The following is a 56,508-nucleotide window of genomic DNA, read 5'->3' on the forward strand; positions in this document are numbered from 1 at the left end:
ACAGGATCCTTGCCGAACATCATCGGCGCGTGCTTGAGTTCGCGTCTCCTACCGGAGCCTCGAGCTCAAGCACGCGAAGAAAACGGTCTTCAAGAAAGTGAAACGATGTCTGTGAATCGCACATATGATGCTTGCGCGGCGCAATCAATGGCATTGTCCGGCGTACTCGCCTGCGGCGTCACGCACCAGAGCGTACCTGAACCTCTCGATACCTGTTTCCCGAAGATCAGCGGCCGGACTGCTTTGCAATGCAACCGCCGACGAAGGTCCAAAGCCCGCCTGTCCCACTACTAGAACAGAGGCTACGCAGCACGCCCATGCATCAACAGCTGTATCGCACCTGCAACTGTGCCAATTAAGTCTTCCTGCCGTTCTCCCGAAGAAGTCAAGTATCTCGGCCTTCGGGGTCGAAAATGTCCGAGGTCTCGTTATCACCGACTTCTCCGGAACCGTGACATCGGGTGCAGAGCTGCCGCCGCTCTCCGTCGCATGTCGGGCACGTGATGGTGTTGGATGTGCGAGACACGTCGGAAACAGTCTCGAGTTCGGTTATCTGCACTCTTCCCGTCCCACCACATTTCTCGCAAATGATTTTTCCTTGGCCACCACATTTTTGACAGGTCGTCATGGTCTCCCCCTCCGGTGATTAGGTGGACATGAACATACTACCTCCGAGCGCCTGGCAACACGATGCCGGACGCTGGCCTCCACGAACTCGCGCAGTCTTGCCTGGAACGTCGTCATGATTGCAACGGAAGGCTCACCCACTCGGCCGCGCGGACGGGGGACGCCAGCGGGAATCAAGCAATGGCGCGCTCAAGCAACGCCATCGGCACGCGATAGGTACATTCGACGACGAGACCATCGGTTGAACCAGGACTGTTCAAATCCTGTTTCGCACAAGCGGGTACTGCCGCCTGGCGAGAAGTGCGCCACCGCACGCGCGGCGCTCTTGCGATTGCCCCTGGCAGTGGTATCCCGAAACACGCGGGTTGCAAGTGTCGCTTTTCGAGGCGACATATGAGCCGAAGCGTTTGTCCGAACCCAACATCGAGTCGTCCTTCCGCCCGTTCGCGCCCGCACAAACGCGGCCAACGGCCCGACTGACATGGCGATCCAGAAATTACTGTCTCCGTCGGCACGGTCGTTGCAAATGATGGCTGAACTGATCGGAGGTCGACAACATGAACGTCTTGCGGTGTTTCGCTAGTTTGAGTCCAACGCGCGCTTCTTCACTTGTCGCGGTCGCTGCTCTCTCTGTCGCGGTGCTGTGCGGGACTGGCATCGCAGCATTTGCTGGCTTACTGCCCGCGTCAGATGACGTAGCCGTCGCAGTGACTGCGACACCGTTAGTCGACGTGCAAGTCGACGCTCAGGTGGAGCGTGTCGTAACCATGCATTGAACTTCAGTCGTGACGCATTGTGCCGCCACGCGCCTTGGCGGTTTACCGGAGCCAGCGGCGAGCGGTACGGTTGCCGGGACGGCTAAGCTGATTAAAGCGTCGGTCATTCAAGCAGTTCGACCAATGGCTTCCGCACAGTGCCCCACCCTCAAATGTCGCGCCCCCTTCATGCGTGGCCTACGACAACCGCTACCGTCTTTGTTGGTGACGGCTGCTTGCTGCAATACGCGCGACTACCGGGACTAGACGAGGTTTGAATACAGGGAATACGCCAGCGGGACCTTCCGCTCGGGCAACAAGCGCATCAATAGTCACCTGTGCGACCTTGCGTTGCGCCCGCCTCGCGAAGTGCTTCAGACTGCGGTTGCTCACCGGATGCCGAGCCCACAACAGCGCCGCGAACCAACCGATAACCGTCCATCCGAGCAGGATGTTCACCATGGTCACCGCAAAAGCGTCTTCCCGTTCCCTGGCGTCTGCAATCATCGCGGGCACGAAATAAAATAGCAGCGCACCCAAAAACACTGCACTCTCGATAATCTTCAACATTTCGACACCTCGCTAAGCCCCAGTCCGCTGACGACGTTCAGATTAGTGGCCTGCATACATACGACCAACAAACTCGGCAGGCTGGCGGACGCCGGACTGCCACGACGGTGCAACTACGCCACCATACGAATCGTTGACAGAGTCCGCTGCCTGGTCGCGTTCAGTTGCAACGGTCTGCGCGCTCTGGCCTCGCTGTGACGCAGACGCCCCTACGTAGGGCCGGTAGGAAGGTGCTGGGCCGTAACCGCTAGCAAAAGCAGGTACTGCGACAGAGGTAGTAGCTGCAACGAGCAGCGAAATAAGAATTTTACTTTTCATGATGCAACTCCAATCCGATTTCAGGAGCGCCGCGAGCCGAGTGAGACACGCGCTGCTTACGGAAATCAGTTTAGATGCGGCCTATCTTTTTTCTAGACTGATAGCGCGAAATCACAATTGCGAAATGCCAGACAATGGCTCGCCATTGCTTATCGCGTTCTACTTTCTAACTGGCGTGAGGCCGCCACGTATGTCGCTGAGCTAGACGAGATCGGAGTGAACGTCAGCATGCGCTGGGTCTGCGTCGCGTCGTGAGACGTTCGACCCGTACGCAGACGTTCATGATTTCGGCGCGTTTGCGTGCGGTCTGAACTGTCCCAGCTGTGCTGCCAGAACTAACTCGGTAAGACAAACCCACTTACCTGTGAGGTCAATCGCTCATCGTGATGGCGCCCCGCAGCGTCGCGCATCGGCTCCTGACAGAATGTCTTCATTCGAGTTGGGGGGACTTGACACATCAAAAGCGCAGGTCGGGCTTTCGCTGTACCCAAAAAAAGACCATCCATTTGGACGGTCCTTTTTTTGTCGCTATATAAAAACGCAACACTGCCGATACGGCTACGCAGACTGTTCAAGTCTGCTCTGCGCGAGTCAATTCACACACCATGCAGCGCCAGGTTTGAGCTGCAAATCCCGGGACAACAATCGTTTGCCTCCCGTAGATGTGGCTCGATTCGGGCGAGGCCGCCACCAGCGTTTGCGGCCCACGGTTACAGCAGCGCGACCACCCGCACATCGCCCTGCTCGGCCGACGCCACCACTTTCTCGCCAATGCGCCGGAACGTGATCGAGACCGCCGAGTCGCCCACCCGCAGATCGCCGATTTCGAGCCAGTCGATGCCTTCGGGCAGCATCGGCTGGGCGATCAGTACTTCGCGCCGCTCGGCGTCGATCGTGATGCCAAGGCACGCCTCCAGCATCATGAACGGCGAGCCCGCCGCCCAGGCCTGCGGCAAGCACGCGACCGGATATGCAGTCGGCGGCTCGCCGCGCCGCCGCGGGAAGCCGCAGAACAGCTCGGGCAAACGCATGTCGAAGTTGACCGCCGCCTGGAACAGCGCCTGCAGCAGCCGCACAGCCGCTGCCTTGCCGCCGTACTGCGACAGACCGCGCGCGCACAGCGCGTTGTCGTGCGGCCAGACCGAGCCATTGTGATAGGCCATCGGATTGAAGCGCGCCTGGCCCGCGGCCAGCGTGCGCACGCCCCAACCGGTGTGGAACAGCGTGGAGTCGAGCTCGCGCACCACCGCCTCTCCACGCTCGCGCGTGGGCAGCCCGAAGGCCAGCAGGTGGCCGGCATTCGAGGCCATCACGCGGCATAGTTCGCCGTGACCGTCGAGCGCAATGCCGTAGAAGCCGGACTCTTCCATCCAGTACTTCTCTTCGACGCAGTGGCGGATTTTCTTCGAGCGCTCGCTATACTGCGCGGCCGGTTCGCGCAGACCGCGCAGCTTCGCGAAGCGGGCCATCGTCTCGAACGCCGCGCTCGCATATGCCTGTACCTCCACGAGCGCAATGGGGCCGTCGGGGAAGCGCCCGTCGGCATGAAACACCGAGTCGTGGCTATCTTTCCAGCCCTGGTTCGCGAGGCCGCCGTGCGACTCGCGCTGATAGTCGAGCAGGCCGTAACGGTTCTTGTCACACACGCCCGCCACCCACTGTGCGGCGCGCTCGAGCGCCGGCCACAATTCGTCGATCAGCGCGAGGTCGCCGGTGCGCACCGCATAGGCGCCCGCCAGCACGATGAACAGCGGCGTGGTGTCGACGCCGCCGTAGTACAGCGCGAAAGGCACTTCGCCGGCGGCCGCCATTTCGCCCTTGCGCATCTCGTGCATGATCTTGCCGGGCGCAGCGTCGCGAAAAGGCGAATTCTCGCGCGCCTGGTGCTCGGCGAGAAAGCGCAGCACGCCCGCGGCAAGTTGAGGCTGCAGCCATAGTGTCTGCAACGACGTGATGACGGCGTCCCGACCGAACGGCGTGGAGAACCAGGGGATGCCGGCATACGGATAGGGACCGGTTGCCAGATCGGTGGTCAGCAGGCCGAGGTCGGCAAGCGAACGGTCGATCCAGGCATTGAACAGCGGGTTGCTCGAACGCACGCGCGCGGTCACGCGGCGGCGCTCGCGCATCACGAGGTGCGCATCGACCAGCGCCGCGCGCACCGCCGCGCGGCCCACGCGCGGACGCTCAGCATCGATTTGCGACAGATGGATTTCGCTCACCGCGTGCACGGGTTGGGAAACGTCGGCGCACAGCTTATCCGGCTTCGCCATGAGCTGCACTGCCACCGACAGGTAGATCGACACGCACGCCTGGGCGGGCAGCTTGACCGTGTAGTCCGCGCGGTCGGCGAACAGCTTGTCGGGCTCGGGCGCGAACGCGATCTGCACGTTGCGCGTCACCTCGTCGAGGCCCAGATAGCCGAGCAGCACCTCGCGATTCTCGACGCGCGCGGGCTCGATGCGGCCCTGCTTGTCGCGCTTCAAACCGCGCACTTCGAACATATCGCGGAAGTCGCTGGCAAACGAGATGGACAGCGGCACCACGGCATCGCTCGTGCCGTAGTTCGTGAGTTCGATGGCCTCGTTGAGTACCATGCCCGACAGCACGCGTACGCGCTGAACGTGGATCACGCCTTCCGGCGTGCTGTCGCCGCCGAGCGGCGGCAGCGGACGATTGGTCAGATGCGCGGTAAACGAAGTGTTGTCGTTGCTGACGCTGCCCGATAGCAGCGACGGCGCGCGCCCGCCGAAGGTCAGGCGCAGTTGCGAAAGAACGCGAGTGTCGTTGACGAACAGGCCGTCGTCGTGGCCAGTGATATCGCCGAGAGGATCGTTGACGATGAAGGTGTCGCCCGACTTCAGCACATGCTGCGTGGCGCTCGCGAGGTTGAGGTTTTCCGTCGGGATGAATGCGCCGTCCGGCTCGGGTTCGCGGTGATCGACACCGCCCGCGAGGGATACGCCGCCGAGGGCTTCTGGCTGCTGCATCAGGTTCACTCCTATGGGTTCGCTTGTGCGTTCAGTGTTGCATTCGCTTCACTTTCGGGTCCGCGATACTCGCCGGTCGCTTCCGATTGTAGAAGGTCTGTCCGCGTCAGGCGAACTTATCAGAGCGGAGTTCCGGTTTTTTTGTGAGCTTTTGTTCGGATTTCCGTGGCACAGGACCTGCAGGGCTTTCGTTTCGCGCCGCACGCAGGCCGGTTGAGCTGGCCGCACAAGAGGCCGTCGAACGGCGTCACGCTGCTCGACGGCCCCGACCCATCACCGCTTTGCCAACGGACTCATGTCGCGCTGAGTGTCGCCGATGAAAAGCTGACGCGGACGCCCGATCTTCTGCTCGGGATCGGCGATCATTTCGTTCCACTGCGCGATCCAGCCGACCGTGCGCGCCATTGCGAAGATGCACGTGAACATCGCGGTCGGAATACCCAGCGCGCGCTGCACGATGCCCGAGTAGAAGTCGACGTTCGGGTACAGCTTGCGCGACACGAAGTATTCGTCTTCCAGCGCGATCTTTTCCAGCGCCATGGCCAGCTTGAACAGCGGGTCGTCGTGCAGGCCGAGTTCTTCCAGCACTTCGTGGCAGGTTTCGCGCATCAGCTTCGCGCGCGGATCGTAGTTCTTGTACACGCGATGGCCGAAACCCATCAGCTTCACGCCCGAGTTCTTGTCCTTCACCTGCTTGATGAACTCAGGAATATGGTCGACGGAGCCGATTTCTTCCAGCATGTTCAGCGCGGCTTCGTTCGCACCGCCGTGCGCCGGGCCCCACAGACAGGCGATACCCGCCGCGATACACGCGAACGGATTCGCACCCGACGAACCGGCGAGACGCACCGTCGAGGTCGACGCGTTCTGCTCGTGATCCGCGTGCAGGATCAGGATGCGGTCGAGCGCGCGCACCAGCACGTCGTTGACTTCATAGTCCTCGCACGGATTCGAGAACATCATGCGCATGAAGTTCGCGCTGTACGACAGGTCGTTCTTCGGATAGACGAACGGTTGGCCGATGCTGTACTTGTACGCCATTGCGACCAGTGTCGGCAGCTTCGCGATCATGCGGATGGCCGACAGGTCGCGGTGCTGTTCATTGCCGATGTCGAGCGAGTCGTGATAGAACGCCGACAGTGCGCCCACGGCGGCGACCAGAATCGCCATCGGGTGCGCGTCGCGACGAAAGCCGCGGAAAAAGAAATGCATCTGCTCGTGCACCATCGTGTGCTGCGTAACGGTGTGCACGAACTCTGTTTTCTGCTTTGCGTTGGGCAGCTCGCCCTTGAGCAGCAGATAGCACGTTTCGAGGAAGTCGGCGTTCTGCGCCAGCTTGTCGATCGGATAGCCGCGATACAGCAGTTCGCCCTTGTCACCGTCGATGTAGGTGATCGCCGAATTGCACGCCGCCGTCGACATGAAGCCGGGGTCGTACGTGAACTTGCCGGTCTGGCCGTAAAGCTTACGAATGTCGATCACGTCCGGTCCGAGCGAGCCCTGATAAATGGGCAGATCCACGGTTTGATCGCTGTCCGAGAAGCTCAGCGTTGCGTGTGTCTTCGAGTTCATCTTCACGTTCCTTTTACTTTCCTGTCGCAGACGTGCCGGCATGCCTGATCGCTATAGAGTCACGTCCGGTCCTGTCGCGATGGGCGGTATCGTCGCGGCCGCAGCGGCATGCCGGGCTCAGCGCCACATTCTACGGGCCAGGCAGTCGTTGATTCGAATCATTGACTGCAACAAGCCATCACGGCTCACGCAATATTCATTGCCGCTCATTGGCAGTCATAGCGCCAGGGGTTGCCAGCAAAATGAAAGTTGGAGCGCTCGCTGCAACATTGTGTTGCGGCCGCGGGACTTCGCGCAGTGACGCCCGTCTGCAATACTTTGTCCGTGCTTTGCTTGCTGCTGACACATCGCTGTATCGGGCCCGCCGCGCTACGGCGGGCCTTTTTACTCAGCCCGAAAAACAGGAAGGACCCGATGAATGCCTCGCTTGAAACGCTATTTCCGGATCATGTGCACACGGATGAGAACATCGTCAGCGCGCTGAACCACCAGGACATCGTCGTTGCGTTGTCGGCTGCACTGAAGACGCAGGACGTGGCGGTGCTGCACATGCTGTATCCGCGTACCGACGCGCGCACGCATCGCAGCCTCGATACGCTCGTGGACGTATTGCACGGCCACGGCTTGCATCAAGTCGCGGACCTGATCGCTCAGGAAGCGCACTATCTGCTGTTCAAGGATCCCGCGAAGGCCTGGAAAGCGTTCCACGAAATTCGCAACGACTCGCTCGCGATCGGCGTGCATCTGTACTATCACGGGCTCGTCGGCGAAGCGGCGGAACGCGCGCTCGATCAGGACGCGCACCGCAAGCTGTGATGTCCCAACGCGCGGCGCTTACGCGGCGCGCGCATTGACCGCCCGAATGAAGCCGTCGACGTAGCGATTGAACGCACCGGGACGCGCGAGGTTCATTCCATGCGACGCGCCGCCCACCGTCTCGCGGCGCGCATCGGGCAGCCACGTTTGCAGCGCGTTCGCGGTGCGCCGGAAGATGTCGGGACTCTTCTCGCCGTCTATCAGCAGCACCGGGCAGCGCACTTGCGCGACTTCGCCCGGCATGTACGCGGGCAACGGGTCGTCCAGCTGCAGCGCTAGCGTGCGGGCATTGTCGGTCGCCATCCTGCGAAAAACCGGGGTGCTCATGGCCCAGAAGCCGGGCCGGCTCACCGAATCGACGAACAGTTGGAGGCCACCTTCCACGTCGCCCGCCTCGATCATTTGTGCGGCTTTCGCGTGAAGCAGGTTGACCGTCCGGGGCGAATGCACGGCCGGCTGCCCCGCCATCTGCAACGGGCCGCCCGGGTCCGCGAGGGTCAACGTACGGACCTGCTCGGGGTGGCGCCGCGCAAACTGAAACGTCACGCTGCCGCCGCGCGAATGCCCGACCACATGCGCAGGCCCTGCGCCGAAACGGTCGATGAATTCCGCGACTTCGTCGGCATGCCGGCTCCAGCTAAACGGATGACCGGGCTGTACAACGGCCGCCGGCCAGTAGTGCGTAAGACTCACCGCTACGCAGCGGTAATGCTTCGCGAGCCCGTCGAGTTGCGGTTGCCAATATCGGTAGTCGCACAGCGAGCCATGCACGAACAGCAGCAATTCGCCTTCGCCCGCTTCGACATAAGGCATGCGCAGACCGCTTTGCAGGTCGATGAAAGAAGGGGATGAAGCGAGAACGGTTTGATTCACGGGTAGTTTGCAACAGCGCGGCGGCACACGGGTTCGTGGGAGACCTGCGCGAGAAACGGAGAGGGAAGAGAACCGAAGAAAACGCGTGGACGTCCCCGGGTTTCGAGCGCGACGCGTATTTTCACATAGCCACCGAAACTGTGCGGTGTCGCATTTAACGCATTCGCCAGCGTGTCGAATCTCGGGGATCGCGCTACCGATTGCAGCCGTCTACCTGCGATGCCGGCCAAACGCAGACTCGCGCGGCCCGCATACTGAGCCGCCCATGCGTCGACCGCCCTCGCCAACCTTCACTCGTAGCCAGCCTCGTCAGCCCAACCCGCAGCAGCGGCCACGCCCGCGCCACGCACCGCACAGGTAAGCGGTTCGTCGGCGATGCGCACATGGAGGCCGATCTCATTGGCGAGGCGGCGTCCGAGATGGCTAAGCAGCGCGCCGCCGCCCGTCAGGACGATGCCGTTGTGCGCGATATCGGTCACCAGCTCGGCCGGCGCCGTTTCGAGCCCGCGCTTCACCGCGCCGATCACCTGACTTAGCGGCCCTTCGATCGCATCGGCGATATCGTGGTTGCTCAACTGGACAGTGCGCGGCAAGCCGTCGTCGGCACTGCGGCCGGTCGCATTCATGTGTTCGAGCGGCACGTCGCGCAGCGCCGTGCCGATGCTCTTCTTCACGTGCTCGGCGGTCTGCTCGCCGAGCAGCACGCCGTAGAGGTTGCGCACATAACTCACGATCGCCGCGTCGAAAGCATCGCCGCCCACCCGAATCGAGCCGCTATAGGCGGTGCCGCCCAGCGCGATCACGCCGACTTCGGTGGTACCCCCGCCAATGTCGACCACCATCGACCCGGTCGCCTCGGCCACCGGCAAACCCGCGCCGAGCGCCGACGCGAGCGATTCGCCAATCAGGCTGACCTTCCACGCGCCCGCCGCCTGGGCCGCTTCCTTGATGGCGCGCCGCTCCACCTGGGTGGCCCCCGCCGGCACGCATAACGTGAACGCGGCGCGGCGGCTGAACAGCGAGCGCGGGCGTGCCATCTGAACGAATTGCCGGATCATGTGCTCGGCGGCCGAGAAGTTGGCGATTACGCCGTGGCGCATCGGCCGCACTGCTTCCAGATTGCGCGGCGCGCGCCCGAGCAGCTGGCGCGCTTCGACGCCCACTGCGGCGACCCGCTTGGGGCCGGCCGCCGCCTCTTTCTGGAAGCACACGACAGACGGCTGGTTCAGCAGGATGCCGCCGTCGTCAGTGTAGATGAGGGTATTGGCCGTGCCGAGGTCCACCGTCACGGCATGACGGAACAGTCGCTCGTAAAGCGGGTAATACGGCGTCGGTCTGGCCATATGAAGGCTCTGATATGTCGTTATCCGCCCATGCGGACAGCCTGAAATGCGCTCCCGCAACGCCGATCCGCATACAACGCCTTGCTGGGCGCTGCGCGGTCCGCGCGGCGGGGATGTTTTTCAGGCTGATGCCGTGTTTACGGCAAGCAGATCAGAACCTTTAACGCCTCTTTTTCAACCGGGCCGTTTCAGCCGCGCGACAGTGCGCCCAGCGTGCGCGTGAGCGCCTGCTGGCCGAGCGCGACGCCGTCGGCATTGATCGTGTGGCCAATGCCCGGCAGCGCGTAGGCGTCGACGCTGTAGCCGGCGTTCGTGAATGCGTCGGCGGCGTATTCGAGTTCGCGCACTGAAATGACTTCGTCGTCCTCGCCGTGGATCAGCGTGAGCGGCGTGCCGTTCTGCGCGACGATCGCCGACGCGAGCCGCCCCGAATATGCGACGACGCCGGCCGCACCTTCCGCGCTGGTCGCGACGTGATGCATGGCCATGATCGAACCTTGCGAAAAACCGACAAGCGCAAGCCGGCCGAAAGCCAGCTGTGAGTACGCCAACTCGGCGTCGAGCATGCGGCGCAGCGCCGGATACGCAGCGGCCACGCGCGCCTCGCGATTGGCGTCGGTGACGTCGCGCAGGCTAAACCATTGGCGTCCACCGAAACCGCCGTCAAACGCGTCGGTGCCGTCGAGCGACGTGAAGGCCACATCGGGCAGAGCTTCGCTCCAGATATCCGCGAGCGGCATCAGATCCTGTGCATTGCTGCCCACGCCGTGCATCAGCACGACGAGTCCCTTTGCGGGCGCGCTCACTGGTGCGCGCCGCCAGCCGTGTTCAAATTGCTCCCAAGCCATATCGGTTCCCTTCCTTCTATGCTGATTCGTGGATTGCAGTACCGCCATCTCAGCCGCGAGCATACGCTGGCCGGTGCAATCGCGCCGGCCAGAACTGCATGCGCCCGCGACACCGCAATCCGAATGCAGGTATTTTTTTGCGAACGTTCGACGCACCCGCAGTGGCGCGCATCGCGCCCACGGCGAGTGGCGCGAACGAGTGCCACAACCGTTAGCACGGGCGTCAACCGTCCACCCTGCTTGCAGCATTCCATCCGCGAGAGCCCATTGAGCCAGCCTACCGCCGCGCCTGCTTCCGCGCCGCCTGCGCCACTGCCGCCGCTCGAAGGCGGCAGACTGGCTCTGGCAACCTTCGCCGTCGCGCTCGCCACGTTCATGAACGTGCTCGATACCTTCGCGATAAGTAAAAGCTGTTGCGTTCTGCTTGGTAGTACGTCCTGTTCGTCATGGATTTAATGAGTTATGCCACTCGGCATGGCACGCGTGAGCCGCTACAGTTCCCCCACGAACGACTGATATGTGGGGAATCGCGTCGGTGAACAGGACAGGCAATCCATCAGCGAAGTCACGCTCTCACGCCTGACTGCCGCCGACGACAACGGGACCGTGCGCGACGGCTCGGGCCTGTCCCGCAAGGTTCCCGCCACACGTGACCGCGCGGTGTCGGTGCACTTCCGCTACCGCTACCGGTTCGACAATCAGGCGCGCGAGGCGACGCTCGGCGCGTGCCCGCGTGACAGCCTCGACACCATCCGCGACCGCTTCGAGGAAATCAAGCTGCGCGTCTCGCACGGCACGGATCCGGCAGGCCCGAAGCAGGCGGTTGCCGCAAAGCTCAAGGACGATATCGAGCGGCGGCGCGAGCAGCAACTGACGTTTGGCGACCTGTACGCGGTCTGGCGGACCGAGGGGCTGATGGGCTGATGGGCGAGGATGGTGGCGACTACGCGCGCAGCTTCTGCGAACGTCACCTGCTGACGCTGCTTGGACGCGCAAAGCTGCGCGACATGGACGACAGCACCCTCACCGCGCGGCTATACGCGCGTGCCAAGCAGGGAGTCGAGTCATCAGAGCGCCACGCTGCGCGCGATAACCGCTTCGGCCTCGACGAAGTGCCACTGCCGGAACTCCGGGTCATACAGCGCGAACTGGTCAAAACCCGGCTCCACGCCGTCCGCATCGATCGTCGGCACGTCCCGCCACGCCTGATCCGCCAGTGCCCGCAGATCGTCTTCACCCCACTCCGGGAAAGAATTCGCTGTTTCTTTCCATGCAAACAGCCCTGCCTGCTCATGGATTTCATCAACCAGACGCAGCAGCCCGCGTGGGAATTCCCGTATGGTGCCCCCGGAGGTCAGTTCGGGCGAGGTGGACAACACGGCACTCGGCATGCCGTCCGCGCGGATCACCAGTTTCCCCGAACGCGCCCGCCACGCGACATGCACGCAAGGAATCGCCGGCCGGCCGTTTGGTGCGCTACCAGCTTCCGGCCCGGGACGCAGCGCACTGACCGGGTGGATGATGATGGATTGCTCTCGCCCAACGACGACTGCGGGATTACGTGAGATATCAAGCAGCGCATCGAACGGCGACGGATAACAGCGCAGCCCCGCCTGTCCATCCGACAATTCGCTACCGTGGTAGCGGCGTTCTCCGTCGTCCTTCTCGAACATGATCACGTAGGCAAGCGGGTCCCGCGTGCGAAATACGCCCATTTACTGCCCTCCAGTTTCCTGACTGCAGCTTCGTTGATCGCACTCCCCAGCCAGGGGAAAGCTTATTGACTGCATTCGGCGATTTGCTTTCTGGCAACTGAAAGTTCGCCAATCTGATTCATTGGACCCAGACATGCGTCGTCCTGGTGGATCGACATCGAGCCATCCGGGTGAGGCGTCAATACCAGCAGGGCTGTGAAGCGGTGGTAGTTGTTCCCGATCTCATCGACAGTCTTCGCGGGATCGATACCACGATGGTATTGAACCGTCGTGAGCAATGCGGGCTGATTCTTGTAGGTGACCGCCGAAACACCCTCTATCCAGTTGCAGACATTGGTGTCGCCGTGGTCCTTGATGTTCACGCGGATGCCGTCTACGCGCCTGAAGTTCTGGTCAAAGAAGTCAAACTCACAAAAACCTCGCCCACCCGGATATCCATTGCCGCTAAAGTTGGGATCGGGTTCATAGGTTGTCCCCGACACAAGAAAATAGCCAGCCTTTCCTAAGGTCGCTCGGAAAGATTGGGTTTCGGCAATGGCGAACTTATCCCACGGCAGCCCTGTAGCCTTTTGCAATCTGTTGTAATCGAGCACATCATCATAGAGCTTAAGCCGAGACGTTTGCGCAAATGCAACGCTGCAGAAAAGGAGTGATATAAAACTAGATATGCAAAGCGCCAGCCTTGATTGATTCATACGCGTCCTTGAGTTTGTTGTCGTAATCATTTTTTTTATAATCCGGGCCGTTGTACAACCACGCTGCATTTGCCCAGTTTTTCTGTATCAGCGCATTTCTCAGTGTACCGTGACCATATTTCGGGTCGTGCCTCGCTATTGAGAATGGGACAAACAAATTTAGCAAGTGTTGTCTCTCCGACATGCAGGCGAGTTGCATGAATTCTTGAGGAGTTTTAATTTCCATGTCGGAGTAATTTTCACCCAATACCTGAAACATCCCCCAAGAACAGGCTTGGATTGCCGCATCGGCGTCCAGCAGATATGCCCGCTCGAACCGGGCATACGCATCGGACACGTAACGATCTGTCGCGGCAATCGGCGTTCCTTCCTCCGTGAATTTCGCGCTCGTATAAGCTTTCCCTGAAATGTCCGCATTCGTGGCATCAAACCGGTGATGCGTATGCTTGGCGAATTTATGCCGTTCGTACTGGATCACCGGACGAAGGAACTGGTCGAACGGGGCGCGCTTCGTTTCGACATGCGCAAATGCCTTGATGACTTCGATTTCACAGCTAATGACACCTGCCGCCCGGACCCAATCTTCCTCGGTAATTTTCTCCCCTGTGTACAGCGCAAAGTACTTCCGCAGATCAGGCAGATCCTTGCTGAATTTAGTATTAGCTGCCCCTCCAGCAGACTTGCCCAGCTCCCCCTTCATACCCTTATCGATCCCGTTCGCCACCGGATGTTGGATGTCCCCTTTGGCCTGTTTCGGTGTGCCGTGTGATACGACAGGCGGCTTCTCATGTGCGGGCGGATCATCGACCGGAACGCCATCCGGTGTTCTGGGATGAGGTTGTGTCCTGGTGCGCAACTTGATCTTGCCGCTTTTTAGGGTGATGAGCTTTTCACCGTGCTCAGCTTTCGTTTCGTGAATCAGCTTCCACGAACCGTCGAGCTTGCGCACCAGGATGCGGATGGTATCCCACCTCACCCCAGTGATAAAGCGCTCGCCCAGCCCGTTAAGCCGGCTGATTCCTTCCAATGCATCGGCCCACTTGCTCTCAATCCGGTAACGCAAGCCCTTGATCGGATTCCGGTCGCGGTCGATGAACAGGGGAACAACAGCGCAAACCTGCTTCTGCCTAACCTTCAGACGTTGCCCTACAGTCAGCCGGTCAGGGTTCGAAAGTCTATTGAGCTTCGCAAGATTCGCGGTTGTCGTGCCATAGGTCTGCGCGATCCCGCCGAGAGTATCGCCAGGTCTGACAACATAGATTTCGGCGCTATCCGACATTGGATTGGAACTCATGCGTCTTCTGCCTCACTATCATCATCCGACAGGGTTTCTTCGGCAGGTTCCCATCCTGGAGTTCCAACCCAGACGTCAACGTCTTTTGGTTCCCGGCTAAAGAAGCGAGACCCCGTAGCTCCACCGTCAAGTGTTCCGGATGCCAGGTTGTTACCTGCCGTATCGGCGACAAGGTAGTTAAGGTTTGCCCACGCGTGACCGCTGTTTACAGTGGCAAAGCCAGCATCGGCAAGATCAACTAGATTGCTGAACAGACGTTGATCGTGGGTAATGGGCAGCGCCGGCAGCGGAATGTGGATGGAGTCCTTGCCCTTCTTCTGCACCGTAATGGTCTTGAGGAAGAGATCACCAGGACCGCCGAGCGTAATGCTGCCGTTCTTGAAATGGATGAATGCGCCACCGCACTCCAGAATCAGTTCCTTTGCCGCTGCCAGACTCACCTTGCCGTTGACGCTCGCCACTGTCACGTCCTTGTCCGCAGTGAGCGACATCGCGCCACTCTGGGCCTGAACGTCAACCGGACCTTTGGCCGCGAAAATCTTGAGGCCGTTTCGCGCGAACAGCGAAATCTTTTCGCCAGCCGCGACCGTGAAACGCTTCAGCACGCTCCAGTCGGCGTTCTTCCCGGCCACGCCGTTGATGTTTTCCTGCGCCGCGAACTGCATGCCCTGGGCCGCCACGAGCGCCGCCGATGCGGGGGTGCTCATCAGCAGCCCCGGCTTTTTCAGGCCGTCCAGGTCGTCCTTGATCTGCTGCTGCGCGTCGGTGTCGGCCGGTTCGGCCTTCGCGCTGCTGGCGCACGCGGCGAGCGCCCTCGCGGTCGCAAGCGCCTCTTCGAGCTGGGCGATGCTCTCCTGCATGTCAAGCTGCTTGCCGCTCGCGCCGGGACGGTCGTAGGTCGTGACCATCACGCCCTTGCCTGCGCGAAGTGCCCCCCATCCCGACGACCTCAGCTCATAGCCTTCACCACGGTATTCCAGCTTGTTATTGACGAGGTAACCGAGATTCAGTTGTGACTTGCCCGAGTGCTCGGTGCTGAGCTTGGCGCCTTCCTGGCCCTTCCAGTCCTCGAAGCGAAGCTTGTTGTTCGCCTGCGTGCGGATCATGTTGCGCGAGAGCCAGCGCCGCTCGTTCGTCACCAGGTCGCGCGCCTGTGAATGGTGATGGAAGCCGCTGATTTCGGGCTTGTCCGGGTCCCCATCCCTGAAGGTGATGCTGGCTTCGTCGTTATCCAGCGCGACGAAGTGCATGCCGGTCTGCAGCTTGCCCGCGAAGGGTTTGGCAAGGCGCAGCGGCACGCTTTCACCGCCCTTCGGCCAGTCCGCAAAATCCACGTCGAAACGGACGACGTAATAACCGGCCGCATTCAGGTAGCCATAGGTGTACCTGTCCGGGCTGCAAATCCGTGCCGAAAGCGTGCCGGCGATTCTGGGCCAGGTTTCCGGCTTCAGTTCCAGACGGAAACGCCGGTCGGCCGGGATGGCCTTGTAGCTGTTGGTATAAGCCTCGTCACGCGCGCCGCTGTGCGTGACCTCGATGGCGACGTGGCCTTTCGGCGCATCGGGCAAGACGGTGTCCATCTTCAGCACGTGCGCGCACTGCAACGCGAGAACATTGCTCTCGCCCTCGAAGATGACCTGTCGTGCGATGGCTGCCTCGTGGCGAAGCTGCGCTTCCCACTTCGCGCCCGCCTGGTCGAGGTGGTGCGTGCCGTAGATGTAGGGCTGGCCGTAGGTGGTCTCGTCTTCCGGTGCAACGTTGGCTACTTCCCTGAAGCGCTCCCAGGCCTGTTCCGGGTTGTAGTCCGCGACCACAAACGACTGCGGCACCGTATGCGTGTGTGTCCTGATGGCCGTGACGGCTTCCATCCCGCCCGCTTCGAGTCCAGCCGCCTCACGATAGGGCACAAGCCGTTGCGGTTCGTCGTAGAGGTAATGGTCGATGTCGTCGCCAAACACCACCTGATCGCCGTATTCGGTCTCGACAATATAAAAATAGATGCCCGACTTCTGCATGAGCATCTGCATGTACGCCAGATCATCGATCCTGTACTGGAAACGGAAGAGGTGCTTGGGGTACTGTATGCGCAGGTTGAAAGCGAACTGATGTTTGCGCAGACCATGACGGCGCATCAGCGCCGCCAGAATCTCCGGCGTCGTCTGATGCTGATAGATCTGCGTGCTATCGACTGCGGCAAGCCGTCCGATATGGGATTTCAGAACGATCTCGTATTTGACGAAATCCCTGGTGGTCTGCACCGTCGAGAAGCGCGCGATGAAGCCGGAGAATTTCCGCATGGACCCGTCGTCTGCCACGATGCTGAAAACCGCATCGCGGCTCAGATAGTCGGCGCGCGCAAGCTGCAGCGGATGCGTCAACTCGATGCGTACCTCAGTGGGTGCGCCCATCCTCTCGGTCGCCTCGAACGAAACGACCGAGAGCGCTGCCGCACTGCCCGTGCCAGGTACATCGAGAAAATAAGCCTGGCGTCCGGTGACATCCTGGCGCAATGGATCGAACGCTGCCACTCCCTGCTCCCTGTAAAGACCAGCGACACAGCCTCAGCTGCAAACTCATTAATTAAGCATTAAGCATTCGTCAGATCAACAGAATTAATTTGAGACAGACGTGTTTTAACAATTCATTAAACAAATCCGCCACATCTGATTCACCACGCATCAGAATCCTTGTCTCGCTCCGGCAAGTCACTTGTCCCCTGACGTCTCCAAAAGAAAATCCCGCCAGTCCGTAAAGTCACAGGCAGGATGGCGCACGCCACCATCACATCCCACAGTACTGCACAATGCAATCCATAGGATTCCTCTATTCTTTAGAAAAATCAAAAACGCGATGGGCTGCGTCCTCTCAGTGACGCATCGGGTTAGTGAGCGCGAGCATGCGCCATGGGTCGTTGTCGTTCCCTTCACGTTTCCGCCCGAACATTTGCGCAGCCAGCCGCGAGCGGCGAGACACGCGCGCTGGCAGCTTTCATGATTGCCGCCCACGCTTCGTCATGGCAATGCGAGCGATAACGGTCAAGCTGCCCGTCGTGCTGCGTAAGCAGGGCAGCAAGTGACTTGATACCGCCGTCAGCGAGGCCGAAACCGTCGCCCGCCTGGGCATGCATCCAGCACTGCTCAAGCGCTGCAATGGCGGCACGACATGGCACAGGCTCGGCCCGCCACCCTTTCCTGCGGGTCCGCCTCCTGCCGAGCGCGCGCCGTCATGCACGCCAGGTATACGCGCGTGGCCTGCGCAGTCTCGAACCGCTCGGACTCCGTGTACAAATGCACAGGCTGGAAGGTGCTGCGCTTCGCATGGAACGGCAGGGTATGCTGTTCCATACGTCGCACCGTGTGGGGAATCGTGGGGGAAGGGATTTCCCCACGTCACCCGAGCTGTTCCCCAGCCCGTTCCCCGCAGCCATGCCAACACAGGGAAAATCCATGCAAAGCCAGGCTACCCAAGCTCCACCGTTCAAAGGCGCCCAGCTCGTTCTTGCCACCGTTGCGGTTTCAATGGCCACCTTCATGAATGTGCTCGATACGTCGATCGCCAACGTCGCGATTCCGACCATTTCAGGCAACCTTGGCGTCTCGGTCGACGAAGGCACGTGGGTGATCACCGTGTTCGCCGCCGCCAATGCGGTATCGATTCCACTGACTGGCTGGCTCACGCAGCGCATTGGCCAGGTGAAGCTGTTCGTCGGCGCGATCCTCATGTTCGTGCTGGCCTCGTGGCTGTGCGGCATTGCGCCGACGCTGCCGATCCTGCTGCTCGCGCGGGTATTTCAAGGCGCGGTGGCCGGTCCGCTGATTCCACTGTCGCAGGCCATCCTGCTGGGCTCGTATCCGAAAGAGAAAGCGTCCAGTGCGCTATCGCTGTGGGCGATGACCGCGACCGTCGGTCCGATCGCGGGCCCGGCTCTCGGCGGCTGGATCACGGACCGTTACAGCTGGTCATGGATCTTCTACATCAACATCCCGGTCGGGCTGTTCGCGGCCGGCATCACGTGGATGATGTATCGCACGCGGGAATCGCCGGTGCGCAAGCTGCCCATCGACGTCGTCGGACTCGGCCTTCTGATCGCATGGGTTGCGTCATTGCAAATCATGCTCGACAAGGGCAAGGACCTCGACTGGTTCCAGTCGCCGGTGATCGTGGGCCTCGGCATTACCGCGCTGATCAGTTTCGCGTTCTTTCTCGTGTGGGAGCTAACCGAAGAGCATCCGATCGTCGACTTGCGGCTGTTTCGTCAGCGTAACTTTGCCGGCGGCACGATTGCGATTTCGGTCGCGTATGCCGTGTTCTTCGGCAACCTGGTGTTGCTGCCGCAATGGATGCAGGAATATTTAAATTACCGCTCCGTGGATGCCGGGCTCGTCACTGCGCCGCTCGGCGTGTTCGCCGTGATACTCGCGCCGGTGATGGGTCGCGTGCTGCCGCGCTCGGATGCGCGCGTGATCGCGACGCTCTCGTTCGTGGGCTTTTCGATCGTGTTCTACATGCGTTCGAAGTACGTGATCGAAATCGACACCTGGCATCTGGTGATACCGACCTTGCTGCAAGGCATTCCGATGGCCATGTTCTTCGTGCCGTTGACCGCGATCATCCTGGCCGGTCAGCCGCCGAGCAAGATTCCAGCGGCCGCGGGCCTGTCCAATTTCGTGCGCGTGTTTTGTGGAGCGGTGGGCACGTCGATCTCGGGCAATGCATGGAACAACCGCACGGTGCTTCATCACGCGAGGCTCACCGAGCTGGCCAACGTCAACAATCCGCTGTTCACCCAGCAGATCGATTCGTCCCAGGCGCTGCTGAATCTGAACACGCAGTCGGCGCACGCGCTGTTCGATTCCACCGTGAATAGTCAGGCGGCGATGATGGGCCTGAACGATATTTTCTTCATATCGGCGATCATCTACATCCTGATCATTCCGTTGATCTGGATTACGCGGCCGGCTAAAGGCGGCGGGGGCGCCGATGCGGCGGGCGCGCACTGAGCCCGGCGTCGCTTGGGGCTGTGGCTCTCGCCATGCTGGCGGCTTTTTCCCCAGGGCCCGCCAGCGCGCCGGGTTGCTGGCCTGAAGAAATTCCGCTATATTGGAAAAGAGTTCGATAGAACGAACTCGCCCGGACCACGGTTTCGGGATTCATAGCATCAAGAGTCGGTTGCCACCGACGCCAACCTGCCCGTCCCGGCAAGGTGGAGGCCTCTCACCGAGGCGATGCGGCCAGAAAACGGCAACGAAACGGGAGCAGCTTGCACCGGTTTCCGCCAGCAAACGGAGCAAGTCATGTCTCAGCCAACGCCCTCACTTTCAAACGATGCTTGCACCTGGTTGCCACGTCATCGGCTGACCCATATCTTCCGTGTCGTTTCCCGCGTGGATGCGTGCGTCAACGGCGCGATCGAGTCGCGTATCGTCAGGTCGGACGGACGAGTCGAGCAGTGGACCATGGTGCGCCGGGTCGATGTCCTTGAACACAAGATCACCGTTGTCGGGCTAAGCGAGTCACAAGCAAGACTGCTTCGTGACGGCATAGGGGGTCTCGAAGGTAACTTGAGATCGAACCTGGAACATCTTTTCACCATTGGTCGCAACAGCAACAACCGGAGCTGACAGAGCCGTCGAATCGCGGTGCGAGAAGGAAGCGGTCGAGCAACTGCGCGGTCGGAAACAAGCGCATCGGACCCGAAGCGCCAGAAAGGCTGCAGGACCGGCACGATCTCCAATAGGCTTATTCAGCCAGGCGCCTGGCGCCTGCATGAGTGGTACGAAACGCGTCGCTCCGCCACTCTTGACGTTGGCTCCTTAGGGAATGATGATAACCTCTGAGGCCTGCGTCGAAGCTCTGCGAGTCGCAGACTCACGAATGTTCATACCATGCGTAATATTGTCGGGAGACATGCAATGCCTTACCCGTCCCAGACCATTGTTCAATGGACGAAAGACAGCGCGAAACAGCTTCTTCCCGATGCGCTTTTCCTGAGCATGCTACATCGCAAGCGCGTTGGGCGCTTCCCCAAACTCTTTCGCCCAACCACGTACAACGAAAAGATCCTGCTGCGTTGCTTGCGGCCTGATCCGCGATACAGCGCTTTGACGGACAAGTTGGCCGCGCGCGATTATGTCAGAGACAAAATCGGCGAGAAGTACCTGATTCCCCTGATCTCGGCACCCCGCGACTTTACGCAAGCGGTCTTCGACATGCTGCCGAATTCCTTTGTCATGAAGGCAAATCACGGAAGCAGTTTTGTGGAAATCGTCCGCGACAAGTCGCAGCGTACTTTTGAAGAACTTCAGCTTCTTGCCAACCGTTGGCTATCCACCGACTTCTACAAAAATGCCCGGGAACGGCACTACCGGGGAATTGAGCCGCGCATTTTTTTCGAGAATCTTCTTCTCGACGAACACGGCACGATTCCAGCCGACTACAAGATCCACTGCTTTGCGAACAGGCCGGGGCGGCCCGTGATGTTTATCTTCGTGATCACAGACCGTTTCGGAAGTAACACGCGCGGCGATACGTACGATGCACAATGGAACCGTCTCGAACTGGAGTTTGCTCCCTACCCTCGCAGCACGACGCCGGCACCGCCGCCGAAGAACCTCGATCGGTTGCTCGATACAGCGGCGCTGCTGTCCGAGGACTTCGACTATGTGCGCGTCGACCTATACGCGCCAGCCGACGACGTGTTCTTCGGCGAACTCACTTTTACGCCAGGGGCCGGTGTCAGTCCCATGCGTCCCGATCGTATCGATTTCGAATGGGGACGGCTGCTAACCTGAGTTCCCTGCGATAGCCCGAATCGCCCTCATACCGCACGTATAGATCGCGGCGACTCGGGATTTGCATAAGACGCGCTGCTGCCGAAACACTCGTATCTTCATACGCGTGTCCGATAGGCGAAGGGTGAAAAGCATCGCGCTTTCAGCGCCGAAATGAAAAAAGGCAACGCACCACGCGTTGCTTTGTTGCTGCATCGACCGATAAAGGCCGCCGCCGCCGCGATCAACAGCCGGTCTGCTTCACGCGCTCGACCGCGAGCCCGAACGCCGGACGCAGCTTCGTGCCGACCACGTTGCCCAGAAATGCCGAGACGAGCCACAGCCAGCCATGCAAACTGCCCGACACAATGCCGCTGAAGTACGCGCCGATATTGCAGCCGTACGCGAGGCGCGCGCCGTAGCCGAGCAGCAATCCGCCGGTGATCGCCGCGATCAGTGAGCGCAGCGGCAAGCGCCACACCGGCGCATAGCGGCCGGCAAGCGACGCGGCAACCATCGCGCCGATCACGATGCCGATGTCCATCACCGACTTCACGTCGTGACTGATCGGCGCGGCGAGGGCGGCCGCGTTCGTGCCGGTGCTCCACACTTGCCAGCTGGCGACGTCGACGCCCATCGCGGAGAACGCCTTGGCGCCCCACAGCGCGAACGCCGACGTGATGCCCCACGGATGGCCCGACAGCGCGAGCGTCACAAAGTTGAGCAGCGCGAGCACGACGCCGCCGGCCAGCACCGGCCATGGGCCATGCAGCCACCGCGACCCATTCGGCACGCGCTCCACGTCGTTGACCAGACGGCCATGACGGCGTTTCTCGATCAGCACCGTAAGCGCGGCGATCGCTGCGAATACCACGAGGTTCACCGCAATCGCCGCGCCGGCGCCAAGCGTCTTCACGAGCGAGATGGGCTGCAGATGCGGCAGCGCGGCCCAGAATGGCAGGTGCGCAGTACCGACCACCGAGCCGACGATGAACGCAATCAGCGTGACCACCATCCGCGTGCTGCCGCCGCCGACCGTGTACAGCGTGCCGGACGCACAGCCGCCGCCGAGCTGCATGCCAATGCCGAAAAGGAACGCACCGATCAGCACCGACGTGCCCACGGGCGCCACTTCGCCGACGACCGGATGACCGAACAGCATGCCGGCGGAAAGCGCCGGGAAGAACAGCAGCACGCCGACCGCAAGCATCAGCATCTGCGCGCGCAGGCCGGCGCCGCGCCCGTCGGCAATGAACACGCGCCATGCCGACGTGAAGCCAAATGCGGCGTGATAAAGCGTGACGCCGAGCAACGCACCGAGGACATACAACGCGGCCTGCTTCACGCTGACGGTCTGCGCGAGGTAAATCGCGCCGAGCATGACGAGCGCGAGCGCGACGGCGAGCGGCTTGGGATTGATGTTGACGAGGCGGCGGGGCGTGCCGCCGAAGGGCGTAGTTAGATCTGACATATGAGCGGGGGCGGTCGCGCTCATCGCGCGAGGGCGGCGCGCCTCTGAAACGGGCGGTCGCTGCGCGGGCGGAAGGCCGCAAAAAGTCGTTTAGGAAAAGTCTTGGAGTATATCGAAATGGCGGTTTTCGGCCCGCTGTCGGCCTCGTTGCGCGGGCTCATCGGCGGCAGGCCCCGCGCGCTGTGCCACGAGCCTGGAAAGCCCGTCGCACGGGCGTTTGCGCGAATCCGCCGGAGCCCATGCAGTCGCTTAAATAACCGCCAGTAATAGCGGCATTTCGAATTTGCCTTGAAATTGGCCCAATTTCGAGCCACCGCAACGGCGCCGTTGCCGCGATATCGGTCAATTCGGCGAGGCGCCGGCCCCTTCGAGTTGATCGCTGGCCCGCGTGGAAGGTCGCATCGCCATCAAAGCCCAGCCGCCTGCCGCACGCCAGGCACCGCAAGCTCGATCATCCCGGCACACGGCGACAGAGAAAGCCGGTCTAGCCAAAGCAATATGCAAAGAACGACTTACGAGCACAATGACTGCGCAGCACAGGGCAGAAGTTCTGCCCGAGCGTTTCACCTCGCTTTCCCGGTGATATGCATCAATTGGATATCAGTCTGAATAACATCAGGGTGCCGAAATCGTTTTAGCGCGAGCATTGGTCGACTCCGTGTTTGATAACTCGATCGTTGCTATCGGGCACGAGATACGAACTTCCATTTAGAATCTATACTCTCGCTGTGGTAATGCCGACCCATCCCGTTCTTTGGGTACGAAGGAGAAGCCGGATGGCGTTCGACAGTCAACCCGCCCCACCACTCGTGTTGCGCTGGATGAGCGTCGCGGCGAAGGCCGTGCAATTGGCGCTCTATGTCCTTCTCTTCGCGCTGCCGCTCACCGCTATCGCGGGCGCCTGGCTAGAAGGACATCCGCTGACGCTCGTTGGGAGCGTGAAGATTGCACCGCCGCTCGGCTTTTCACATGAGGCCGGGGCGACCATCGCAACGGTTCACACCTGGCTCGGTGACGCGATCCTGTGGCTTGCCGGATTTCATGCACTCGCCGGCCTTTACCATCACTTTATCCTGAACGACGGCGTGCTTGCCTCGATGCTGCCGCGCTGGCTTTCCTTTCGAGGAGCCAACGATACTTGAGTAAAGTGAACCGCTGGATGCAGCAACCGTTCTCAATGATCACAATTCCATTCGATTCGCACTTAACGTTGATCAACCCATCCTGAGCATGCCGGAAGGACACAAAGAACCACATCGTCTCAAGGCGATCGGCTGGCTTCGCGCCGCGGTGTTAGGCGCGAACGATGGCATCATCTCGACGGCCAGTCTGGTCATCGGCGTGGCGTCGGCGCATTCGGCCCACGGTAGCCTGCTGCTGACAGGCATGGCCGGGCTGGTTGCCGGCGCGATGTCGATGGCGACCGGCGAGTATGTGTCCGTCTCATCGCAGGCCGACACGGAGAAGGCGGCCCTGGCCGAAGAGCGCAAAGAACTGGCTACTGACGTCGCGCGCGAGCACCGCGAGCTGGCTGCCATCTATGTGCGTCGCGGGCTTGACATGGCACTCGCCAAACAGGTCGCCCAAGCGTTGATGGCGCATGATGCGCTTGGTGCACACGCGCGCGACGAACTGGGTATTTCGGAAGTGACTGCGGCGAGACCCCTGCAGGCGGCACTTGCGTCCGCCTGCAGCTTTTCGGCAGGCGCCGCACTGCCGCTTGTCGTCACCGCACTGGCGCCGCATAAGTGGGTCGCACCGAGCATTGGCGTGGCGGCCTTGGTCGCGTTGGCCTTGCTTGGCGGCCTCGCGGCGTGGATCGGCGGCGCCAGGGTCGCACCGGGTGTGCTTCGCGTCGCGTTTTGGAGTGCGCTGTCGATGGGCGTTGCCTCCGGCGTCGGCGCGCTGTTTGGCGCCAGCTGAAACAAGCCCGCGAAGACGCGGACGCACTCCCCCCCATCAGAAAGACTTGTTCGGAACCGCCATGCTGAGACGGCAAATCGCTGACACTATTAGTGCTACTGAATGTCACGATAGACGACCAACGCGGGAACGCCATCATCGCGATAACGTGAGCCGGGGCGAGTGAATCCCTCCTCGGATACGACGCTCAGCCTTTATGTGATCGACGGGCGCAAGCTCCGGCGAGTGCTCCGCAATCTGACGACGCGACAAAGCAACGGAGATTGGGACGGCAACTGCGCCGGCCAGTTCTCCGATATTTCCCGCGCCATATCGGTCGGTCCCGCCGGCCGCGGCAGTTATGCGACGCTCCTTGTCAGCGAAAAGACAGTCGACACGATCAACGCGGTGGCCGGGGAAGCGTGTGCAAGCAAAGCCAAGGCCGCAAGACGCGCCAGCTTTACATTGGAATATGACGGGTCACGCTATGGCGTTCCGGCTGGTGTGAGCAACGATCAATAGGCCGGCCACGCGGACATGACCTCGCGCGATGCGTGTCCAGAGTGTGCGGACGCGCAGGACGAAACCGCGTGCATCCCTGCCCGCGTCGCATTTTGCGGGAGAGTATGCTTATATCGACAGGGACCGGGCGTTCTGACGACGTCCGCGACCGGACGAATGCGGGAGGCATGCGCATGGACACCCCGAATAACGAATTCGTGCTCGTGGCGAGCCTTGAAGAACTGAAGGCGAAGGGGCGGCTTGTCGTGCAAGCTGGCCATCGGCCCATCCTCGTCATTTACGACCGCGGGCGCGTGTTCGCTCTCGACAATCGTTGCCCGCATATGGGCTTCCCGCTCGAGCGAGGCACTGTCGAAGACGGCATCCTGACCTGTCATTGGCACCACGCCCGCTTCGAGCTGCAAAGCGGTTGCACTTTCGACCTTTGGGCCGACGATGTACCGAGCTGCGCCGTCGAACTGCGCAATGGCGACGTCTGGGTCGCGACGAGGTTCGGTCATGCCGACCCCGCCGCGCACTGGCGTCAGCGGCTCGCGGACGGCCTCGCCCACGACCTCGCATCTGTCATCGCCAAAGCGGTGTATGGGCAGCTCGCGGCCCACGTGCCAGTCGCCGATATCGTGCGGCAGGTGGCGCTCTTCGGGGCGCGCAACCGAGACGGCTGGGGAGTCGGTCTCACCATACTCACCGCTCTCGCCAATCTGCTGCCTGAACTGCCGGAGGACGACGCGTACCTCGCCCTGTTCCAGGGCGCGCGCCGTGTGGCGGCAGACTGCGACGGTGAAGCGCCGCGGCGGGAACGTGCGCCGCTTGCCAGTCGGCCGGAACCGGCCGTGCTCAGGCGTTGGCTGTGCCTTTGGACCAACGTGCGCCACCGCGAGGCCGCCGAGCGCACCCTGTTGACTGCGATCGCCGCCGGCGCCTCGCCCGCTGCGCTCGCCGATGCGCTACTGTCGGCCGCTACCGAACGCGCCTTCGCCGACACCGGTCATACGCTCGATTTTGTCAACAAGGCGTTCGAGTGCCTGGACCTGATTGGCTGGCAGTACGCGTCGGCTTTGCTGCCTACCGTCGTCGCCCAGATGGTGACCGCCCGTGGCGCGGAGGAATCGACCGCCTGGCGCCAGCCGATCGATCTTGTCGCGCTGTGCGACGAATCAGCCAGCCAGTTGTCGCAACTTTTTGCCGCCGGACGCAGCCAGCAAGGCTGGTCGGACCATGCGGCGCTCGAGCGCGAACTGCTCGCAGACGACCCGGCGAAAATCATCGATGCGCTGAAGGCGGCAATCCGCGCAGGCGCCGCTCCTGCAGACCTGGGACGGTCCGTCGCTTACGCAGCGGCGCTGCGCGTGGCCCGCTTCGGCAATTCGAACGAGCACGCCGACTGGGAGACGGCGCACCACGTCTTCACGCATGCCAATGCGCTGCACCAGATGCTCCTGCGTATCGGCAGCGCAGGCATCGACGGGTATGTCGCGGCCGCGCGCGGCATTCTGCACGCATCCATGGCGCTCTATCTTGCGCGTTATCTGAACGTGCCACCGGCCCGCATCCCGGGCGACGGCAACGATCAACTTGACGACCTGCCCGCCGATGAACAGACGATCCGCACGGCCTTGCTCGGGGCCTTCGACCGGCAGCGACAGGTCGATCTTGCGGCCAGGCTAGTGGCCCGGCATCTCACGCTCGGCCTTCCGCCGCACGCACTGATCGCCACGCTTGCGCTTGCGGTACTGCGCGAAGATGCGGGTTTTCACGCCTATCAGATGCTGGAAGCCGGCGTCCGGCAGTTTGCGGCGTGGGGCAATACCGCCCAGGGGCGGCACGTTCTCATTGGAGTCGTCCGCTATCTCGCGGCCCATTCGCCGACCGAGCGCGGGACGCTGCAAACAGCCGATATCGCGCGGCGCCTGATGCGGGGCGAAGCACTGCATTAGGGCAACCGCGCATCTGAAGGCCGACGCGCGTGCGCCCGGCGCCGCGAGTTCGCAGCCGACACCCTCCCAGCCGGGCGCGAAGTCCGCCCCCCGGCTATTTCATTTGCGCTCCCACTGAGCACACCGTCTGAAGTATCATCGCGAGCCGCCCCCATTGACGCTCAGACGCACCGCCAATGACCGACCAGAACTATCAAGCGATCCTCGAACAGATCTATCGCGACATCCAGCCTTGGCGCACTGCGGGCCGCGTTGCGGATTACATCCCCGAACTCGCGAAGGTGCCCGCCGAGCGCTTCGGCATGGCGATCGTCACGCTCGACGGCCGCATGTTCACGGTCGGCGACGCGCACACGCGGTTCTCGATCCAGAGCATCTCCAAGCTATTCGCGTGCACGCTCGCGTTCCAGTTGCTCGGCGACGCGCTGTGGCAGCGTGTTGGCCGGGAGCCGTCGGGCAATGCCTTCAATTCGCTGGTTCAACTCGAAGCCGAACAAGGCAAACCGCGCAATCCGTTTATCAACGCAGGCGCGCTGGTCGTCACCGACGTGCTGTGCCGCCGCTTCGTGCAGGCCGAGACGGCGCTCGTGGAGTTCATGCGCCGACTGACCGGCGAGGTCACGATCGACTACGATTTGCGCGTCGCTCAGTCGGAACTGCAACACGCACACCGCAACCAGGCGATGGCGCACTTCATGGCAAGCTTCGGCAATATGGAAATGCCCGTCCAGGCCGTAGTCGATTCGTATTGCCGGCAATGCGCTATTTCAATGAGTTGCGTCGAACTGGCGAAAGGCGCGCTATTTCTGACCAATGGCGGGGTCGTACCGTCGACCGGCGAGCGCATCCTCGACCGCAGTTCGACCAAGCGTCTGTCGGCGCTGATGCTGACCTGCGGCACCTACGACGCAGCGGGAGATTTCGTCTTCCGCGTCGGCTTGCCCGCCAAGAGCGGCGTGGGCGGCGGCATCGTCGCGGTGCTGCCGGGCAGAATGGCAGTCTGCGTGTGGTCGCCGGGACTCGACGCGAACGGCAACTCGCTTGCCGGCGCGAAGTCACTGGAAATGCTGACCACACTGACAGGTCAGTCGATCTTTTAACGACACCGTAGCGGGCCGCGTCTGCAGTGCATGTTTGCCGAGCGCAAACAATGCGCGCTCGCAACCATCGCATTGCGCCGCATCGACGCCCGTGCAACGCATTGCACTGCTCGGCTGGAACGCGGCTCGCAGGTCAGTCTGTTTTGCCGGTCAACGCACGTCGCGCAGTCTCGCCCTCCTCGTGCGAGCTCGCGTAAAAAACCCGGGCTCTGCCAAGCACGATCTTCAACGTCGCGATCACCGGTACCGCGAGAAAGATCCCCGCGACGCCGCCAAGCTGATCCCCCGCCAGTAGCCCGACGATGACGAGAAACGGACTGACCTCGACACCTTCGCTCATCAGATACGGATTGAGCACGTAGTCCTGAAACAGCCGGTACAGCCCGATAAAAATCACCAGTCCGAGCAGATGCGGGTAGCCGCCGAACCCCGCGACCACCAGCGCGAGCGCGACCGCGGCGAGCGGCCCGGCGAAGGGCACGAACTCGAGCAAACCCGCACTGACCGCGAGCAGAAACGCGTAAGGCACGCCCATCAGGGAAAACGCGACACCATAGCTGGTCAGCGTTGCCAGCGACAAAAACAGCAAAGCTCGCACGTACCGCGACAACAGCACATTGAGGTCGGTGACGATCGCCTCCCACAACGTACGGTGGCGCTGTGTCAGCAGTTGCAGAAGAGCCTCGCGCATCTGCGGCCCTTCCTTGATGAGCAGAAAACTCAGAATGGGCACCAGCACCAGATAGATCAGATTGCCGGCCGCATGCACGACGCCGAGGCCGACACTGCGCGCCACCGGAACCGCTTTGTCGGAACCGGCCTCGATCTGCCCGCGCACAAAATCCACGATCCGTTCGCGCAACGGTTCGAGAAAATGCGGCAAGGGGAAACGACTCGGCACATCGGGCTTCAGCAACGCGGGCAGTTGCGCGAGCAAACGCGTGGCCTCGTCCTGCACGCGCACGCCGAACAGCGAGCCGACTACTGCGATGATCGCGACGACCACGACGAACACCAGCGCAATCGACGCAACGCGCGGCACGCGGCGCGGCCTGACGCGCTCGACCAGATCGACCATCGGGTAGACCAGATAACTGAAGAACACGGCGAACACCACCACTAGCAGCGTGGACGACGCGAGGTAAATAACCAGGAACAGCAGCGCGATCAGGGACGCGGTCCAGACTTTCCTGGCCGTGCAGACATCGAATCCCAGCATGAAGCGTCCTCGAGTTAGGCGATGCGATCCGGCAGCTCGAACGCGCGGGAACGTCGGACCGTGCCGCAGCCAGCCGTGAAGCGGCACACCCGTGCCGCCTCTTGCCGGCGCGCTCGCCGTAGCACGTTACCTTGACGGCCGGTGCTGCAGCCGCCCTGCTGCAAGCATGCAGCAGGGCGGCTGCACGCGAAGAATTTACAACAGCCTGCCGAGCAGAAAACCCACACCGGCTGCGATGAGCAATGCGCCGAGCGGATTATCGCGCGTGGCTTGCGCAACCTGATCGACGCTGTCGCCATATCGTGCCTGCGCCTTGCCGGCTAGCTGCCGGAGCTTGCCTTCGGCCTGCAGGCCGGCATCGCCCGTCAGGCCGCCGACCGCATCCTGCACCTTGCCGGCCGCATCGTTGAAGGTTCCGTCGAGTTGATTTGAATTCGCCATGATCGTCCTTGAAGGGGTGAGTACGTTGGCGCCGGTGGTGGCCGGCTCGTCATGCGCTGTCGCTCGATGCAATGCGCGCTCACCGTTGACCGGTGCTGATTGCCGCGACCATGCCGCGACTGTGGCGCATCTAGTGGCGCTGATCGCTAACTTTTCACACGCTCGCGCAAAGCATCGGCTGCCTCGCCGAGCTTCGCCTGCATGGCACCGGCCAGCCTTTCAGCGGCGCCTTCCGCCTGCTTCGTGCGATTGCCTGTGACCTTGCCCATCGCTTCCTTGACGGACCCCCTGAGCTGCTTTGCTGTACCTTCGAGTCGATTTTTATCCATCACGCTTTCCTGAGACCGTTGAGTTGCAATCTGATGACGCCAGCGCGGCATGTACGCCATGCATCGTTTCGGCAATCGCTTCGCTGCTTGCGATCCGCTTCCAAACAACGCAATGGGCATAGCACGGTTCGTTCCCGGTCATCGTCGCGCGGCGTGCGCACGCGTCGAGTCGAATGATGCAGCGGCCTGCAGACGAGCCCTGACGACGGATTTGGGTTCGCGCGGGCGGTACTGTGGGAGGCTGCTCCCGTCGGCAACAATGAAGCCAAAATGCAAAAAAGGCGCGATTGCTCGCGCCTTCTCATCTCAAACCCGGGCATGCTCACAGCCAAATGGCGCAGCGGCGCAACGAGCGCGGCATCTCACGCGTGCGAGAGCGCCTCGAGCGCGGCAGGCCGGTTCGGCTCGATGATCACACCGCGCTCATAACTGGCCCAGCGTCGGTGAGCGGACGACTCAAGCCTGGGAATCGGCCAGACCGCTCGATTCAGCGCCGGTCGGCTGCCAGCGCGGCTTGCGCTTTTGGAGGAACGCGTTGACCCCTTCGCGCTGATCCGCGCCGTCGAACAGGTCGACGAAGCGCTCGCGTTCGAGCGCCAACGCCGCCGCGCGCGGCACGCCGTTGCGCGCCTGATGGATCAGCGTTTTGCTCAAGCTAACCGCCTGCGGGCTCAGCCCCACGACGCGCGCAGCCATGGTCAAGGCCGCATCGCGCGCGCCGCCTTGATCCACCACCTCTTCGACCAGACCGATGCGCAACGCGGTCGCCGCATCGACCCGCTCGCCCGTCAGGATGATGCGCTTGGCCCAGCCTTCGCCGACCAGCCAGGGCAGCGTCTGTGTCCCGCAACCGCACGGCAACAACCCGACCGCGGTCTCAGGCAGCGCCAGCAACGCATGCTGCTCGGCGATGCGGATATCGCACGCGAGTGCGCATTCGAGCCCGCCGCCCATCGCATAACCGTTGATCGCCGCGATCACCACCGGCCGCGCGTTCTGCAACGTTTCGAACGCTGCGCCGAAGCGCGCCGCCGCGCTGCGAGCGACTTCGCGGTTGCCATCGGCAAAGGTGTTCAGATCGGCGCCCGCGCTGAAAAATTTTGGGCCATCGCCCGTGATCACGATCGCGCGCACGCGCGGCTCACCGTTCAGCAGTTCGACGGTTCGCTGCAACTGGAGCAAGCCCTCAGGCGTGAATGCATTCGCGGGCGGCCGCTTGAGCGTGAGCAGCGCGACGCCGCCATCGTGTGCGTAGTCGAGTTCGATCATCATGCGTCGGCCCTCTTCTCGTTGCGATAAAGCTTGATAACCGCCGAAAAGTCGAGCCGTCCCGCGCCTTTCGCGCTCATCGTCTGATATAGCTGCTGCGCGAGGGCGCCGAGATAGACCGGTTGGCGCGCAGCGCGCGCGGCGTCGGTGGCGAGGCCCAGGTCCTTGAGCATCAGGTCGGTGCCGAAGCCGCCGGTGTAGCCGCGCGTCGAAGGCGCCGTGTCGATCACGCCGGGCATCGGGTTATACGTCTCCGAACTCCAGCAGCGCCCGCTCGACGTATTGATGATGCCGCCCAGTACTTTCGCGTCGATGCCGAGCGCCTCGCCGAGCGACATCGCCTCGGCCACGCCCGCCATCGTGATGCCCAGCACCAGGTTGTTGCAGATCTTCGCGATCTGGCCGGTACCGGTGTCGCCGCAATGCACGATGTTCTTGCCCATTGCCGACAACACCGGCTTGACCTGTTCATACGCGCTCGCGCTGCCGCCGACCATGAAGGTCAGCGTGCCCGCCGCCGCGCCGCCGGTGCCCCCGGACACGGGCGCATCGACGAAGGGGTTGCCATGCTGCTGCGCGAGTTCTGCGAACGCCTTGACGCTCGCGGGGTCGATCGTGCTGGAGTCGATGATCGGCACGCCTTTCGCGATGCCTGCCAGGACGCCGTCTTGCGCACTCAGCACGCTGCGCACATGGGCGGCGGCGGGCAACATCGTGATCACGCATTGCACGTCGGTCACGGCGGCTTTCGGCGAGCCGGCCGCGTTCGCGCCCGCATCGACGAGCCCCTGCACGGCTTGCGCGTTCAGATCGAATACGGTGACCGCGTGGCCCGCTTTCAGCAGGTTGCGCGCCATCGGCGCGCCCATGTTGCCGAGTCCGATGAAGCCTATTTTCATGATGTCTTCTCCATTTCTGCGCGGTTAGCGCCGGCTCGCGCTCCGTCGCGTTTGGCTGACGTTCAGCGCAGGCTGATCGTGGTGTTGACGCCGTCGTTCACCGTGTCGTCGTCGAACCAGCGCGCCGTGACCGTTTTGGTCTGCGTATAAAACTGCACGACCTGTTTGCCATACGGGCCAAGGTCGCCGAGCTTCGAGCCGCGCGAGCCGGTGAAGCTGAAAAACGGCACGGGTACCGGAATCGGAATGTTGATGCCGACCTGGCCGATGTCGATCTCGCTCTGGAATTTGCGGGCCGCCGCGCCGCTCTGCGTGAAGAGGCCAACACCGTTGCCGAACGGATTGCGATTGACGAGCGCGATGGCGTCGTCCAACGTGGCGACGTTCAGGACTTGCAGCACGGGGCCGAAAATTTCCGTGCGATAGATTTCCATTTCGGTGCTGACGTCGGTGAAGATCGTCGGGCCGATGAAGTTACCCTGCTCGTAACCGGGCACCGTCACGTCGCGGCCGTCGAGCGCGAGCGTGGCGCCTTCTTTTACGCCCGCTTCGATCAGGCCCAGAATGCGCTGCTTCGCCGCGCGCGAGATAACTGGGCCGATATCCGTGTTCGACTCACTGCCCGCGTTGACCTTGAGCGTCCTCGCCTTCGCCACCAGCTCGGGCAACCATTGCTGCGCCGCGCCTACCAGCACCACCACCGATGTCGCCATGCAGCGCTGTCCGGCCGCACCGAACCCCGCACCGACCAGCGCGTTCAGGGTCTGCGCGCGATTCGCGTCGGGCAGTACCACCGCGTGATTCTTCGCGCCCATCATCGACTGCACGCGCTTGCCGTGTTCGCTGGCAAGGCGATAAACATGCGTGCCGACCGCCGTCGAACCGACGAAGGAAATCGCCTTGACGAGTTCGTGTGTGCACAGCGCATCGACCACTTCCTTGCCGCCGTGAACCACGTTCAGCACGCCCTTGGGCACGCCGGCTTCGAGCGCGAGTTCGACCAGTTGCATAGTGGACAACGGGTCCTGCTCGGAAGGCTTGAGCACGAACGTATTGCCGCAGACGATCGCCATCGGGAACATCCATAGCGGGATCATCGCGGGGAAGTTGAACGGCGTGATGCCGGCGCAGACGCCGAGCGGCTGGCGCAGCGTGTACGTGTCTACGCCGCCCGCGACGTTCTCCGCGAATTCGCCCTGCTGCAAGGTGCCGATCGAGCATGCGTGTTCGACCACTTCGAGTCCGCGGAAGACGTCGCCTTCGGCATCGGCAATCGTCTTGCCCTGTTCCGCGCTCAAGGTCTTCGCGATACGCGGCATGTGCTCGCGAATCAATGCCTGATACCTCAGCATGATGCGCATGCGCGCGCCGATCGGCGTGTCCTTCCAGGTGCTGAACGCGGCATGCGCGCTGCGGATTGCTTCGTTGACCTCGTCGGCGGTGGCGAATGGTACGCGCGCCAGCACGTCCTGCGTGGCGGGATTGACGATGTCGCGCCATTCGCCGGTCTTCGATTCGACGAATTCGCCGTTGATCAGCAGTTTGACGGTGGTGATGGCGGTGCCGTCGGCGGCATTGCGCCCGGCATGGTTCGAAGCAATTGCGCTCATGCTTAAACTCCTTTGCGTAGGCCGCGCGGCGGCCTGACAATCACGATGACAACGGGGCTAGCGGCGAACAACCACAATCAGCGCAGCTCCGGAAAATCCTCTTCCCAATACTCGTCCGGCAGACGCGCGGGCTCGGCGGCGCGTTCCATTTCGCGGCGCCGCAATTCGACTCGACGGATCTTGCCGGAGATGGTTTTCGGCAACTCGCTGAATTGCAGACGGCGAATCCGCTTGTACGGTGCGAGTTTTTCGCGCGAGAACGCGAACACCGCGCGCGCGAGTTCGGGTCCCGCCTCGTAGCCCTGGCGCACGGTGACGAAGGCTTTGGGCACGCACAGACGCAGCGCGTCGGCGCTCGGTACCACGGCGGCTTCCCCGATCGCCTCATGTTCAATCAGCACGCTCTCCAGTTCGAACGGACTCAAGCGGTAATCGGACGACTTGAACACGTCGTCGGAGCGCCCGACGTACACGTAATAGCCGTCGTCGCGCCGAATGGCGACATCGGACGTGCGGTACAAGCCGTTGCGCATCGCCCGCGCGGTGGCATTGGCGTTGTTCGCGTAGCCGGTCATCAAACCGAGCGGGCGCCCGGCGAGCGGCAGCGCGATTTCCCCTTCGATCACGGGTTGATCGCCGGCATCGATCAGTTCGATCCGGTAGCCCGGCAGCGGGCGCCCCATCGAACCGGCGACGACCGGCTGTCCCGGCGAGTTGCCGATCTGGCAGGTGGTCTCGGTCTGGCCGAAGCCATCGCGAATCGTGATGCCCCACGCGTGCCTGACGCGTTCGATGACCTCCGGATTCAAGGGCTCGCCCGCGCCCACCAGCTCGCGCAGCTTGACCGGATAGTCCGCGAGATGCTCCTGCACGAGCATGCGCCATACGGTGGGCGGCGCGCACAGCGTGGTGACCTTGAAACGCACCAGCGCATCGAGCGTCTCTTTCGGCACGAAGCGCGCAAAGTTGAACACGAACACGCAGGCCTGAGCGTTCCACGGCGCGAAGAAGCAGCTCCACGCGTGCTTGGCCCAGCCCGGCGAGCTGATGTTCCAATGGATGTCGTTCGGTTGCAGCCCGATCCAGTACATCGTGGACAGATGCCCGACCGGATAGCTTTGATGCGTGTGCTCGACGAGCTTGGGCTTCGATGTGGTGCCCGACGTGAAGTAAAGCAGCAGCGTGTCGGAGGCGCGCGTGATGCCGTCAGGCGTGAATTGCGGCGACGCATCGCAGGCGGCAGCGAGATCGATCCAGCCGTCGCGCGGCGCGCCCACCGAGAAGCGCGTGAGCGGCACGTCGAGCGCATCGAACTTGGCGAGTTCCGCGCTGTCGACCACGGCGAACTTCGCGCCGCCGATCTGCACGCGCTCGCGCACGTCGTCGGGGGAAAGCTGGGTGGTGGCAGGCAGCACGACCGCGCCGAGCTTCATCGCCGCGAGCATGACGTCCCACAGTTCGACGCGGTTGGGCAGCATCAGCAGCACGCGGTCGCCGCGGCCGACGCCCGACGTGCGCAGAAAGTTCGCCATGCGCGCCGAGCGCTCGGACATCTGCGCGTACGAAAAACGTCGGCCGTCGCTGGCGGGATCGTCGACGATCCACAGTGCGGGGTTGGGGTTCTCGCGTGCGATCACGTCGAAGTAGTCGAGCGCCCAATTGAATTCGTCGAGCTTCGGCCATGTGAATTCGCGGTAGGCGCGCTCGTAATCCGTGCGATGGCGCAATAACAGATCGCGCGCGTCGAGGAAGCTTTTTGCGGCAGTCATTGTCGTCTCCTGTCGACCAGAGTTAGGGCTTTAGCACTTACTCTGGTCCCATGCAAAGCTGTCGACCGGAGTTAGTGCTTTAGCACTTACTCTGGTCCCATGCAATCTAGTAGCTTACGCGCGCTATGCGCTTTACTTTTCCCTTCCGCAGACGCTTTGCCTTGCCCTACTACCAGTGCCCGGCCGCTGTTCCACGGAAGCCCCTTCCAATCTCGCCAGGCAAGCTATTCTGCGCTCAAACATGACGCGCGATCAGCATCCGTTGGACCTCGCTGGTTCCTTCATAGATCTGCGTGATCCGCGCGTCCCGATAATGCCGCTCCACCGCATAGTCTTCCAGATAACCGTAGCCCCCATGAATCTGAATCGCGTTCGAGCAGATGTCCTCGGCCACTTCCGATGCGAACAGCTTCGCCTGCGACGCCTCCGACAGGCATGGCCGCCCCGCCGAACGCAGCCGGGCCGCGTGATGCACAAGCAGGCGCGCGGCGCTCAGACGCGTGGCCATGTCGGCGAGCATATTCCCGATGGTCTGATGATCCCTGAGCGCCTTGCCAAACTGCGTGCGCTCGCTCGCATAGCGACGCGCGGCATCGAACGCGGCCCGCGCGATGCCGACCGCCTGCGCGGCTATGCCGATGCGCCCGCCCTCGAGATTCGACAGCGCGATGCGCAAGCCCTCGCCCGGCTCGCCGAGCAGATCGGCTTCGGGCACCGCGCAGTCGTCGAGTGAAATCGGGCAGGTGTCGGACGCGCGAATGCCGAGCTTGTGCTCCGGCTTGCCGACTTTGAAGCCAGGCGTGCCGGTCGGCACGATGAACGCGGACAGGCCGCGCTTGCCGCACTTCGGATCGGTGACGGCGAACACGATCGCGAGTTCGGCGCGCGCGCCGTTGGTCACGAACTGCTTGCTGCCATTGATGATCCAGTTGCCGTCGCGCAGCTCCGCGCGGGTGCGCAGATTGCTCGCCTCGGAGCCGGCCTGCGGCTCAGTCAGGCAGAACGCGCCGATGCGCTTGCCGGTCGCGAGGTCGTGCAAGTAGCGGTCTTTTTGCGCCGCGCTGCCGAAGTTCAGGATCGGCCCGCAGCCGACCGAGTTGTGCACGCTCATCAACGTCGCGCAGGCGGCGCAGCCGGCGGCAATCTCTTCCAGCGCGATCGCATAGGCGACGTAGTCGGTGTAGGAGCCGCCCCACTGCGGCGGCACGATCATGCCGAGAAAGCCGAGTTCGCCCATCTGCGTGACGACGTCGGCGGGTAGTTGCGCGTCGCGGTCCCATTGTGCCGCGTGCGGCGCGAGCCGGTCGGTGGCGAAGTCGCGAGCCGCGTCGCGGATCATGCGTTGCTCGTCGGTGTAGAAGCTGTCCATGGGCTGCGTCCTGGGCTGTGCGCCGGATCGGGGTGATCGGTTAGCACCATCGGTTGACGCCAGTGTAGGCAAGCCACTGGACAGCTTCGATGCTCGGCCCGATCATTCTGCCTGAGCGCGTTTGCCATGCCCCTGCCGTGCAACACCATTCAGAACCGCTGTTTCGAAGGCTTTGGCGAATCGCCTTATGGAAAACACTGAGCGCTTTTGCCAGACCAACCAGGCCCCTATGAAAACCGACAAGGGCACCATTTCCGTCAGCCTTGTCGAAGAGACGCTCGCGCTTGCCCGCGCGCGTGGCTTCGACGCGGTACCGCTCGCCGAAGCCGTGGGGATCGCCGCCCCGATGCTGGGCTCGCCGAAGAGCCGGGTGTCGTCGGCGCAATACGGCGCGCTGTGGGCCGGCATCGCGCGCGCCCTGGACGACGAGTTCTTCGGTCAGGACTCGCATCGCATGAAAAGCGGCAGCTTCATCGCGATGACGCAAACCGCGCTGAGCGCGCGCAACGGCGCGCAGGCGCTAGCGCGCGCGGTCGGCTTCATGCGCCTCGTGCTCGACGACCTGGGCGCGCACATCGACACCAGCGCCGAGCGCGTTCGGCTCCGATTCGTCGAACGCGAAGGCGCGCCGGCGCCGACCATGTTCGCTTATGCGACCTATTTCATCCTCGTCTACGGGCTGCTGTGCTGGCTGGTGGGGCGCCGCATTCCGTTGCTCGAGGCGCGCTTTCGCTGCGCCGCGCCGCCCGCCGCGCACGAGTACCAGCTGATGTTCTGCGATCGCATGAGTTTCGATCAGCCCGAGTCGTATGTGGACCTCGCGCCGGCCTTTCTCGATCTGCCGGTGATCCAGACGAGCAAGTCGGTCAGAGCGTTCCTGCGCGATGCGCCCGGCAGTTTCATCGTCAAGTATCGCAATGCCGGATCGCTTTCGGCGCGCGTGCGCAAGACACTGCGCGGTCTGCCGATGTTCGGGTGGCCCGCCGCCGATCAGATGGCCGCGCGCCTGCACGTCGCCGAAGCGACGATGCGGCGGCGCTTGAAACAGGAAGGCTATACCTACCAGTCGATCAAGGACGACCTCAGGCGCGACATCGCGATCGGCGAATTGCAGGGCACCGATCGCACGGTTGCGGACATCGCGACTGCTGTCGGCTTTGCAGAGCCGAGCGCGTTTCATCGCGCGTTTCGCAAGTGGACCGGCATGCGGCCCACCGACTACCGGCTCGCGCGCGCCGACCTCACGCAGCACGCCGAATCGGACTAAGCTGTAAGCGGCAGCCAGCCTTCTCTGGGATCTCGGCTCCGCTGGCCGACCCCCGTCGGCTGGGCGCGGCAGCCGTCAGCGATGAGCACGTATCCACGTCTCCCGTTCCGGCAGTCCGGCTCGCGCACGCCGCTTATCCGCGGTGGCGTGGTGGGCCGGTTGATGCGCGGCGTCGCCGCGCTGGCCGCGCTTTTGGCGTTTGGTTTCGCGTCGTGCGAATGGGCGCCGCCGCTGTACGCCGCGCTCGTGCGCAACAGCGTGGTGGTGATTCCGGTGAACGGGGCAATCGGTCCGGGCAGCGCGGACTTCATCGTGCGCAGCCTGCAACGCGCCGCCGATGCGCATGCGCAACTCGCGGTGCTGCAACTGGACACCCCCGGCGGCCTGGATACGTCGATGCGGCAGATCATCAAGGCGATCCTCGGCTCGCCGGTGCCGGTCGCGACCTTCATTGCACCGAGCGGCGCGCGCGCGGCGAGCGCCGGTACCTATATCGTCTACGCCAGCCATATCGCGGCGATGGCCCCGGGCACCAATCTCGGCGCGGCGACGCCTGTGGAGATGGGCATCGGCGGCGGCGAGCCGCCTGCGGGCGGCGGCGCGCCCGGCTTGCCGGGTGCGCCCGCCGGCCAACATGAGAACCCGCCCGCATCGGCATCATCCGCTTCTGCAAGCGCAGCCGGCAACGCACTGCCGCTCGACACCCCGTCCACCGAACGGCGCAAGCAGGTCCAGGATGCAGCCGCCTACATCCACGGTCTCGCGCAACTGCGCGGGCGCAACGCGGCCTGGGCGGATCGCGCGGTTCGCGAAGCCGTGAGCCTGTCGGCGCAGGACGCGCTCGCGCAGCACGTCGTCGACCTGGTCGCGCGCGACGTGCCCGACCTGCTGCACCAGGTCGACGGCCGCACCTTCGCGACGAGCAGCGGCAACGTCACCCTGCACACCGCGCAGGCGCCGGTCGTCACGCTCGAAGCCGACTGGCGCAGCCGTTTCCTCGCGGTTATCACGGATCCCAGCGTCGCGCTGGTGCTGCTGATGCTCGGCATGTACGGCCTGTTCTTCGAATTCGCCAATCCCGGCTTCGTGCTGCCCGGGGTGGTCGGTGCGATCAGCCTGTTGATGGGCCTCTTCGCGATGCAGATGCTGCCCATCAGCTATGTTGGTCTCGGGCTGATCTTTCTGGGCATCGCCTTCCTGATCGGCGAGGCGTTTCTGCCGACCTTCGGCTCGCTGGGCTTTGGCGGCGTGGTCGCGTTCGTGGTCGGCGCGTTGATGCTGATGGACACCGACGTACCCGGCTACGGTATCCCGCTGGCGCTGATCGCCGCGGTCGTCGTGTTCAGCGCGGCTTTCGTGCTCGGGGTGTCGAGGCTCGCGTTGCGGGCCCGCCGCCGGCCCGTTGTGACCGGCTCCGAAGGCTTGATCGGCAGCATCGGCGTAGTGCTCGACGACGGTCTGCTGCTGGAGCACGCAGCGCCAGGCGGCGCGCCGCACGGCTGGGCGCGCGTGCACGGCGAGCGCTGGCGCGTGTCGAGCGCCGCGCCCCTCGCGCCGGGCCAGCCGGTGCGCGTCACGGCGCGGCGCGGCCTGACGCTGATCGTGGTGCCCGTCGCCGTCACCGCCTCCGGCGAGGCCATACAAGGAGAACAATCATGATCGGTTTCACATTCGGCTTCGGCAGCATTCTGATTCTGCTGGTGGCCGTGCTGATTGCTTCGTCGGTGAGGATTTTTCGCGAGTACGAACGCGGCGTCGTATTCATGCTTGGGCGCTTCTGGAAGGTCAAGGGCCCGGGTCTCGTGCTGATCATACCGGTCGTGCAGCAGGTGGTGCGAATCGATTTGCGCACCGTCGTGTTCGACGTACCGCCGCAGGACGTGATCACGCGCGACAACGTGTCGGTGAAAGTGAACGCGGTGGTTTACTTTCGCGTGGTCGATCCGGAGAAAGCGGTGATCCAGGTGGCGCGTTACTTCGAGGCGACCAGCCAGCTTTCGCAGACGACGCTGCGCGCAGTGCTCGGCAAGCACGAACTCGACGAGCTGCTCGCCGAGCGTGAGCAGTTGAACGCCGACATCCAGAAGGTGCTCGATGCGCAGACCGACGCGTGGGGCATCAAGGTATCGATCGTGGAAATCAAGCACGTCGACATCAACGAAACGATGATCCGCGCGATTGCTCGCCAGGCCGAAGCCGAGCGCGAGCGGCGTGCGAAGGTGATTCACGCGGAGGGCGAGTTGCAGGCCTCGCAGCATCTGCTGGAAGCGGCGCAAACGCTCGCCCGGCAGCCCCAGGCGATGCAGTTGCGATACCTGCAAACGCTCACCACGATCGCCGCCGACAAGAATTCGACGATCGTGTTTCCGTTGCCCATCGATCTGCTGAGTGCAGTGCTGGATCGCTTCGACAAGCGCACTGCCCCATGAAGCCGCCGGACTGCACTGTGCCGCGCCCAATGAAACGGTGCATTGCCCCGGATCGCCTTAATCTAAACGCAACTGAAAACTAGAATACCGCCGTTGCTTTTAACCGCTCCTTAGGAGCTCATCATGAAAATGTTTGCTCAAGTTGGACTCGGCGCGCTGCTGGCCGCTGTGTCGATCAGTACCGCATTCGCGCAGACTCAGGCGCGGCCTTACGACCCGTCGGCCCCGAAAACGCGGGCACAGGTCAAGGCCGATCTGATCGAGTGGCGCGCCGCGGGTTACGATCCGCTCGACTGGATCGACTACCCGGAAAATGCACAGCGCGCGAGCCGAATCGTCGCGGCCCGGCGTGCGCAGCATGCGGGTGGCACGATCACCGAGTAACACGCGCCGCTTCTTGCGGCGTGGCTGCCGGGTTGCGCGCGACTGCAATGGTCGCGGGTCGAAGCGGTCCGGCATGCCGTTTAAACCGTTCGCGGTCTGCGTTTTGTCGGCAGACCTGGGGTTGGCGTTTGCTTACCCGGTGTTCGGCTCTGCCGCTTGTTGGTGGGATTGCAGCGCGTGCGCTTGCGTTTCGTCGCTTGTCGGTACGCTTTGGCGGCTGTCCCCTCGTCACCTATCTGTCCAATTCGCTTGCACCTTCGCGCCATACGCAGCAAGGTATCAGCTCGCCCCTTCGACAACCCGCTGCCGGAATCCGAACGATGCCAATCTGGGTTGATGCCGACGCCTGTCCCGTCGTGATCAAGGACATGCTGTATCGCGCCGCGCGCCGCACCGGCACGACGCTGACGCTGGTCGCCAACACGTTTCTGCGCGTGCCGCCGTCGCCGCTGATCCGCGCGATCCAGGTGCCCGCCGGCTTCGATGCCGCCGACGCCCTGATCGCCGAACGCGTCGTCGCGGGCGATCTCGTGATCACCGCCGACATCCCGCTGGCCGCCGCCGTGCTCGCAAAGAACGCGCAAGCCCTCGACCCGCGCGGCAACTGGTACACGCCGGGCACCATCGAAGAACGGCTGCGCATGCGCTCGATGCTGGACCAGTTGCGCGGCAGCGGCGTGGACACGGGCGGCCCGGCCGCCTTCAATCAGCGCGACAGCAAGAGCTTCGCCGGCGAGCTCGATCGCTGGCTGGCGCGTCAGCCGCGCGCTTCCGATGCGCCGGCGCCACACTCTCCCGACGAACCCGCCGCGTCATAAGCGTTTCGCGCCGGTTGCGGCACACGGCGTCGCGTGCGGCCGCCATTCGTGATTACAATCCGCCGGTAGCCCCGCGCCCCTGGTTCATGGCACCGCGTCTGACCGGGCGCGGCACAGACAGCACGGCACGGCACCGGGCCGCTGCGCCTCACCTGCCTCGACCACAACGAACACTTCCCGAACAACGAGAAACCCGCATCATGGACTCGATAAAACGCTACTTCGGCTTCGACGCCGCCGGCACGAACCTGCGCACCGAACTGCTCGCGGGCCTGACGACCTTCCTGACGATGGCCTACATCATCTTCGTGAATCCGGCAATTCTCGGCGACGCCGGCATGCCGAAGGACGCCGTATTCGTCGCGACCTGCATCGTGGCTGCGCTGGCTTCGCTGATCATGGGTCTCTACGCGAACTACCCGATCGCGCTGGCGCCAGGCATGGGCCTCAATGCGTATTTCGCGTACACCGTCGTCAAGGGTCTCGGCTTCACCTGGCAGGCCGGGCTCGGCGCGGTGTTCGTCTCGGGGTGCCTGTTCCTGATCGTCACGCTGTTTCGCGTGCGCGAAGTCATCGTCAAAGGCATCCCGCGTTCAATCCGCACTGCGATCACCGGCGGCATCGGCCTGTTCCTCGCGATCATCTCGCTGAAGTCGGCCGGCGTGGTGGTCGGCAATCCGGCCACGCTCGTCACGCTCGGCGATCTGCACAACGCGCACACGGTTCTCGCCATCGTTGGCTTCTTCGCGATCGTGACGCTCGACTGCCTGCGGGTTCGCGGCGCGATCCTGATAGGCATTGTCGGCGTGACGGTGCTGAGCTTTTTCTTCGGCGGCAATGAGTTCCACGGCGTCGTCTCGCGGCCGCCCTCCATTTCGCCGACGCTGTTCCAACTCGACATCCGCGCTGCGCTTTCCACCGGTGTGCTGAACGTCGTGCTGGTGTTTTTCCTCGTCGAGCTGTTCGATGCGACCGGCACCCTGATGGGCGTCGCCAATCGCGCGGGGCTGCTGGTCGAAGGCAAGATGCACCGGCTGAACCGCGCGCTGCTCGCAGACAGCACCGCGATCCTGGCCGGCTCGATGCTCGGCACCTCGTCCACCACCGCGTACATCGAGAGCGCGTCCGGCGTGCAAGCGGGCGGGCGCACCGGCGTCACCGCGATCACGGTGGCCGTGCTGTTCCTCGCAGCGCTCTTTTTCGCACCGCTCGCGGCGGTGGTGCCCGGTTACGCTACCGCGCCGGCACTGTTGTATGTGTCATGCCTGATGCTGCGGGACATGCTCGACCTGCCGTGGGACGACGCCACCGAAGTCGTGCCGGCCGCACTGACCGCGCTGCTGATGCCGTTCACTTATTCGATCGCCAATGGCGTCGCGTTCGGCTTCATCTCGTATGCCGGCTTGAAGCTGCTGACCGGCCAGGCGCGCAAGGTCAAGCTGGTGGTGTGGATCATCGCGGCGATTTTCCTGTTCCGTTATTTCTACCTGGGCAGCGAATGAGCAGGGTCGCGACCATCCGCTGCCCGGCATGCTGATGGTGGACGCCGGCGGACGGCCGATGAAACTGGCGTGGGTCGGTCTCGGCTTTGCGCTGATCGACGCGGGTCCTTCGCGCGGCCTTTCTGAAGGATGCGCGTGAGTGGCACGGCAATCGGTTCTATGGGTAAACCGGTCTGACGTGCTCGCGCATATCACTTGTGCTGGAGGACCGCACGTTAAAGCGAATGCTCTGACGCCAACCGGGAATGTTGGCAACGCACGCGCACGGCAATTCATGCGGCGCCAAAGACCTGCACTGGGGCTGGTTCTTTATATTGCGCACGCAAGACATCTGTGCGCACGCGATGAACGACGGCTGCGCGAAGGTGCCGCAGCCGGTTTGAGCGGCTCACGCCGCGCTCAGCTTTCGACGATCCGGTTTATCGCGCGCCTGGCTTGCGTGGCCGAACGCATCAGCGTTGGAGCCGGCTACTGCGCACGACACGCCGTCAGTCAGTTACGCCAGTTCGCCTCGTAGAATCGCACATAGCCGCTTCTGAGCACGAGACACTGCGCCCGCGTTTCCGACAATAAACGGCGCGTGGCGGCCTCGATGCGGGCCCGGTGCGTGTCGAATGCGTCGACCATGTCTTCCAGACGCGGCGACGCAGCGCCGAAATGATCTTCGAGCGCTTCCGCGGTGATCATGCATTCCACCCTCTGCCCATCGACCATCGCCGGGAACGCCAAGGTGAGTTCGCGACCTGAATATTCAGGCGTTTCTTTAGGGAAAAGGATCTGCATGGGTTCACCTGCAAGGTTGGCGCCGCGCATGGATGGCCTGTTGATGCGCGTGCTGGTTGCATCCGATCGTGCCGGCAGCTCCCTCCTCCTTGTCCAATGCTGACGGCGCGGGCTCGTCACCCCGCTGCGGCGCCGCTCGGTTCGCGACTCGCGGAGGTGAATTGATTCACTTTAGACGACTTCGGGCGCGGCGCAAGTTTTCCTTGCCGTTTGCCCGATCCTGATGCGCTGCCCGTCTTTTTGCGGCGCCCGGCCCGCGCGCGCTCGGTGTTTTCGCTGCGTTGCGGCACGCACTTCGTCCTGTAAGATCGCTATTCGACCGCGAGCGCGCATGGTGCGCCGCGGCATCGAACGACGGGCAACGCACCTGTCGCGCGTCGGCGTTCGGCGCTCCACACTACTGCAGCGGACCCTGGACACCGCTCGGCCACTCCAGCCACCGATCAGCTCGCTCCCGGCGACGCAACAGGCAAACGCTCACAGTCGCCCACGACCTGCGGCCGATGACTCCCGCCCGCGCCCATCGCGTGTAAAGTGTGGCGCACCCAGCCACCCATTCACACGATGTCCGATCCAGCCCGCCCGCCGCTCGTTCGCATCGAGCCGCTCGGCCACAGCTTTGAAGCGCCCGATTCGCTGACTATCCTCGAAGCCGCCGGCTTCGCGAATCTGCGTCTGCCGCGCTCGTGCCGCAATGGCACATGCCGCACGTGCGTTTGCAAAATGACATCTGGCCGTGTGCGTTACACGATCGAGTGGCCGGGTCTGAGCCGGGAAGAAAAACAGGAAGGATATATCCTGCCGTGCGTGGCGATAGCGGAAACCGACCTGGTGATCGAAGCGCCGGACGCGATCGAAATGCCGCCGACACCCGCGCCGTCGCGCTCAAATACGCGGCGATGACACGCGGCGATGAGGCGCGGCGCGCCACGCGCCGCTCGTCGCGAAACGGGGCTTAGCGCCCGCCGCCCATCGCGCGGGCGATTTTCTTGTCGGTGTTGTACTGGCTCAGCGCATAGACCGACCAGATTGCGGCCGGAATCCAGCCGATCAGAGTGATCTGCAAAATCAGGCAGATGAGGCCCGCAAACGGGCGGCCGATCGTGAAGAACTGTAACCACGGCAGAATGATGGCAAGCAATAGACGCATTCAGATTTCCGGTTTCTGTTGCGCGGCAGTGCGCTCGCCCTGGGATGAGTCAGCGCGCCTGATCAGAGCGGTGCAAAGCGCGGCACCTTGCCGCCTTCATGCTCGACCAGCTCGAAAAACACCGAAGCGGGACGCGTCCAGATCGTACCATTGCTGGCTCGTTAGACGATCATCGTGATCGTCGGATCGGACTCCGGCGTCGCTTCGCACATCAGTTCATAAATGCCGCCTTTGTAGTGCCGGTAGCGCGTCATGTTTGTCCTCGTCGAATGACTGAAAGCCGCAGCGCTTCGCGCGGCGATGCGTGGATGCGGGCCGCCACGAAGCTCGTCCGGCGCGCCCTCACAGGGGCTTGCTTCGCCGCGTCACCCACCCTCTTTCATCTGCTTCAGAATCTTGTAGACGGTGGCGCGGCCCATCGTCAGCACGGCGGCAACGTAATTCGCGGAACTGCGGCCGCGAAACGCGCCTTGCGCATGCAATGCCTCGACGATTTCCCGCTTGTGTTCGCGCGTGAGCGCATTGACACCCATCTGGCGCTCGCGCAGCCACGTGTGCAGATACGTGTTGATGCGGTCCTGCCAGTCGTCGCGGAACAGGTCTTCCGCGGGGGCATCGGTCAGCGTGCCGCCCTTGATGAACAGGTCGAGCGTCGAGCGCACGTCCTCGAACACCGCGATATTGAAGTTGATGCACAGCATGCCGGCGGGCTTGCCGTCGTCGTCGAACAGGATGTTGCTCACGCAGCGCATGCGCCGGCCATCCCAGTTCAGCTTCTCGTACGGGCCGATGGTCCGGCCGCGCGCCGCATAATGCACTTCGTCCAACACCGACGGCCCGCCGACTTCGAGCTTCGACAGATTGTTCACGAGGTACGCGATGGTCTGACTGCGCAGGTCGTGAATCACCACTTCGGCGCACGGATAGAGCAGCGCCGCGATACCGTCGGCAATCGGAGCGTAACGCTCCAGCAGCAGGTCTTTCACAGGAGACAGGTTTGGGTTGCCCATTGGGGATCGCAGTGTTCGAGGGAAGCAGCGCGGGCCTCGCACACGCGCAGCGCAGCCAAATCGCAGGCGGCCGCACAAGCCGTACGCCGCAACTCGCCATTGTAGCCACCGTGCCCGGCCACCGCGACTTTTGCGACCGCTGTGAGCATTGTGCCAATGGCGCCGCTCGAAACCCGCCACGCGCTTCGTGCCGCGCACACCACCATTCTTGTCCGCCTGCCGATGCGATCTTTTTCAAGCGATAAACGAATTGACCATTTCCCCGAGCAGCAGATGGCCAAGCTCGATGCGTTTCGCGCCGTGCTCGACGACAAAGGCGCGCCGGAGATCGTCCGCAACCAGGGCATCTCCTCACATCGAATCGAGTCGAATCGCTCGCCGGCTCGGACGACGCACGCGATCCGCTCGCCGCGACGCGCGAGCTGCACCAGCGCGTCGCCGCAACCTCGCACTGGAGCACGCTTGTACAGGCGAGGCGACCCCGGCGCCCTTGCAATGCGACGCGTGGCGCCCGCAGCGCCGCTCCTCTCAAGCGCGCAGCAAGCGGCCTGCTCAACCCGCGAAGAGCCCGCCCGCTGGCCGATTTGCCCACGCGCGGAAGTTTTTGCTATCCAATTAGCCCCATTTAGTGCATCATATTGGAATAGCTGCATCCCGCATTCGTAGCATCGGCAACACCGGGCAGTCCCAAACCGGCATCTCCGCACTACCCCCGACTGTTCGAGCGCCGCCCGTCGGCGCTCCCGTCACTCCGGCAATGCGCCGCATGCATTCGCCGTCGCGAGTTGTACTGCTGAGTGATTCAGCTTTACGCGCCCGATGCCTGCGCGACTTCAGCGTGTTTCTTCTCCATCGAATCCGCGACTTTGCGCGGCCGCGCTCAAGCCCTTGCCATCGGGCCTGTGCCAACTTTTTCCATGGCGGCGCGCCCTCGGGTGCAGCGCCGCCGGCCGTCTTGCCGCGCGTAACACGCGTGACATGTCGACCACGTAATACAGGACACGTGCCTCATGAAATCTGTTATCAAGACGTACAAAGGTTATGAAATCCACCCGCTCGTTTATCCGCGCCGCCCGGCGGACGGTCAGACGAGCCGCAATCCGGACGCGGGCTACGACGCGTCGGTGCGCATCTGCCGCGTGGGTGCGAACCCCGCGTCCGACGGCCGGGTGTTCCGCTTGCAGTATCTGTTTCCTTTCGACGGCACGGGCAAGGCGCGCATTGCGTGCATGGCCCACGCCGAGCAACTGATCGATGGCCAGGTGGATGGCCAGTCCGTCGCCGATCTTTGAGCGGTACCATCAGCGCATTGCGCTGATGCCGCGACCACAGCGGGTGCGAAACCGCTGTCAACCGTATTGAATGCTGCGCCGCCCGGCTTCGCCGGCGACCAGCACCCGTGATCCCATCGACCAGGAGTTATGCATGGCGAAAGAAGAGTTGCTTGAACTTGACGGTATCGTCGACGAAGTACTTCCGGACAGCCGTTACCGCGTGACGCTCGACAACGGCGTCGTGGTTGGCGCTTACGCGTCCGGACGCATGCGCAAGAATCACATCCGTATCCTCGCGGGCGACCGCGTGACGCTGGAACTGTCGGTCTACGACCTGACCAAAGGCCGGATCAACTTCCGTCACAAAGATGAGCGCGCCGGCGGTGGCGGTGGGGCTCGCAACAATTCGCAATTCCGTCGCCGCTAAGGGCTGACGGCTCGCTCGGCCACATAGCGCAAAGCCTCCCCCGCGCGAGGCGGTGCGGCAGAGCGTGAGCCTTGCGATCGAGTCTCATGCAAGGCCTTTCGCGCGCCTTCTCCGGGCTGACTCGCTGATTCGTTCAGTCGGGCCTAGACGGCGCGCCACTGGAGCCGCAGCTGTTCGGCTTGCGTTGCGAGCGTCGAGGGGTCTGCGGTGCCTTGGGGTCTTTCGGCGAGTTGCGGCATGTTCGCAGGCCAGCCGTTCTGGCCGCAGCAGTCAGCCCACGTGTAGGCCGACTAGCTTGGCGTTCTGCTTCTGGCGTTTCCATACATGCGGCCGTTTGCGCCGTCTCAACGCAGCGCTCCATCCGCGCTCGACGAATATCGCCTCCTCCGAAGCCCGAACACCGCCCCGAGATCGTTTCGGACGGCACTTCTGCGCAAGTGCGCGACCACCCGCACCTCCACTTTCCACAGCTACTCCCGCATCGCCGCGAATGCCCCTTGCCCTGCGAGCGAAGCCGGGCCATCACCGCGTGCGACGCGCCGCGCTTCCAGCCCGACGCGGCGACTGGCGCTGACCAGTTGAGCAGCGCGGCGCATGCGCCGCTTCGGTGCATCGCCTCTCCGTGCCCCTGGCGGGTGCACCGGCGCCCGGTGCCACAGACGTAACCCCGTGACAGCCCCACAGTCACCAGCGCAACGGCAACTTGGCATAGGTGTTGCTTTAGTGCTAGTCAGCCGTCGATAAATCCCCCTCTATGCTGCGTGTTCTCCTCGTATCCGATACCGACAAGCCCATCGGCGATCTGCGCGATGCTCTCGCCCTGCTCGGCTGCGAGATGCTCGCCGGCACCACGACGCCGCAGGCGCTGCATCGCGCGGTACAGGACGAGCGTCCCGACGTGATCATCATCGACACTGAATCGCCGTCGCGCGATACGCTCGAACAGCTCGCGGTGATGAACGCAACCGCGCCCCGTCCGGTTCTGATGTTCAGTCACGACGCCAACCAGCAGTTGATCCGCGATGCGGTCAACGCGGGCGTCACCGCCTATCTGGTCGAAGGCCTCGCGACCGAGCGCATCGCGCCGATCCTCGAAGTCGCGCTCGCGCGCTTTGCGCAGGAGTCGCAGTTGCGCGAACGCCTCGCGCAAGTCGAGAACGAACTTGCCGAACGCAAGCTGATCGATCGCGCCAAACGGCTGCTGATGGATCAGCAGAAAATCACTGAACACGCCGCCTACGCCATGCTGCGCAAACGCGCGATGAACCAGGGCGTCAAACTCGCCGAAGTCGCGCGCGCGCTCGTCGCGTCGGCCGACTCGCATCAATGAAGCGCCGCTCATGAATTCTTCCGCCTCCATCGCCGAATCTTCGTCAGCCGGCCGGCTCGAAAAGACCCATTTGCGGCTCGGTTTCGTCGCGCTGTCGGACGCCGCGCCGCTCATCGCCGCGAAGCTGCTCGAATTCGGCCACGCGCATGGGCTGACGCTCGAACTGCGGCGCCAGCCATCATGGGCCGCCGTGCGCGACAAGCTGCTGTCGGGCGATCTCGACGCCGCGCATGCGCTGTACGGGCTCGTCTACGGCCTGCAACTCGGACTCGGCGGTCCGCGAACGGACATGGCCGTGCTGATGGTGCTCAACCGCAACGGCCAGGCTGTCACGCTCTCCAACCGTCTCACCGACGCGCTGGCCGAACACGGCACACTCCGCAAGGCGCTGGCGACGCTGCGCCGCAAGCCCGTGTTCGCGCAGACCTTCCCCACCGGCACGCATGCGATGTGGCTGTATTACTGGCTTGCATCGCAGGGCGTCGATCCGTTGCGCGATATCGAAAGCGTCGTGATTCCGCCGCCGCAAATGGTCGCCGCGCTCGCCGAGGACAAGCTCGACGGGCTGTGTGTCGGTGAGCCGTGGAATGCGCTTGCCGAAGCGCAAGGCGTCGGCACGACGGTCGCTTATACGAGCGAAGTGTGGCCGGACCATCCGGAGAAGGTGCTCGCATGCCGGCGCGATTTCGTCGACGCGAATCCCAATGCGGCGCGCGCGCTCGTGCAGACGATGCTCGAAGCATGCCGCTGGCTGGACGGCGCGGGACATCGCGAGCAGATAGCGCACTGGCTGGCGCGGCCTGAGTACATTGGGATTGACGAAGCGGCGATTGCCGCGCGGCTCGGCGCGGGGGTCGGCGCGGGGGTCGGCGCGCGGCTCGGCGCGGGAGTGGGCGCCAATGCCGGCGCTCATCTCAGCCCTGGAGTCGGCGCTGGAGTCGGCGCTAGGCTCGGCGCGGAACTCGGCGCTGGGCTCGGCACTGGGGTCGCCGCCAACGCCGGCGCTCACCTCAACCCTGGAGTCGGCGCCGCGGCCAGGCCGCCGGGCATCCTCCCCGTGCGGTTCTTCGACGATGGCGTGGCCACCTATCCCCATCCGTGCGAAGGCGCGTGGTTTCTCACGCAGTTCGAGCGCTGGGGGATGATCGATGCGCGCACGGACTACGCGCAAATCGCGGCGCGCATCAACCAGACGCACCTGTATCGCGCGGCGGCCGCGCGCATGAACGTGGCGGTGCCGGGCGAGGACGTGACGCGGGTTCTGATCGACGGCGAGACATGGGGCAGCGGCACGGCATCGGCCGCTTATGCGCGGCGTTTCCCGATTCGCCGCTAGTGGGCGAACTCCGGCGCGTGGTCGGTGGTCGGTGGTTGCCGTCCCCGCGCCTCATGCAACAGGCGATGCGATCGATGCTGCCCGCCCGACTCGCGCGGACAGCTTGCCGGCCGCGCTAGAAGTTGAATTGATCGATATTGCTCGCGTCGAACGTGGTGGGCGGTCCGAGAATGATTTCGCCTTGCGGCCCGATCGTGCGCTTGCCGAGTTTGCCCGCATCGAACGATTCGCCTTCCTTGCCGCTGATCGCGCCGGAGCACAGTGCCGCCGCCGCATAAGCCGCCAGGTAGCCGAGCTGGTTCGGGTCCCACAACTGGAATGCGGTGACGGTGCCGTTCTTGACGAACGCGCGCATCTGGTTCGGCGTACCCAGGCCCGTCACCGCGACCTTGCCCTTGCTCGACGAGGACGAGATATAACGCGCGGCCGCCGCAATGCCGACCGTCGTCGGCGCGACGATCGCCTTCAGATTCGGATACGCCTGCAACAAGCCCTGCGTTTCGACGAACGACTTCTGATCGTCGTCATTGCCGTAGGCGATCTTCACGAGTTTGATCTTCGAATACTGCGGCTTCTTCAGTTCCTCCTGCATCCACTTGATCCACGTGTTCTGGTTGGTCGCGTTGGGCGTCGCGGACAGCACCGCGAACTCGCCCTCTCCCCCCATCAGTTTCGCCACCAGTTGCACCTGACCACGGCCGATGCCTTCGGCATTCGTCTGGTTCACGAACAACTGCCGGCCCTCGGGTGCTGTGTCGGAGTCGAAGGTCACGACCTTGATGCCTTGCCCCATCGCTTTCTTCAGATACGGCACCACCGCATTCGCGTCGTTGGCCGCGATCACGATCGCATCCTGGCGCTGCGTGATCAGCGTGTTGATGTACTGCACCTGCGACGATGCGCCCGCATCCGACGGTCCCACGACCTTGCCCACGCCGCCGAACTGCTTGATCGCGGCCATGCCGCCGTCGTCGGCGATCACTTCATATGGGTTGTTGATCTGCTTGGGGACGAACGCGATCTTCAGGCCGCTTTTCAGCTCCGCGGCGCACGCCGCGCAACTGAGCGCGAGCAACGCGGCGCCAAGCGCGGCCGTGCCGGTGTGACGTAGAAGAGGTTTGAACATGAAGTGTCTCCTGCCTTGTTGTTGGACGTAGTGGTGTCCGGGTTAGCGGTCGTTGGACTTTCTCTTCGCTGAAAACTTTCCGATGCCGTTATAGAGAAGCAGCGGACTTCGCGATGAAGCGCCGGTCGCGCGCCGCGCGCCAGCGGGCGACCAGATTCGGTATCAGCACCGAGGCCAGAAGCAGCACGCCGGTGACGATCGTCAGCGTTTCACTGGACACGTCGTCGAGCGTCAACGCATTTTTCAGCACGCCGATGATGAGCAGCGACAGCAGCACGCCAATCATCGAACCGCGTCCGCCGAAAATGCTCACGCCGCCGAACAGCACTGCCGCGATCACCGACAACTCGAAGCCCTCGCCGTTATCGCCGCGCGCGCTGGTGAAGCGCAGCGTGTACACGACGCCCGCCAGCGCGCTCATCACGCCGGACAGCACGAACAGGCGCAGTCTAAGCCTGGCCACTTCGATGCCGGAGAACGCCGCCGCGGTCGGATTTGCGCCGATCGCGTACAGGCTGCGGCCAAACGCGGTGGACTGCAGCAGCACGGTGAACACCAGCGCGCCGACGATGACGATCACGAAGGGCAGCGGAATGAAACTCGCGCCGAGCGTGTTCATGCCGAACGCCGTGTACGCCGGCGGAAAATCCGCCACCGCCTGATCGCCCAGCAGCACATACGCGAGCCCGCGAAACAGCGCGAGCGTACCGATCGTCACCGCAAGCGAGGGCAGGTTGAGCTTGACGATCACGAGTCCGTTCAGCAGGCCGGCCAACGCGCCGGCAATCAGCACGAGGACGATCACGACCGGCATCGGCAAGCCCATGTGCCACAGCACGCCCATCAACGCGCTCGACGCGCCCAGCACCGACGCGACCGACAGGTCGATTTCGGCCGCGACGATGATCAAGGTCATCGGCAGCGCCATCAACGCGATCTCGGTCAGATCAGCCAGCACATTGCTCAGATTCGCACCGGTGAGAAACACCGGCGACAGCCAGCGTCCAAGCCCGAGCGACAAGATGAGCACGATCACCAGCAACACTTCCCATTGCAACGGCGTTTCGCGTTTGCGCGTCAGCAGTGCGGAATCGGGCTTAGCCATGATCGCGTTTCCTCATCATGCGTTTGGCGACGGAGCGGGCCAGCAAGGTATCGGCGGCAATGGCGAGGACGATCAGCGCACCCTGGATCGCCTGCTCCCAGAACGGCGATACATGCAACACCACCAGCGCGATGCTGATCACGCCGAGCACCAGCGCGCCGAGCGTGGCGCCGAGTATCGTGCCGACGCCGCCCGTGATCGCTACACTGCCGACCACGGCCGCGGCGACCACCTGCAGTTCGATGCCCTTGGCGGTGCTGGCGTCGACGGTGCCGAAACGCGCCAGCCACAACGCGCCCGCGAAACCGGCAATCGCGCCGGACAACAGAAAGCCCGCCATCACGCGCCGTTCGACATTCACGCCGGCAAGCCGCGCCGCCTCAGGATTCGAGCCGATCGCATAGTGTTCGCGTCCGCCGCGAAACTGCTTGAGGTACACCGCGAGGCCGACCAGCACCACGAGCGCGATCAGCGCGAGCGTCGGGACGCCGAGCAGCGTGCCGGTGGCGAGCCGCGAATACGCGTCGGGCAGACTGGTCGCGTTGATCTGGCCGCCGTGCACCCACGCGTAGTCCGCGCCGCGAAAGATGTACAGCGTGGACAGCGTGGCCACCAGCGACGGCACGCGTCCCACCGCGATCAGCAGCGCGTTGATGCCGCCCGCCACGAGACCGATGCCGAGCCCGGCCGCCAGCGCGACGAGCACCGGCATATGCGGAAACGCGACGTACAGACTGCCGACCGCATAAGCGCTGACGCCGACTGTCGAGCCGACCGACAGATCTATATGCCGCATCAGAATGACCACCGTCATGCCGGCCGTCAGCAAGCTGATGATCGACACGTTCAGCAGCACGTCGCGCAAATTCTGCAGGTTGAGAAACTGAGGTTTTGCCAGCGCTGTGCCGGCGATCAACAAAATCAGCACAACGAATAGCGTGGTCTCGCGGCGCTTCGCAATGCTCGCGACAAAGCCGCCCGGCGTGCCGGCGGAGCGCTTGACCAGCGGCGTTTGAACCGGCGCGGAATGAGTCGGGGAATGGCGCATCATGCGGCGCGTCCCAAGGGTGCCAGCGGTTGACCGAGCGCAGCGGCCATGATGCGCTCCTCGTCGGCGTCGGCGCGCGCTATGTCCGCGCTGATACGCCCCTCGTGCATCACCAGCACGCGGTCGGCCATGCCGAGTACTTCCGGCAAGTCGCTCGAAATCATCAGCACGGCCATGCCTTCGCTGACCAGTTCGGCCAGCGCGCGATACACCTCGGCCTTCGCGCCGACGTCGATGCCGCGCGTCGGTTCGTCGATGATCAGCACCTTCGGGCCGGTGGCGAGCCACTTGCCGAGCACCACCTTCTGCTGGTTGCCGCCCGACAAGGTGCCGACCGGTGCATTCGGATCGTCGGCTTTCAGGCGCAGCCGTGCGCCCCAAACGCTCGCGAGTTCAGCCTCGCTGCGCGCAGAGATCAGGCCGTGTTTGACGAGCCGTCCGAGCACGGTCATGGATGCATTGCGGGCGATGCTCAGCTCCAGCGCGAGCCCCTGCTGACGCCGGTCTTCCGGCACCAGCGCGAGGCCGGCGCGCACTGCCGCTGCGGGCCGGCCCACTGTCAGACGCTCGCCGGCGAGCCAGACTTCGCCCGCATCGAGCGGATCGATGCCGAAGATCGCGCGCGCGACTTCACTGCGTCCCGCGCCGACGAGGCCGGCCAGCGCGACGATTTCGCCAGCGCGCACGTCGAACGAAATATCTTTGAACACGCCCACGCGCGTGAGGCCGCGCACCGAGAGCCGCACTTCCCCTGGCGGACGATCGGCCTTCGGATAGAACGTTTCCAGATCGCGGCCGACCATCTTCGCGACGATCGCCTCGGTGGTGAGATCGGCGGTCAGTGCGTCGAACACTTTGGCGCCATCGCGCATGATGGTCACGCGTTGCGTCAGCGCGAACACTTCGTCGAGCCGGTGGGTAATGAACAGGATCGCGACGTCGCGCTCGCGCAGTTTGCGCACGATCGCGAAAAGCCGCTCCACTTCCGTCAGCGACAACGCGGCGGTCGGCTCGTCCATGATCAGCACGTTGGCGTTCAGCGACAGCGCCTTGGCGATTTCGATCACCTGCTGATCGGCGATCGACAAACCGCGCACGAGTCGATCCGCACGCAGATCGACGCCGAGCGAAGCCAGCAGGCCGTCCACTTCGCGGCGCATCGTGTCGTATTGAATGCGGCCGATGCGGTCGACCGGCTGCCGCCCCATGAAGATGTTTTCCGCGATCGACAGATCGAAGAACAGTGTGGGTTCCTGATAGATGACCGCGAGCCCGGCGTCGCGCGCTTCGGCGGGCGTCGCGAATCGGCGGGGCACGCCATCCACCCGCAGTTCGCCGGCATCGGGCTGATGCACGCCGGCAAGAATCTTCACGAGCGTCGACTTGCCCGCGCCGTTTTCGCCGAGCAGCGCGTGCACTTCGCCTGGCCATAGCGCGAGAACGCCGTCGGAGAGCGCACGCACGCGCCCGAATGATTTACTCGCGTGCCGCAGTTCGAGCCTCGGCATGGCGGATCTGGATTGCTGCACTGCCTGTCTCCTGCTTTTTGTGTATCCGTGTCCGCGTTCGCGGCTGGGTCGGCGGCTCAAGACGCCTCGGACGCCTCAAATGCGATAGAAGCGTTCTGCGTTACGGCGAAACATCGCGTCTTTTTCGGGGACGCTCGCGCCCTCGACAATCGACCCATACGCTCGCCACAGGTCCGCATAGGAGCCAAACAGCCGGTCCACCGGAAAGTTCGATGCGAACATCGCGCGCTCGACGCCGAACGCATCGATCGTTTCGAGCACGTAAGGCCGCAGGCTTTCGACGCTCCAGCGATGATCGAACATCGCGAGTCCGCTGATCTTCACCGCGACGTTCCTGCAACCGGCAAGCAGGCGCATCCCGTCGCGCCATGCACGATAACCGCCGACGCTGCTGCGGTCCACGAACATCCCCGCATGGTTGACGATGAACTGCGTGTCGCCGTGAGCGCGCGCGAGCGCGGCGGCTTCTTCCATCTGTGACGGGTACAGTTGCAGATCGAACGACATGTCGTAACGGCGCAGCAGCGCGAAGTGTTCGCGCCATTGCGGCTCGCGCATGAAATGCCGGCCAACGTAGTCGAACAGCTTGTTCTCGTGCACGTTGAGGATCTGGCGAACGCCCCGCGTATTGCGGAACGACGCGTGCGCTTCGAGCACGGCGGGCGCGCTCGCCGCGGACAAATCGACGGCGGCGACGATCGCGTTCGGCATGCCGCGCGAATCCTGGCGCTCTGCAATCGACTGCAGCCAGCGTGTTTCTTCGACGGGATCGGCGGGATCGTGATTTGCTTCGACGTGCACCAGTTTCAGCACGTCGATGCCGCCGGCTTCGCGCAGCAGATCGTCGAGCAGGTAGTCATGCTTCAGGTCGCGCGCGTCGCCCACGAACGACACGCCCGGATTGTCCAGCCACGGATACCGATGCGTCTTCAGATCCCACAGATGAATATGCGAATCGACAACCTGC

50 protein-coding genes, 1 pseudogene and 1 riboswitch (1 of these 52 only partly in view) are annotated in these 56,508 nt (G+C 63.3%); of the genes and pseudogenes, 22 read left to right on the forward strand and 29 right to left on the reverse strand.

The genetic code is table 11. The annotated features are described in order from the left end of the window. Nucleotides 1-1,592: 1,592 nt before the first annotated feature. The 4 genes from ABQJ48_RS25775 to gltA form a co-directional block, all read right to left on the reverse strand. A complete protein-coding gene (locus ABQJ48_RS25775; protein ID WP_367840795.1) occupies nt 1,593-1,952 on the reverse strand; it encodes a superinfection immunity protein in 360 nt (119 codons plus the stop codon). A gap of 42 nt (nt 1,953-1,994) precedes the next feature. Then, the gene (locus tag ABQJ48_RS25780) at nt 1,995-2,270 is read right to left on the reverse strand and encodes a hypothetical protein (RefSeq protein ID WP_367840796.1); all 276 of its coding nucleotides are present in this window, start codon (nt 2,268-2,270) and stop codon (nt 1,995-1,997) included. Nucleotides 2,271-2,980: 710 nt separating this feature from the next. Next, nucleotides 2,981-5,260, reverse strand: coding sequence for an amylo-alpha-1,6-glucosidase (locus ABQJ48_RS25785; RefSeq protein ID WP_367840797.1), 2,280 nt, complete (start codon nt 5,258-5,260; stop codon nt 2,981-2,983). Nucleotides 5,261-5,533: 273 nt separating this feature from the next. Continuing rightward, the gene (gene gltA / locus ABQJ48_RS25790; RefSeq protein ID WP_367840798.1) at nt 5,534-6,832 is read right to left on the reverse strand and encodes a citrate synthase; all 1,299 of its coding nucleotides are present in this window, start codon (nt 6,830-6,832) and stop codon (nt 5,534-5,536) included. 414 nt (nt 6,833-7,246) lie between these two features. Here gltA and ABQJ48_RS25795 point away from each other — a divergent pair, with 414 nt between their 5' ends. After that, on the forward strand, nt 7,247-7,648 hold the full coding sequence (locus ABQJ48_RS25795) for a hypothetical protein (RefSeq protein WP_367840799.1): 402 nt from the start codon (nt 7,247-7,249) through the stop codon (nt 7,646-7,648). An 18-nt stretch (nt 7,649-7,666) separates the two neighbouring features. Here the strand turns inward: ABQJ48_RS25795 and ABQJ48_RS25800 are convergent, their stop codons facing one another. The 3 genes from ABQJ48_RS25800 to ABQJ48_RS25810 all read right to left on the reverse strand — a co-directional run bounded on the left by ABQJ48_RS25800 (nt 7,667) and on the right by ABQJ48_RS25810 (nt 10,712). After that, nucleotides 7,667-8,461 carry an alpha/beta fold hydrolase gene (locus ABQJ48_RS25800; protein ID WP_367840911.1) on the reverse strand — a complete coding sequence of 265 codons (795 nt, stop codon included), beginning with the start codon at nt 8,459-8,461 and terminating at the stop codon, nt 7,667-7,669. Between the two features lie 350 nt (nt 8,462-8,811). Continuing rightward, nucleotides 8,812-9,864, reverse strand: coding sequence for a rod shape-determining protein (gene mreB, locus ABQJ48_RS25805; RefSeq protein ID WP_367840800.1), 1,053 nt, complete (start codon nt 9,862-9,864; stop codon nt 8,812-8,814). Nucleotides 9,865-10,052: 188 nt separating this feature from the next. After that, nucleotides 10,053-10,712 (reverse strand): alpha/beta hydrolase, encoded by a 660-nt coding sequence (locus ABQJ48_RS25810; RefSeq protein WP_367840801.1) that lies wholly within the window; start codon nt 10,710-10,712, stop codon nt 10,053-10,055. A gap of 519 nt (nt 10,713-11,231) precedes the next feature. On the opposite strand from ABQJ48_RS25810, the gene ABQJ48_RS25815 reads away from it, so the two are divergent. Then, on the forward strand, nt 11,232-11,636 hold the full coding sequence (locus tag ABQJ48_RS25815) for an integrase arm-type DNA-binding domain-containing protein (RefSeq protein ID WP_367840802.1): 405 nt from the start codon (nt 11,232-11,234) through the stop codon (nt 11,634-11,636). Nucleotides 11,637-11,779: 143 nt separating this feature from the next. Here the strand turns inward: ABQJ48_RS25815 and ABQJ48_RS25820 are convergent, their stop codons facing one another. From ABQJ48_RS25820 to ABQJ48_RS25835, 4 genes are all read right to left on the reverse strand, one after another. Next, entirely contained in the window at nt 11,780-12,427 is a 648-nt protein-coding gene (locus ABQJ48_RS25820) for a hypothetical protein (protein WP_367840803.1), read from the reverse strand. Nucleotides 12,428-12,489: 62 nt separating this feature from the next. Beyond that, nucleotides 12,490-13,122, reverse strand: coding sequence for a hypothetical protein (locus tag ABQJ48_RS25825; protein WP_367840804.1), 633 nt, complete (start codon nt 13,120-13,122; stop codon nt 12,490-12,492). Then, nucleotides 13,088-14,416, reverse strand: a complete 1,329-nt coding sequence (locus ABQJ48_RS25830) for an N-acetylmuramidase domain-containing protein (protein ID WP_367840805.1) — start codon at nt 14,414-14,416, stop codon at nt 13,088-13,090. The genes ABQJ48_RS25825 and ABQJ48_RS25830 overlap by 35 nt, the downstream gene beginning before the upstream one ends. Further along, nucleotides 14,413-16,824, reverse strand: a complete 2,412-nt coding sequence (locus ABQJ48_RS25835; protein ID WP_367840912.1) for a type VI secretion system Vgr family protein — start codon at nt 16,822-16,824, stop codon at nt 14,413-14,415. The genes ABQJ48_RS25830 and ABQJ48_RS25835 overlap by 4 nt, the downstream gene beginning before the upstream one ends. A gap of 1,038 nt (nt 16,825-17,862) precedes the next feature. Between ABQJ48_RS25835 and ABQJ48_RS25840 the strand changes: the two genes are divergently transcribed. The 3 genes from ABQJ48_RS25840 to ABQJ48_RS25850 all read left to right on the forward strand — a co-directional run bounded on the left by ABQJ48_RS25840 (nt 17,863) and on the right by ABQJ48_RS25850 (nt 21,207). Continuing rightward, nucleotides 17,863-19,416 carry a DHA2 family efflux MFS transporter permease subunit gene (locus ABQJ48_RS25840; RefSeq protein ID WP_367840806.1) on the forward strand — a complete coding sequence of 518 codons (1,554 nt, stop codon included), beginning with the start codon at nt 17,863-17,865 and terminating at the stop codon, nt 19,414-19,416. A gap of 150 nt (nt 19,417-19,566) precedes the next feature. After that, nucleotides 19,567-19,675: riboswitch (SAM-I-IV-variant riboswitch) on the forward strand. Between the two features lie 35 nt (nt 19,676-19,710). Next, nucleotides 19,711-20,037, forward strand: coding sequence for a hypothetical protein (locus ABQJ48_RS25845; RefSeq protein ID WP_367840807.1), 327 nt, complete (start codon nt 19,711-19,713; stop codon nt 20,035-20,037). A gap of 291 nt (nt 20,038-20,328) precedes the next feature. Then, nucleotides 20,329-21,207: an ATP-grasp fold amidoligase family protein gene (locus tag ABQJ48_RS25850; protein ID WP_367840808.1), complete on the forward strand. Its 879-nt coding sequence runs from the start codon at nt 20,329-20,331 to the stop codon at nt 21,205-21,207. A 223-nt stretch (nt 21,208-21,430) separates the two neighbouring features. Here ABQJ48_RS25850 and ABQJ48_RS25855 read toward each other — a convergent pair whose 3' ends face one another. Next, complete coding sequence (locus tag ABQJ48_RS25855; RefSeq protein WP_367840809.1) at nt 21,431-22,657, reverse strand: YeeE/YedE family protein; 1,227 nt, start codon at nt 22,655-22,657, stop codon at nt 21,431-21,433. Between the two features lie 776 nt (nt 22,658-23,433). On the opposite strand from ABQJ48_RS25855, the gene ABQJ48_RS25860 reads away from it, so the two are divergent. The 5 genes from ABQJ48_RS25860 to ABQJ48_RS25880 all read left to right on the forward strand — a co-directional run bounded on the left by ABQJ48_RS25860 (nt 23,434) and on the right by ABQJ48_RS25880 (nt 28,118). Further along, nucleotides 23,434-23,799 carry a cytochrome b gene (locus ABQJ48_RS25860; protein WP_367840810.1) on the forward strand — a complete coding sequence of 122 codons (366 nt, stop codon included), beginning with the start codon at nt 23,434-23,436 and terminating at the stop codon, nt 23,797-23,799. A gap of 88 nt (nt 23,800-23,887) precedes the next feature. Then, nucleotides 23,888-24,580: a VIT1/CCC1 transporter family protein gene (locus ABQJ48_RS25865; protein ID WP_367840811.1), complete on the forward strand. Its 693-nt coding sequence runs from the start codon at nt 23,888-23,890 to the stop codon at nt 24,578-24,580. A 162-nt stretch (nt 24,581-24,742) separates the two neighbouring features. Then, on the forward strand, nt 24,743-25,081 hold the full coding sequence (locus ABQJ48_RS25870; protein WP_367840812.1) for a PA3715 family protein: 339 nt from the start codon (nt 24,743-24,745) through the stop codon (nt 25,079-25,081). Nucleotides 25,082-25,254: 173 nt separating this feature from the next. After that, a complete protein-coding gene (locus tag ABQJ48_RS25875) occupies nt 25,255-27,018 on the forward strand; it encodes a Rieske (2Fe-2S) protein (protein WP_367840813.1) in 1,764 nt (587 codons plus the stop codon). 176 nt (nt 27,019-27,194) lie between these two features. After that, nucleotides 27,195-28,118 (forward strand): glutaminase, encoded by a 924-nt coding sequence (locus ABQJ48_RS25880; RefSeq protein WP_367840814.1) that lies wholly within the window; start codon nt 27,195-27,197, stop codon nt 28,116-28,118. Between the two features lie 133 nt (nt 28,119-28,251). Here the strand turns inward: ABQJ48_RS25880 and ABQJ48_RS25885 are convergent, their stop codons facing one another. The 8 genes from ABQJ48_RS25885 to ABQJ48_RS25920 form a co-directional block, all read right to left on the reverse strand. Then, complete coding sequence (locus ABQJ48_RS25885; RefSeq protein ID WP_367840815.1) at nt 28,252-29,337, reverse strand: AI-2E family transporter; 1,086 nt, start codon at nt 29,335-29,337, stop codon at nt 28,252-28,254. A gap of 195 nt (nt 29,338-29,532) precedes the next feature. After that, a complete protein-coding gene (locus ABQJ48_RS25890; protein WP_367840816.1) occupies nt 29,533-29,778 on the reverse strand; it encodes a CsbD family protein in 246 nt (81 codons plus the stop codon). 146 nt (nt 29,779-29,924) lie between these two features. Continuing rightward, nucleotides 29,925-30,107: a CsbD family protein gene (locus ABQJ48_RS25895; protein WP_367840913.1), complete on the reverse strand. Its 183-nt coding sequence runs from the start codon at nt 30,105-30,107 to the stop codon at nt 29,925-29,927. 456 nt (nt 30,108-30,563) lie between these two features. After that, nucleotides 30,564-31,376 (reverse strand): enoyl-CoA hydratase, encoded by an 813-nt coding sequence (locus tag ABQJ48_RS25900; protein ID WP_367840914.1) that lies wholly within the window; start codon nt 31,374-31,376, stop codon nt 30,564-30,566. Then, complete coding sequence (gene mmsB / locus ABQJ48_RS25905) at nt 31,376-32,275, reverse strand: 3-hydroxyisobutyrate dehydrogenase (protein ID WP_367840817.1); 900 nt, start codon at nt 32,273-32,275, stop codon at nt 31,376-31,378. The genes ABQJ48_RS25900 and mmsB overlap by 1 nt, the downstream gene beginning before the upstream one ends. A 62-nt stretch (nt 32,276-32,337) precedes the next feature. Next, complete coding sequence (locus tag ABQJ48_RS25910) at nt 32,338-33,885, reverse strand: CoA-acylating methylmalonate-semialdehyde dehydrogenase (RefSeq protein WP_367840818.1); 1,548 nt, start codon at nt 33,883-33,885, stop codon at nt 32,338-32,340. A 77-nt stretch (nt 33,886-33,962) separates the two neighbouring features. Then, the gene (locus ABQJ48_RS25915; RefSeq protein ID WP_367840819.1) at nt 33,963-35,654 is read right to left on the reverse strand and encodes an AMP-binding protein; all 1,692 of its coding nucleotides are present in this window, start codon (nt 35,652-35,654) and stop codon (nt 33,963-33,965) included. A gap of 235 nt (nt 35,655-35,889) precedes the next feature. Then, a complete protein-coding gene (locus tag ABQJ48_RS25920; RefSeq protein ID WP_367840820.1) occupies nt 35,890-37,023 on the reverse strand; it encodes an acyl-CoA dehydrogenase family protein in 1,134 nt (377 codons plus the stop codon). Nucleotides 37,024-37,252: 229 nt separating this feature from the next. On the opposite strand from ABQJ48_RS25920, the gene ABQJ48_RS25925 reads away from it, so the two are divergent. From ABQJ48_RS25925 to ABQJ48_RS25950, 6 genes are all read left to right on the forward strand, one after another. Further along, nucleotides 37,253-38,290, forward strand: a complete 1,038-nt coding sequence (locus ABQJ48_RS25925) for an AraC family transcriptional regulator (protein ID WP_367840821.1) — start codon at nt 37,253-37,255, stop codon at nt 38,288-38,290. An 81-nt stretch (nt 38,291-38,371) separates the two neighbouring features. Beyond that, a complete protein-coding gene (locus ABQJ48_RS25930) occupies nt 38,372-39,949 on the forward strand; it encodes an NfeD family protein (protein WP_367840822.1) in 1,578 nt (525 codons plus the stop codon). Beyond that, on the forward strand, nt 39,946-40,719 hold the full coding sequence (locus tag ABQJ48_RS25935; RefSeq protein ID WP_367840823.1) for a slipin family protein: 774 nt from the start codon (nt 39,946-39,948) through the stop codon (nt 40,717-40,719). Before ABQJ48_RS25930 ends, ABQJ48_RS25935 begins: the two co-directional genes overlap by 4 nt. 123 nt (nt 40,720-40,842) lie before the next feature. After that, complete coding sequence (locus tag ABQJ48_RS25940; protein WP_367840824.1) at nt 40,843-41,103, forward strand: DUF4148 domain-containing protein; 261 nt, start codon at nt 40,843-40,845, stop codon at nt 41,101-41,103. Between the two features lie 320 nt (nt 41,104-41,423). Beyond that, on the forward strand, nt 41,424-41,921 hold the full coding sequence (locus tag ABQJ48_RS25945) for a YaiI/YqxD family protein (protein WP_367840825.1): 498 nt from the start codon (nt 41,424-41,426) through the stop codon (nt 41,919-41,921). A gap of 200 nt (nt 41,922-42,121) precedes the next feature. Beyond that, entirely contained in the window at nt 42,122-43,423 is a 1,302-nt protein-coding gene (locus ABQJ48_RS25950) for an NCS2 family permease (RefSeq protein ID WP_367840826.1), read from the forward strand. Between the two features lie 492 nt (nt 43,424-43,915). Here ABQJ48_RS25950 and ABQJ48_RS25955 read toward each other — a convergent pair whose 3' ends face one another. After that, the gene (locus ABQJ48_RS25955; protein WP_367840915.1) at nt 43,916-44,206 is read right to left on the reverse strand and encodes a DUF1488 family protein; all 291 of its coding nucleotides are present in this window, start codon (nt 44,204-44,206) and stop codon (nt 43,916-43,918) included. 564 nt (nt 44,207-44,770) lie between these two features. On the opposite strand from ABQJ48_RS25955, the gene ABQJ48_RS25960 reads away from it, so the two are divergent. Then, a complete protein-coding gene (locus ABQJ48_RS25960) occupies nt 44,771-45,109 on the forward strand; it encodes a 2Fe-2S iron-sulfur cluster-binding protein (protein WP_367840827.1) in 339 nt (112 codons plus the stop codon). 52 nt (nt 45,110-45,161) lie between these two features. Here the strand turns inward: ABQJ48_RS25960 and ABQJ48_RS25965 are convergent, their stop codons facing one another. The 3 genes and pseudogenes from ABQJ48_RS25965 to ABQJ48_RS25975 form a co-directional block, all read right to left on the reverse strand. Next, the gene (locus tag ABQJ48_RS25965; RefSeq protein WP_367840828.1) at nt 45,162-45,356 is read right to left on the reverse strand and encodes a YqaE/Pmp3 family membrane protein; all 195 of its coding nucleotides are present in this window, start codon (nt 45,354-45,356) and stop codon (nt 45,162-45,164) included. 62 nt (nt 45,357-45,418) lie between these two features. Beyond that, a pseudogene (locus ABQJ48_RS25970) lies at nt 45,419-45,610 on the reverse strand (DUF1653 domain-containing protein). Nucleotides 45,611-45,721: 111 nt separating this feature from the next. After that, nucleotides 45,722-46,366 (reverse strand): helix-turn-helix transcriptional regulator, encoded by a 645-nt coding sequence (locus ABQJ48_RS25975; RefSeq protein WP_367840829.1) that lies wholly within the window; start codon nt 46,364-46,366, stop codon nt 45,722-45,724. Between the two features lie 156 nt (nt 46,367-46,522). Here ABQJ48_RS25975 and ABQJ48_RS25980 point away from each other — a divergent pair, with 156 nt between their 5' ends. From ABQJ48_RS25980 to ABQJ48_RS26000, 5 genes are all read left to right on the forward strand, one after another. After that, entirely contained in the window at nt 46,523-47,032 is a 510-nt protein-coding gene (locus ABQJ48_RS25980) for a hypothetical protein (protein WP_367840830.1), read from the forward strand. A 344-nt stretch (nt 47,033-47,376) separates the two neighbouring features. Continuing rightward, entirely contained in the window at nt 47,377-47,658 is a 282-nt protein-coding gene (locus ABQJ48_RS25985; RefSeq protein WP_367840831.1) for a hypothetical protein, read from the forward strand. 133 nt (nt 47,659-47,791) lie between these two features. Further along, nucleotides 47,792-48,067 carry a translation initiation factor IF-1 gene (infA, locus tag ABQJ48_RS25990; protein WP_367840832.1) on the forward strand — a complete coding sequence of 92 codons (276 nt, stop codon included), beginning with the start codon at nt 47,792-47,794 and terminating at the stop codon, nt 48,065-48,067. A gap of 754 nt (nt 48,068-48,821) precedes the next feature. Next, nucleotides 48,822-49,397, forward strand: coding sequence for an ANTAR domain-containing response regulator (locus ABQJ48_RS25995; protein WP_367840833.1), 576 nt, complete (start codon nt 48,822-48,824; stop codon nt 49,395-49,397). 10 nt (nt 49,398-49,407) lie between these two features. Continuing rightward, a complete protein-coding gene (locus ABQJ48_RS26000) occupies nt 49,408-50,733 on the forward strand; it encodes a CmpA/NrtA family ABC transporter substrate-binding protein (protein WP_367840834.1) in 1,326 nt (441 codons plus the stop codon). A 115-nt stretch (nt 50,734-50,848) separates the two neighbouring features. On the opposite strand, the gene rhaS is transcribed toward ABQJ48_RS26000, so the two are convergent. The 5 genes from rhaS to ABQJ48_RS26025 all read right to left on the reverse strand — a co-directional run. Next, on the reverse strand, nt 50,849-51,859 hold the full coding sequence (gene rhaS, locus ABQJ48_RS26005) for a rhamnose ABC transporter substrate-binding protein (RefSeq protein WP_367840835.1): 1,011 nt from the start codon (nt 51,857-51,859) through the stop codon (nt 50,849-50,851). Between the two features lie 88 nt (nt 51,860-51,947). Beyond that, nucleotides 51,948-52,964, reverse strand: a complete 1,017-nt coding sequence (locus tag ABQJ48_RS26010) for an ABC transporter permease (RefSeq protein ID WP_367840836.1) — start codon at nt 52,962-52,964, stop codon at nt 51,948-51,950. Continuing rightward, on the reverse strand, nt 52,957-54,015 hold the full coding sequence (locus ABQJ48_RS26015; protein ID WP_367840837.1) for an ABC transporter permease: 1,059 nt from the start codon (nt 54,013-54,015) through the stop codon (nt 52,957-52,959). Before ABQJ48_RS26015 ends, ABQJ48_RS26010 begins: the two co-directional genes overlap by 8 nt. Beyond that, entirely contained in the window at nt 54,012-55,541 is a 1,530-nt protein-coding gene (locus ABQJ48_RS26020) for a sugar ABC transporter ATP-binding protein (protein ID WP_367840838.1), read from the reverse strand. Before ABQJ48_RS26020 ends, ABQJ48_RS26015 begins: the two co-directional genes overlap by 4 nt. Before the next feature lie 75 nt (nt 55,542-55,616). After that, on the reverse strand, nt 55,617-56,508 hold the 3' portion of the coding sequence (locus ABQJ48_RS26025; protein ID WP_367840839.1) for an amidohydrolase family protein. It continues 2 nt past the right edge of the window; 892 of the gene's 894 nt are visible here — the last part of the coding sequence; only part of the start codon is in view: it crosses the right edge, with 1 base visible at nt 56,508; it ends in the stop codon at nt 55,617-55,619.

It is taken from the genome of Paraburkholderia suaedae (assembly GCF_040812055.1).
Classification (GTDB): domain Bacteria; phylum Pseudomonadota; class Gammaproteobacteria; order Burkholderiales; family Burkholderiaceae; genus Paraburkholderia.

Excerpts from the sequence above, each read along its gene's own strand:
- ABQJ48_RS25775 (WP_367840795.1), bottom strand. The coding sequence starts at position 1,952 with ATGTTGAAGATTATCGAGAGTGCAGTGTTTTTGGGTGCGCTGCTATTT.
- ABQJ48_RS25780 (WP_367840796.1), bottom strand. The coding sequence starts at position 2,270 with ATGAAAAGTAAAATTCTTATTTCGCTGCTCGTTGCAGCTACTACCTCT.
- ABQJ48_RS25785 (WP_367840797.1), bottom strand. The coding sequence starts at position 5,260 with ATGCAGCAGCCAGAAGCCCTCGGCGGCGTATCCCTCGCGGGCGGTGTC.
- gltA (WP_367840798.1), bottom strand. The coding sequence starts at position 6,832 with ATGAACTCGAAGACACACGCAACGCTGAGCTTCTCGGACAGCGATCAA.
- ABQJ48_RS25795 (WP_367840799.1), top strand. The coding sequence starts at position 7,247 with ATGAATGCCTCGCTTGAAACGCTATTTCCGGATCATGTGCACACGGAT.
- ABQJ48_RS25800 (WP_367840911.1), bottom strand. The coding sequence starts at position 8,461 with ATGCCTTATGTCGAAGCGGGCGAAGGCGAATTGCTGCTGTTCGTGCAT.
- mreB (WP_367840800.1), bottom strand. The coding sequence starts at position 9,864 with ATGGCCAGACCGACGCCGTATTACCCGCTTTACGAGCGACTGTTCCGT.
- ABQJ48_RS25810 (WP_367840801.1), bottom strand. The coding sequence starts at position 10,712 with ATGGCTTGGGAGCAATTTGAACACGGCTGGCGGCGCGCACCAGTGAGC.
- ABQJ48_RS25820 (WP_367840803.1), bottom strand. The coding sequence starts at position 12,427 with ATGGGCGTATTTCGCACGCGGGACCCGCTTGCCTACGTGATCATGTTC.
- ABQJ48_RS25825 (WP_367840804.1), bottom strand. The coding sequence starts at position 13,122 with ATGAATCAATCAAGGCTGGCGCTTTGCATATCTAGTTTTATATCACTC.
- ABQJ48_RS25830 (WP_367840805.1), bottom strand. The coding sequence starts at position 14,416 with ATGAGTTCCAATCCAATGTCGGATAGCGCCGAAATCTATGTTGTCAGA.
- ABQJ48_RS25835 (WP_367840912.1), bottom strand. The coding sequence starts at position 16,824 with ATGGGCGCACCCACTGAGGTACGCATCGAGTTGACGCATCCGCTGCAG.
- ABQJ48_RS25840 (WP_367840806.1), top strand. The coding sequence starts at position 17,863 with ATGCAAAGCCAGGCTACCCAAGCTCCACCGTTCAAAGGCGCCCAGCTC.
- ABQJ48_RS25845 (WP_367840807.1), top strand. The coding sequence starts at position 19,711 with ATGTCTCAGCCAACGCCCTCACTTTCAAACGATGCTTGCACCTGGTTG.
- ABQJ48_RS25850 (WP_367840808.1), top strand. The coding sequence starts at position 20,329 with ATGCCTTACCCGTCCCAGACCATTGTTCAATGGACGAAAGACAGCGCG.
- ABQJ48_RS25855 (WP_367840809.1), bottom strand. The coding sequence starts at position 22,657 with ATGTCAGATCTAACTACGCCCTTCGGCGGCACGCCCCGCCGCCTCGTC.
- ABQJ48_RS25860 (WP_367840810.1), top strand. The coding sequence starts at position 23,434 with ATGGCGTTCGACAGTCAACCCGCCCCACCACTCGTGTTGCGCTGGATG.
- ABQJ48_RS25865 (WP_367840811.1), top strand. The coding sequence starts at position 23,888 with ATGCCGGAAGGACACAAAGAACCACATCGTCTCAAGGCGATCGGCTGG.
- ABQJ48_RS25875 (WP_367840813.1), top strand. The coding sequence starts at position 25,255 with ATGGACACCCCGAATAACGAATTCGTGCTCGTGGCGAGCCTTGAAGAA.
- ABQJ48_RS25880 (WP_367840814.1), top strand. The coding sequence starts at position 27,195 with ATGACCGACCAGAACTATCAAGCGATCCTCGAACAGATCTATCGCGAC.
- ABQJ48_RS25885 (WP_367840815.1), bottom strand. The coding sequence starts at position 29,337 with ATGCTGGGATTCGATGTCTGCACGGCCAGGAAAGTCTGGACCGCGTCC.
- ABQJ48_RS25890 (WP_367840816.1), bottom strand. The coding sequence starts at position 29,778 with ATGGCGAATTCAAATCAACTCGACGGAACCTTCAACGATGCGGCCGGC.
- ABQJ48_RS25895 (WP_367840913.1), bottom strand. The coding sequence starts at position 30,107 with ATGGATAAAAATCGACTCGAAGGTACAGCAAAGCAGCTCAGGGGGTCC.
- ABQJ48_RS25900 (WP_367840914.1), bottom strand. The coding sequence starts at position 31,376 with ATGATCGAACTCGACTACGCACACGATGGCGGCGTCGCGCTGCTCACG.
- mmsB (WP_367840817.1), bottom strand. The coding sequence starts at position 32,275 with ATGAAAATAGGCTTCATCGGACTCGGCAACATGGGCGCGCCGATGGCG.
- ABQJ48_RS25910 (WP_367840818.1), bottom strand. The coding sequence starts at position 33,885 with ATGAGCGCAATTGCTTCGAACCATGCCGGGCGCAATGCCGCCGACGGC.
- ABQJ48_RS25915 (WP_367840819.1), bottom strand. The coding sequence starts at position 35,654 with ATGACTGCCGCAAAAAGCTTCCTCGACGCGCGCGATCTGTTATTGCGC.
- ABQJ48_RS25920 (WP_367840820.1), bottom strand. The coding sequence starts at position 37,023 with ATGGACAGCTTCTACACCGACGAGCAACGCATGATCCGCGACGCGGCT.
- ABQJ48_RS25925 (WP_367840821.1), top strand. The coding sequence starts at position 37,253 with ATGAAAACCGACAAGGGCACCATTTCCGTCAGCCTTGTCGAAGAGACG.
- ABQJ48_RS25930 (WP_367840822.1), top strand. The coding sequence starts at position 38,372 with ATGAGCACGTATCCACGTCTCCCGTTCCGGCAGTCCGGCTCGCGCACG.
- ABQJ48_RS25935 (WP_367840823.1), top strand. The coding sequence starts at position 39,946 with ATGATCGGTTTCACATTCGGCTTCGGCAGCATTCTGATTCTGCTGGTG.
- ABQJ48_RS25940 (WP_367840824.1), top strand. The coding sequence starts at position 40,843 with ATGAAAATGTTTGCTCAAGTTGGACTCGGCGCGCTGCTGGCCGCTGTG.
- ABQJ48_RS25945 (WP_367840825.1), top strand. The coding sequence starts at position 41,424 with ATGCCAATCTGGGTTGATGCCGACGCCTGTCCCGTCGTGATCAAGGAC.
- ABQJ48_RS25950 (WP_367840826.1), top strand. The coding sequence starts at position 42,122 with ATGGACTCGATAAAACGCTACTTCGGCTTCGACGCCGCCGGCACGAAC.
- ABQJ48_RS25955 (WP_367840915.1), bottom strand. The coding sequence starts at position 44,206 with ATGCAGATCCTTTTCCCTAAAGAAACGCCTGAATATTCAGGTCGCGAA.
- ABQJ48_RS25960 (WP_367840827.1), top strand. The coding sequence starts at position 44,771 with ATGTCCGATCCAGCCCGCCCGCCGCTCGTTCGCATCGAGCCGCTCGGC.
- ABQJ48_RS25965 (WP_367840828.1), bottom strand. The coding sequence starts at position 45,356 with ATGCGTCTATTGCTTGCCATCATTCTGCCGTGGTTACAGTTCTTCACG.
- ABQJ48_RS25975 (WP_367840829.1), bottom strand. The coding sequence starts at position 46,366 with ATGGGCAACCCAAACCTGTCTCCTGTGAAAGACCTGCTGCTGGAGCGT.
- ABQJ48_RS25980 (WP_367840830.1), top strand. The coding sequence starts at position 46,523 with ATGGCGCCGCTCGAAACCCGCCACGCGCTTCGTGCCGCGCACACCACC.
- ABQJ48_RS25985 (WP_367840831.1), top strand. The coding sequence starts at position 47,377 with ATGAAATCTGTTATCAAGACGTACAAAGGTTATGAAATCCACCCGCTC.
- infA (WP_367840832.1), top strand. The coding sequence starts at position 47,792 with ATGGCGAAAGAAGAGTTGCTTGAACTTGACGGTATCGTCGACGAAGTA.
- ABQJ48_RS25995 (WP_367840833.1), top strand. The coding sequence starts at position 48,822 with ATGCTGCGTGTTCTCCTCGTATCCGATACCGACAAGCCCATCGGCGAT.
- ABQJ48_RS26000 (WP_367840834.1), top strand. The coding sequence starts at position 49,408 with ATGAATTCTTCCGCCTCCATCGCCGAATCTTCGTCAGCCGGCCGGCTC.
- rhaS (WP_367840835.1), bottom strand. The coding sequence starts at position 51,859 with ATGTTCAAACCTCTTCTACGTCACACCGGCACGGCCGCGCTTGGCGCC.
- ABQJ48_RS26010 (WP_367840836.1), bottom strand. The coding sequence starts at position 52,964 with ATGGCTAAGCCCGATTCCGCACTGCTGACGCGCAAACGCGAAACGCCG.
- ABQJ48_RS26015 (WP_367840837.1), bottom strand. The coding sequence starts at position 54,015 with ATGATGCGCCATTCCCCGACTCATTCCGCGCCGGTTCAAACGCCGCTG.